Annotated in this window: 46 protein-coding genes and 1 pseudogene (2 of these 47 only partly in view); 29 read left to right on the forward strand and 18 right to left on the reverse strand. The window is 65.6% G+C overall.

Features of this window, described 5'->3' with window-relative positions:
• Both WBP07_RS26070 and WBP07_RS26075 read left to right on the forward strand, forming a co-directional pair.
• A pseudogene (locus tag WBP07_RS26070) lies at window positions 1-1,084 on the forward strand (TonB-dependent receptor); it begins 1,734 nt to the left of the window's first position.
• A gap of 233 nt (window positions 1,085-1,317) precedes the next feature.
• Entirely contained in the window at window positions 1,318-2,064 is a 747-nt protein-coding gene (locus WBP07_RS26075) for a FadR/GntR family transcriptional regulator (protein ID WP_395397986.1), read from the forward strand.
• A 274-nt stretch (window positions 2,065-2,338) separates the two neighbouring features.
• Here the strand turns inward: WBP07_RS26075 and WBP07_RS26080 are convergent, their stop codons facing one another.
• Entirely contained in the window at window positions 2,339-2,821 is a 483-nt protein-coding gene (locus WBP07_RS26080) for a MarR family winged helix-turn-helix transcriptional regulator (RefSeq protein ID WP_395397987.1), read from the reverse strand.
• A 160-nt stretch (window positions 2,822-2,981) separates the two neighbouring features.
• On the opposite strand from WBP07_RS26080, the gene WBP07_RS26085 reads away from it, so the two are divergent.
• The 3 genes from WBP07_RS26085 to WBP07_RS26095 are packed head-to-tail and all read left to right on the forward strand — an operon-like array spanning window position 2,982 to window position 7,170.
• A complete protein-coding gene (locus WBP07_RS26085) occupies window positions 2,982-4,142 on the forward strand; it encodes an HlyD family secretion protein (RefSeq protein ID WP_395397988.1) in 1,161 nt (386 codons plus the stop codon).
• Entirely contained in the window at window positions 4,139-5,710 is a 1,572-nt protein-coding gene (locus WBP07_RS26090; protein WP_395397989.1) for an MDR family MFS transporter, read from the forward strand. The genes WBP07_RS26085 and WBP07_RS26090 overlap by 4 nt, the downstream gene beginning before the upstream one ends.
• 8 nt (window positions 5,711-5,718) lie before the next feature.
• The gene (locus tag WBP07_RS26095; RefSeq protein WP_395397990.1) at window positions 5,719-7,170 is read left to right on the forward strand and encodes an efflux transporter outer membrane subunit; all 1,452 of its coding nucleotides are present in this window, start codon (window positions 5,719-5,721) and stop codon (window positions 7,168-7,170) included.
• Window positions 7,171-7,275: 105 nt separating this feature from the next.
• On the opposite strand, the gene WBP07_RS26100 is transcribed toward WBP07_RS26095, so the two are convergent.
• Window positions 7,276-8,547 (reverse strand): MFS transporter, encoded by a 1,272-nt coding sequence (locus tag WBP07_RS26100; RefSeq protein WP_395397991.1) that lies wholly within the window; start codon window positions 8,545-8,547, stop codon window positions 7,276-7,278.
• 108 nt (window positions 8,548-8,655) lie between these two features.
• On the reverse strand, window positions 8,656-9,093 hold the full coding sequence (locus tag WBP07_RS26105; RefSeq protein ID WP_395397992.1) for a hypothetical protein: 438 nt from the start codon (window positions 9,091-9,093) through the stop codon (window positions 8,656-8,658).
• Window positions 9,094-9,278: 185 nt separating this feature from the next.
• On the opposite strand from WBP07_RS26105, the gene WBP07_RS26110 reads away from it, so the two are divergent.
• Window positions 9,279-9,656: a hypothetical protein gene (locus tag WBP07_RS26110; RefSeq protein WP_395397993.1), complete on the forward strand. Its 378-nt coding sequence runs from the start codon at window positions 9,279-9,281 to the stop codon at window positions 9,654-9,656.
• Window positions 9,657-9,713: 57 nt separating this feature from the next.
• Here WBP07_RS26110 and WBP07_RS26115 read toward each other — a convergent pair whose 3' ends face one another.
• Window positions 9,714-9,845 (reverse strand): hypothetical protein, encoded by a 132-nt coding sequence (locus WBP07_RS26115; protein WP_395397994.1) that lies wholly within the window; start codon window positions 9,843-9,845, stop codon window positions 9,714-9,716.
• 128 nt (window positions 9,846-9,973) lie between these two features.
• On the opposite strand from WBP07_RS26115, the gene WBP07_RS26120 reads away from it, so the two are divergent.
• Window positions 9,974-10,507 (forward strand): hypothetical protein, encoded by a 534-nt coding sequence (locus WBP07_RS26120; RefSeq protein WP_395397995.1) that lies wholly within the window; start codon window positions 9,974-9,976, stop codon window positions 10,505-10,507.
• A 184-nt stretch (window positions 10,508-10,691) separates the two neighbouring features.
• On the opposite strand, the gene WBP07_RS26125 is transcribed toward WBP07_RS26120, so the two are convergent.
• Window positions 10,692-10,994, reverse strand: a complete 303-nt coding sequence (locus tag WBP07_RS26125; RefSeq protein ID WP_395397996.1) for a hypothetical protein — start codon at window positions 10,992-10,994, stop codon at window positions 10,692-10,694.
• A gap of 377 nt (window positions 10,995-11,371) precedes the next feature.
• A complete protein-coding gene (locus WBP07_RS26130) occupies window positions 11,372-12,439 on the reverse strand; it encodes a YeiH family protein (RefSeq protein ID WP_395397997.1) in 1,068 nt (355 codons plus the stop codon).
• Window positions 12,440-12,542: 103 nt separating this feature from the next.
• Between WBP07_RS26130 and WBP07_RS26135 the strand changes: the two genes are divergently transcribed.
• From WBP07_RS26135 to WBP07_RS26205, 15 genes are all read left to right on the forward strand, one after another.
• Window positions 12,543-13,433: a LysR substrate-binding domain-containing protein gene (locus WBP07_RS26135; RefSeq protein WP_395397998.1), complete on the forward strand. Its 891-nt coding sequence runs from the start codon at window positions 12,543-12,545 to the stop codon at window positions 13,431-13,433.
• 85 nt (window positions 13,434-13,518) lie between these two features.
• Window positions 13,519-14,043: a GNAT family N-acetyltransferase gene (locus WBP07_RS26140; protein WP_395397999.1), complete on the forward strand. Its 525-nt coding sequence runs from the start codon at window positions 13,519-13,521 to the stop codon at window positions 14,041-14,043.
• Between the two features lie 147 nt (window positions 14,044-14,190).
• A complete protein-coding gene (locus WBP07_RS26145; protein ID WP_395398000.1) occupies window positions 14,191-14,898 on the forward strand; it encodes a CDP-alcohol phosphatidyltransferase family protein in 708 nt (235 codons plus the stop codon).
• A gap of 9 nt (window positions 14,899-14,907) precedes the next feature.
• On the forward strand, window positions 14,908-15,309 hold the full coding sequence (locus tag WBP07_RS26150; RefSeq protein ID WP_395398001.1) for a DUF1398 domain-containing protein: 402 nt from the start codon (window positions 14,908-14,910) through the stop codon (window positions 15,307-15,309).
• Between the two features lie 114 nt (window positions 15,310-15,423).
• A complete protein-coding gene (locus tag WBP07_RS26155) occupies window positions 15,424-15,876 on the forward strand; it encodes a carboxymuconolactone decarboxylase family protein (protein ID WP_395398002.1) in 453 nt (150 codons plus the stop codon).
• Complete coding sequence (gene sigJ / locus WBP07_RS26160) at window positions 15,873-16,727, forward strand: RNA polymerase sigma factor SigJ (protein ID WP_395398003.1); 855 nt, start codon at window positions 15,873-15,875, stop codon at window positions 16,725-16,727. The genes WBP07_RS26155 and sigJ overlap by 4 nt, the downstream gene beginning before the upstream one ends.
• A 70-nt stretch (window positions 16,728-16,797) precedes the next feature.
• Window positions 16,798-17,211 (forward strand): hypothetical protein, encoded by a 414-nt coding sequence (locus WBP07_RS26165; RefSeq protein WP_395398004.1) that lies wholly within the window; start codon window positions 16,798-16,800, stop codon window positions 17,209-17,211.
• A gap of 608 nt (window positions 17,212-17,819) precedes the next feature.
• Window positions 17,820-20,261: a TonB-dependent receptor gene (locus tag WBP07_RS26170; RefSeq protein WP_395398005.1), complete on the forward strand. Its 2,442-nt coding sequence runs from the start codon at window positions 17,820-17,822 to the stop codon at window positions 20,259-20,261.
• A 24-nt stretch (window positions 20,262-20,285) separates the two neighbouring features.
• Window positions 20,286-21,689, forward strand: coding sequence for an MFS transporter (locus WBP07_RS26175; protein WP_395398006.1), 1,404 nt, complete (start codon window positions 20,286-20,288; stop codon window positions 21,687-21,689).
• 41 nt (window positions 21,690-21,730) lie between these two features.
• Window positions 21,731-22,684 (forward strand): TauD/TfdA dioxygenase family protein, encoded by a 954-nt coding sequence (locus tag WBP07_RS26180; RefSeq protein WP_395398007.1) that lies wholly within the window; start codon window positions 21,731-21,733, stop codon window positions 22,682-22,684.
• 86 nt (window positions 22,685-22,770) lie between these two features.
• Window positions 22,771-24,474 carry an arylsulfatase gene (locus tag WBP07_RS26185; protein WP_395398008.1) on the forward strand — a complete coding sequence of 568 codons (1,704 nt, stop codon included), beginning with the start codon at window positions 22,771-22,773 and terminating at the stop codon, window positions 24,472-24,474.
• Between the two features lie 197 nt (window positions 24,475-24,671).
• A complete protein-coding gene (locus WBP07_RS26190; RefSeq protein WP_395398009.1) occupies window positions 24,672-27,893 on the forward strand; it encodes an autotransporter domain-containing protein in 3,222 nt (1,073 codons plus the stop codon).
• Between the two features lie 142 nt (window positions 27,894-28,035).
• Window positions 28,036-29,406: an amidohydrolase family protein gene (locus WBP07_RS26195; protein ID WP_395398010.1), complete on the forward strand. Its 1,371-nt coding sequence runs from the start codon at window positions 28,036-28,038 to the stop codon at window positions 29,404-29,406.
• A gap of 34 nt (window positions 29,407-29,440) precedes the next feature.
• Window positions 29,441-30,535 carry a dipeptidase gene (locus WBP07_RS26200; RefSeq protein WP_395398251.1) on the forward strand — a complete coding sequence of 365 codons (1,095 nt, stop codon included), beginning with the start codon at window positions 29,441-29,443 and terminating at the stop codon, window positions 30,533-30,535.
• 14 nt (window positions 30,536-30,549) lie between these two features.
• Window positions 30,550-31,479 carry an ornithine cyclodeaminase family protein gene (locus tag WBP07_RS26205; protein ID WP_395398011.1) on the forward strand — a complete coding sequence of 310 codons (930 nt, stop codon included), beginning with the start codon at window positions 30,550-30,552 and terminating at the stop codon, window positions 31,477-31,479.
• Here the strand turns inward: WBP07_RS26205 and WBP07_RS26210 are convergent, their stop codons facing one another.
• The 3 genes from WBP07_RS26210 to WBP07_RS26220 form a co-directional block, all read right to left on the reverse strand.
• Window positions 31,480-33,015, reverse strand: coding sequence for an AAA family ATPase (locus WBP07_RS26210; RefSeq protein ID WP_395398012.1), 1,536 nt, complete (start codon window positions 33,013-33,015; stop codon window positions 31,480-31,482).
• 95 nt (window positions 33,016-33,110) lie between these two features.
• Entirely contained in the window at window positions 33,111-33,647 is a 537-nt protein-coding gene (locus WBP07_RS26215) for a hypothetical protein (RefSeq protein WP_395398013.1), read from the reverse strand.
• A 146-nt stretch (window positions 33,648-33,793) separates the two neighbouring features.
• Window positions 33,794-34,402: a TetR/AcrR family transcriptional regulator gene (locus tag WBP07_RS26220; RefSeq protein ID WP_395398014.1), complete on the reverse strand. Its 609-nt coding sequence runs from the start codon at window positions 34,400-34,402 to the stop codon at window positions 33,794-33,796.
• Window positions 34,403-34,506: 104 nt separating this feature from the next.
• Here WBP07_RS26220 and pyrC point away from each other — a divergent pair, with 104 nt between their 5' ends.
• Both pyrC and WBP07_RS26230 read left to right on the forward strand, forming a co-directional pair.
• Window positions 34,507-35,544 carry a dihydroorotase gene (pyrC, locus tag WBP07_RS26225; protein WP_395398015.1) on the forward strand — a complete coding sequence of 346 codons (1,038 nt, stop codon included), beginning with the start codon at window positions 34,507-34,509 and terminating at the stop codon, window positions 35,542-35,544.
• A gap of 155 nt (window positions 35,545-35,699) precedes the next feature.
• Window positions 35,700-36,449: an SDR family NAD(P)-dependent oxidoreductase gene (locus WBP07_RS26230; protein WP_395398016.1), complete on the forward strand. Its 750-nt coding sequence runs from the start codon at window positions 35,700-35,702 to the stop codon at window positions 36,447-36,449.
• 6 nt (window positions 36,450-36,455) lie between these two features.
• Here WBP07_RS26230 and WBP07_RS26235 read toward each other — a convergent pair whose 3' ends face one another.
• From WBP07_RS26235 to WBP07_RS26245, 3 genes are read right to left on the reverse strand one after another with little or no spacing between them, the layout of a single operon-like run.
• Complete coding sequence (locus WBP07_RS26235) at window positions 36,456-37,355, reverse strand: LysR family transcriptional regulator (RefSeq protein WP_395398017.1); 900 nt, start codon at window positions 37,353-37,355, stop codon at window positions 36,456-36,458.
• 9 nt (window positions 37,356-37,364) lie between these two features.
• Entirely contained in the window at window positions 37,365-38,855 is a 1,491-nt protein-coding gene (locus WBP07_RS26240; RefSeq protein ID WP_395398018.1) for an acyl-CoA reductase, read from the reverse strand.
• Complete coding sequence (locus tag WBP07_RS26245; RefSeq protein WP_395398019.1) at window positions 38,855-40,243, reverse strand: hypothetical protein; 1,389 nt, start codon at window positions 40,241-40,243, stop codon at window positions 38,855-38,857. Before WBP07_RS26245 ends, WBP07_RS26240 begins: the two co-directional genes overlap by 1 nt.
• A 158-nt stretch (window positions 40,244-40,401) precedes the next feature.
• Here WBP07_RS26245 and WBP07_RS26250 point away from each other — a divergent pair, with 158 nt between their 5' ends.
• Window positions 40,402-41,403: a GSU2403 family nucleotidyltransferase fold protein gene (locus WBP07_RS26250; RefSeq protein WP_395398020.1), complete on the forward strand. Its 1,002-nt coding sequence runs from the start codon at window positions 40,402-40,404 to the stop codon at window positions 41,401-41,403.
• Here the strand turns inward: WBP07_RS26250 and WBP07_RS26255 are convergent.
• Window positions 41,372-42,460 (reverse strand): acyltransferase family protein, encoded by a 1,089-nt coding sequence (locus tag WBP07_RS26255; RefSeq protein ID WP_395398021.1) that lies wholly within the window; start codon window positions 42,458-42,460, stop codon window positions 41,372-41,374. The genes WBP07_RS26250 and WBP07_RS26255 overlap by 32 nt on opposite strands.
• A gap of 225 nt (window positions 42,461-42,685) precedes the next feature.
• Between WBP07_RS26255 and WBP07_RS26260 the strand changes: the two genes are divergently transcribed.
• Window positions 42,686-44,719 carry a TonB-dependent receptor gene (locus WBP07_RS26260; RefSeq protein ID WP_395398022.1) on the forward strand — a complete coding sequence of 678 codons (2,034 nt, stop codon included), beginning with the start codon at window positions 42,686-42,688 and terminating at the stop codon, window positions 44,717-44,719.
• 11 nt (window positions 44,720-44,730) lie between these two features.
• On the opposite strand, the gene WBP07_RS26265 is transcribed toward WBP07_RS26260, so the two are convergent.
• The 5 genes from WBP07_RS26265 to WBP07_RS26285 form a co-directional block, all read right to left on the reverse strand.
• Entirely contained in the window at window positions 44,731-46,353 is a 1,623-nt protein-coding gene (locus WBP07_RS26265; protein ID WP_395398023.1) for a DUF5597 domain-containing protein, read from the reverse strand.
• Between the two features lie 22 nt (window positions 46,354-46,375).
• Window positions 46,376-48,043: an alpha-L-fucosidase gene (locus WBP07_RS26270; protein ID WP_395398252.1), complete on the reverse strand. Its 1,668-nt coding sequence runs from the start codon at window positions 48,041-48,043 to the stop codon at window positions 46,376-46,378.
• Between the two features lie 144 nt (window positions 48,044-48,187).
• The gene (locus tag WBP07_RS26275) at window positions 48,188-51,112 is read right to left on the reverse strand and encodes a TIM-barrel domain-containing protein (protein ID WP_395398024.1); all 2,925 of its coding nucleotides are present in this window, start codon (window positions 51,110-51,112) and stop codon (window positions 48,188-48,190) included.
• Between the two features lie 37 nt (window positions 51,113-51,149).
• Window positions 51,150-52,787 carry a DUF5597 domain-containing protein gene (locus WBP07_RS26280; protein WP_395398025.1) on the reverse strand — a complete coding sequence of 546 codons (1,638 nt, stop codon included), beginning with the start codon at window positions 52,785-52,787 and terminating at the stop codon, window positions 51,150-51,152.
• Complete coding sequence (locus WBP07_RS26285; RefSeq protein WP_395398026.1) at window positions 52,784-55,045, reverse strand: WD40/YVTN/BNR-like repeat-containing protein; 2,262 nt, start codon at window positions 55,043-55,045, stop codon at window positions 52,784-52,786. Before WBP07_RS26285 ends, WBP07_RS26280 begins: the two co-directional genes overlap by 4 nt.
• A 157-nt stretch (window positions 55,046-55,202) precedes the next feature.
• Between WBP07_RS26285 and WBP07_RS26290 the strand changes: the two genes are divergently transcribed.
• The 3 genes in view from WBP07_RS26290 to WBP07_RS26300 are tightly spaced (at most 2 nt apart) and all read left to right on the forward strand, a layout consistent with a single transcriptional unit that may run on beyond the window.
• Window positions 55,203-56,327 carry a fumarylacetoacetate hydrolase family protein gene (locus WBP07_RS26290; protein WP_395398027.1) on the forward strand — a complete coding sequence of 375 codons (1,125 nt, stop codon included), beginning with the start codon at window positions 55,203-55,205 and terminating at the stop codon, window positions 56,325-56,327.
• The gene (locus WBP07_RS26295; RefSeq protein WP_395398028.1) at window positions 56,324-57,130 is read left to right on the forward strand and encodes an SDR family NAD(P)-dependent oxidoreductase; all 807 of its coding nucleotides are present in this window, start codon (window positions 56,324-56,326) and stop codon (window positions 57,128-57,130) included. Before WBP07_RS26290 ends, WBP07_RS26295 begins: the two co-directional genes overlap by 4 nt.
• A gap of 2 nt (window positions 57,131-57,132) precedes the next feature.
• On the forward strand, window positions 57,133-57,671 hold the 5' portion of the coding sequence (locus WBP07_RS26300; protein WP_395398029.1) for an SMP-30/gluconolactonase/LRE family protein. The gene runs 337 nt beyond the window's last position; only the first 539 of its 876 coding nucleotides appear in the window; it begins with the start codon at window positions 57,133-57,135; the stop codon falls past the right edge of the window.

Genomic DNA, 57,671 nt, shown 5'->3' on the forward strand with positions numbered 1-57,671 from the left:
CAACAAGACGTTCGACATCGATGAGATCACCATGACCGCCTATGTCATGGCCGATGCGCAGGCGACGATCTTCGGTCGTCCGCTCGATATCGAAGGCGGCGTGCGCTATGTGAACGTGGCCAGCGACTACAACTTCTTCGACCGCTACAACGACTATGCGCTCAGCCGCGCCAATTCGGGTTCGGCGAAGTTCCTGCCCAGCTTCACGGCCCGCTATGCGATTACCGACAAGCTGCGCCTGCGCTTCAACTATGGCGAGACGCTGCGCCGCCCGAACTTCACCGACGTGAACCCGACCTATTCGCTGACCGGCGATCTTACCAAGGTCGGCTACGGCAGTGGTTCGGCGGGCAATGCGGCGCTGAAGCCGACGCATTCCAAGAACTACGACCTGGCGCTCGAATGGTACTTCGACCGCGACAGCGCGATCACCGTCACGGCCTTCCGCCGCGAGGTTGACGGGCTGGTGGTCAGCATGCCAGTGATGACCTACATCCCGAACAACGGCATCGTCGCCGGCGCGACGGATTACTTCGTGGTGACCAAGCCGGTGAACGCGTCGGACGGCGTGCTGAAGGGCGTGGAAGTGGGCCTTACCTACTTCCCGCACTACCTGCCCAGCGTGTTGGACGGGCTTGGTTTCCAGGGCAGCCTGACGGTGCTGGATTCCAGCCAGACGATCCCGGAAACCGATTCCGACACCGGCGAGATCATCGGCTATTCGAAGTCCGCCTTCTTCGACGTGTCGAAATTCTCGTACAACGCCACGCTGGCCTACGATCGTGGGCCGTTCAATGCCCGCCTGTCCTACGTCTGGCGCAAGGGCTTCCTGCACAACAAGGAAGCCAGCCTGTTCGCGAACCCGATCGGCATCTGGTACAAGCCCGAGGAGAGCCTGGACTTCCAGCTCACCTGGAACGTCACCAAGGACATCGGCGTGACGTTCGACGCCACCAACCTCACCAAGTCGAAGCAGCAGAGCTACTACAAGTATGGCGATGCCGGCGGTTCCACCACCGACAACCTCGCCACCACGCTGCTGGCGCGCACGTTCTCGATCGGCGCCCGCTTCACGTTCAAGTGAGCGAGTGACACCCTTCCGGCAGCGGCGCGGCCTTCCGCCATTCGGTCGCGCGGCTGCCATGGCGACCGTCCTTCGGGTTCCTCTCCCAACATGGCCCGAAGGACGGTCGCTGCTTCGTATTCCTTTCGGCCATTCCTTTCGCGCCATTCCATTCAAGCATGCGCTGCCGATGAGGGGGACATGATCCGATGAGCCATCTCGCGCCGAAATTGCCGGACGGGGCCAGGGCTGCGATGCCCCGTACGATTCCAGGTACGATTCCAGGCACGATCCCGGCCACGCTGCCAGAACGCCTGCACGACAGCGTAGCCGCACGCCTTGCCATGCGGATCCTCGGCGGCGAATACGCGGCGGACCATGTCTTCGTGGCCGAAGTGGAGCATGCGGACAGGCTGGGCGTCTCCCGCTCGGTGCTGCGCGAGGCATTCCGGCTGCTCGCCGCCAAGGGCCTTGTCAGCAGCCGCCCGAAATCGGGCACGCGGGTCAATGCCCGGCGGCATTGGAACATGCTCGACCCCGAAGTGCTCGCCTGGCAGGTCGAATGCGGGGCAAGCGATGCGTTCCTGCGCAATCTGTTCGAACTGCGCATGGTGGTGGAACCGCAAGCCGCCGCCATGGCCGCGCTGCGGCGCGACGACAGCCAGCTTGCCGCCATGGCCGATGCGCTGGCGACGATGGAGCGGCACGGCCTTGCCAGCGAGCCGGGCCGTCTGGCGGACTTGCGCTTCCACGAACTGGTGCTGGAAGCGACGCATAACGAGATGCTGCTTTCGCTGGCAACGCCGATCCTGACGGCCATCGCCTCGACCACCCAGATCAAGCAGCGGCTCCATTCGGCCTCCCGGCGCGATCCGATGCCGGACCACCGCGCGCTTTACCTGCATATCGCCGAAGGCAATGCGGGCCGGGCGCGCCGGGCGATGGAGCGGTTGATCGATCTGGCGCTGGCCGACACGCAGCTGGCGCTGGAACGTTTTTGAGCCTCGCCACTGCTCGAAACCTAGCCCGGAAAACTTTCTTTCACAGGCAAGACTTGTTCTGTTACGGGCAAGTCTTCCTTCGCCCCGGCGATGCGTAAATCTTACGGATCGCTATGAGGTGGGCCGCTTCCATGGTATCTTCGCAGCAACCACCAAAGAGTGGATTGACAGGAGAGCCAATATGGAAGGCTTGGAATCCGTATTTTGCGTATGCGAATTCCGTACGTTGTGCGCTGCGGTAGCATGCAGCGGCACATTCGCACTGATGACGATACTACTGCTGACTTGAATTGTCCCCCGTCGCGGCGGGTTCGCCAAGGCTGCGCGGGGCACCCATCTCGACCAATCGGTCGTTCAGGATTTCGAGAGTCCGCAGGAATGCGGACTGTTGCTCGTCGTCCAGCACTTCAAAGAACTGTGCGATAAAGGCGTCCTTGTGGGGTTCCACCTCACGAATCACGGCCTCTCCCGCTTCGGTCAGGCTGATGCGCTTGGCCCGTCGATCGCTTGGATCCGGGCTGCGCAGGGCTAGACCTTCTCGTTCCAGCGCATCAATCGCTTCGGTCACGGTTCGCGGCGCCTGTCCCAGCACTTCGCAAATGTCCGTGGAACGCACTGACCCACCGCGCTTTATCGCCAGCAGAATTTTCAATTGCGCCAGCGATGCCCCCTGCGCGCGCATCCGGTCATTGAACAGCCGGTGCATGCGCAGGTGCAGGTCGCGCAGCTGCTCCATGGATTGCAGGCGAATACTCACGGCAAGAAATATTGTGGGACCATATGAAATGCCATTGCCATATGCTGCATAGCGGTGCAAGGGCGCGTCCATCACTGCTGCGATGCAACAGGATCTGTAAGCTGCGACGCAGCAGGAACGTACGAGCTGCGCCGCAGCGACAAGCGATGAGAAGCGATTGATGGCAAACGACGGTATCGATTCGGATGGTCAGCCGGTGAACGACGGCGCAGAGCGTCCCTCCGCGCTCAAGCGGCCCGGCGTTCGCCGCGTGCTGTTTCTGGGCGCTGCCGTGGTGGTCATCGGTGTGGGCGCCTGGGTGCTCCACTACGTGACGCGCGGGCAGTATCTGGAAGACACTAACGACGCATTCATCCAGGCCGATGCCGTTACCGTTTCGCCCCGGATTTCCGGCTATGTCGACGCCGTTCTGGTGGGCGATAACCAGGACGTGAAGGCGGGCCAGCCGCTCGTGAAGATCGACCCGCGCGACTATAACGCGCAGGCCGCCCAGTATCAGGCGCAGATCGACGTGGCCAAGGCCAATGCCGAAAACGTGCGCGCCGGCATCGGCGAGCAGGAAGCCGCGATCGCACAGGCGCAGGCGCAGCTCGCCTCGGCAGAGGAAGACGCCCGCTATGCCGAGCGGGAGGCTGCCCGCTACGCCCCGCTGGCCGCCAGCGGCGCCGAAACCAAGGAACATCTGGCCACCTTGCGTAACCAGGCCGCCAAGGCCCGCGCCACGGCCGATGCCCAGCGTGCCGCGCTGACTTCCGCCCAGCGCCGCATTGCCGCGCTGAACGCGCAGGTCCAGCAGGCGCAGGCGCAGGGCGAAGCCGCCCGTGCGCAACTGGCTTCCGCCCACGTCAATGTCGGGTCCACCGTGCTGACCGCCAGCGTCGATGGCCGCATCGGTGACCGCACCGTGCGCGCCGGCCAGTTCGTGCAGGCCGGCACCCGCCTGATGTCGGTGGTGCCGCTGTCCAAGCTCTATGTGACGGCGAACTTCAAGGAAACGCAGATCGGCCTGATGCGCCCCGGCCAGCCCGCCACCATCGAGGTGGACGCGCTGAACGGCACCAAGATCCGTGGCCATGTCGAAAGCGTGTCGCCGGGTACGGGCTCGCAATTCTCGCTGCTGCCGCCGCAGAACGCCACCGGCAACTTCACCAAGATCGTCCAGCGCGTGCCCGTGCGCATCGCCATCGATGCCGGTCCCGAGGCGCGCCGCGTGCTGGTGCCCGGCCTGTCGGTAACCGTCACGGTCGACACCATCGGCGAGCGCGGATCGCAGCAGGCCATCGCCAAGCAGGAGAAGGCCCGCCGGACGGGCGATAAGTGAGCGAAGCCGTGAGCGGATCGACCGCCACTGCCGGGGCTGCTCCGCCCGCCCCGCCGGTAACCGAAAAACCCGCCGACGCCGCGGCATGGCTGGCCGTGGCGGCCGGTACGCTGGGCGCGCTAATGGCGACGCTGGACGTCTCCATCGTCAACAGCTCTCTGCCCACGATTCAGGGTGAAATCGGCGCCAGCGGCACCGAGGGCACCTGGATCGCGACCGCCTATCTGGTGGCGGAAATCGTCATCATTCCGCTGTCCGGCTGGCTGGAACGCCTGCTGGGCCTGCGCACGCTGCTGCTGGTGGCATCGGCGCTGTTCACGCTGTTCTCGATGATGTGCGGCCTTTCCACGACGCTGACGATGATGATCATCGGCCGCATCGGCCAGGGCTTCACCGGCGGCGCGCTGATCCCGACCGCGATGACCATCGTGGCGACGCGATTGCCCCGCGCGCAGCAGCCGATCGGCAACGCCCTGTTCGGCGCGACCGCGCTGCTGGGCCCGGTGGTCGGCCCGGTGCTAGGCGGCTGGCTGACCGAAAATGTCAGCTGGCACTATGCCTTCTTCCTCAACCTGCCGGTCGGCATTGCGCTGGGCACGTTGCTGCTGGTGGCCATTCCGCACCAAAAGGCGAATCTCGGCCTGATCCGCGAGGCGGACTGGCTGGGTATCCTTGGCCTCGCGCTGGGCCTTGGCGGGCTGACCGTGGTGCTGGAGGAAGGCGAGCGGGAACAGTGGTTCTCCTCCCACCTGATCCTGATGCTGACGGGCGTGTCAATCCTGGGGCTTGTCCTGCTGGGGCTGGGCCAGGTGATCTCGAAGAAACCGGTGATCAAGCTGAAGCTGCTGCTGGACCGGCAGTTCGGCAGCGTCGTCGCCATGGTCACCGTGGTCGGCATGGTGATTTACGGCACCTCCTACGTGATCCCGCAGTTCCTTTCGACGATCGCCGGCTACAACTCGCTGCAATCGGGGCAGGTGGTGATGCTTTCGGGCATCCCGGTCATGCTGATGATGCCGATCACGCCGTGGCTGATCCGCAATGTCGACATCCGCCTTTCGGTCTGCTTCGGCCTTTCCGTGCTGGCGCTCAGCGCCTGGCTGGAGACGGACATCACCCCGCTTTCGGACGGCAGGGACTTTGTCGACAGCCAGCTTCTCCGCGGCATGGGCACCGTGTTCTGCATGATGTTCCTGAACCAGGCGGCGATCCGCTCGGTGCCGAAGGAGGAGGCGGGCGACGCTTCCGGCCTCTACAATGCGGCACGCAATCTGGGCGGTTCTTTCGCGCTGGCCGGCATCGCGGTGATCCAGGACCAGCGCCTGTGGCTGCACGCGCGCCGGCTGGAAGAGACGCTCAACGCCAACTCGGTCGCGGTGCAGGACTACGTTTCCGCCCAGGGCGCCGGGGTGCTGCGATCGCTGGAAGCGACGATCCAGATGCAGGCGCTGACGATGACTTATGCGGACATGTTCTGGATGATGTCGGTGGGCATCATTTTCGTCATCCCGCTCACGCTGTTCCTGCGCCCGCTTCCCAAGAATGCGCCGCTGGCGACCGGACATTGAGGAAAACCATGCGTTCCTACCTTCTTCTCCCGCTGCTTGCCGGCACTGCGCTTGCAGGCTGCACGGTCGGCCCCAACTACGCCGGTCCGCCCAAGACCGCGGCCGACGGCAATGCCGCTTTCGCGCGCGCCGATGCGGGCAGCGTCACCAACGCGCCGCCGGTCGCCGAATGGTGGAAGCCGCTGGGCGATCCGCTGCTGGACGATCTGATCGCCAAGGCCCTGGCAGAGAATACCGATGTGCAGGCGGGCGAGGCAAAGCTGCGCCAGGCGCAGGCCTCGCTGGGTGAGGAGCGCGCCAACCTTGGGCCGAAGGCCAGCGCTTCGGCGCTCTATGCCCACGCCCACGTCCCCGGTGTCGCCTTCGGCCAGAGCGACAGCAGCGATTCCAGCGGCTCGGGATCGGATAGCAGCAGCGGCAGCAGTGGCACCGACCTCAACCTGTTCAACGTCGGCGTCAACGCCAGTTGGGAAGTGGACCTGTTCGGCGGCCAGCGCCGCACGATCGAGGCAGCCCGCGCCACGATGGAAGGGGCGCAGGCCAGCCTTTCCGACGTGCAGGTCAGCATTTCCGCCAGCGTCGCGCAGAATTACCTGAACTTGCGCGACCGTCAGCAGCGGATCGTGTTGGGCGAACAGTCGATCGCCTTGCAGGAAGACGTGCTGGCACTGACCCGCCAACGTTTCCAGAGCGGCACGGCCACGGCGATGGAAGTCGCCCAGATCGAGGGGCAGCTTGCCTCCACCCGCGCGCAGATCGCGCCGCTCGCCGCCGAGCGTGACGCCTATCTCAACGCACTGGCGGTGCTGACCGGGCAAGCCCCCGGCGCGCTTGATGCCAGCCTTGCCCCGGCGGGCGAGCTGCCGCTGCCACCGGCCTCGGTTCCGGTCGGCGATCCGGCGCAACTGATCGCCCATCGCCCCGACATCCGGCAGGCGGAGCGCACCCTGGCGGCGGATACGGCCAAGATCGGGCAGGCCGAGGCTGCGCGCTTCCCGCACCTCTCGTTCATGGGTCTGATCGGCATCGGCGGCACCAAGATCAGCGATCTGGGCAAGCTGGACGATTTCACCGCGCTGGCGGCCCCGCAACTGAGCTGGAGTTTCCTGGATTTCGGCCGGAACAAGGCCAAGGTCCATCAGGCCGAAGCCGTGCGGGACGAGGCGGAGGCCCGCTATCGCGGCACCGTGCTTTCGGCGCTGCGCGATGCCGAGGACTCGCTGGCCCGCTTCCGCGAACGCCGCATCACCGTGGCGGCGCTCGCCCGCACGCGGGAGAAGGCGGCGCTGGCGGAGAGCCTGACCGCGCAACGCTTCCAGTCGGGCACCGTGACCAAGATCGCGCTGCTGAATGCGCGGAACGATCTCAACACGGCGGACCAGAACTTGGTTCAGGCCCGCGCAGCGCTGACCGGCGACTACGTTTCGATCCAGAAGTCACTCGGTCTTGCGTGGAAATGATAAGGCTAGAGCGTTTTCTAATCAGGTGGAATCACCTGATGACTCGGAAGACGCGGCAAACCAAAATCTTAGAGCAGTTGATCCGGTGCAATCGGATCAACTGCTCTAGCTGAAGCTGGGGCAGGGCTCGGAGCGGGCCCTGCCGAAGCCGGCCATGAAGACGAAAGCGGCCAGCACGCCGAACAGGCCGGCAATCATGAAGGCGGGGGTGTAGGTTCCCGCCGTCTCGCGGATCACGCCCGCGCCAAACGCCGCTGTGGAGGCACCGATCTGGTGCGCCACGAAGATCCAGCCGAACACGATCGGCCCGTCGCGCTGGCCGAACGTGCTGTTGGCCAGCTTCACCGTCGGCGGCACCGTGGCGATCCAGTCCAGCCCATAGAACACCGCAAAGACGGTCAGGCTGACCGCGCCGAAATCGATGAACGGCAGCGCCACCAGCGAAAGCCCGCGCAAGCCGTAATAGACCGCCAGCAGACGGCGCGGGTCGTAACGGTCGGTCAGCCAGCCCGACGCCGTGGTGCCGAACAGGTCGAAAAAGCCCATCATGGAGAGCACGCCGGCCGCCGCCACCGGCGCAATCCCATGGTCTCCACAAAACGCAATCATGTGCGTACCGACAAGGCCATTGGTGGTGAGCCCGCAGACGAAGAAGCTGCCCGCCAGCAACCAGAACATCGGCTGGCGCGATGCGCGCATCAGCGCCTCGATCGCCAGCCACGGCGTCGCTGCCTGCTTCATCGGCGGTGCAGGGGGCGTATCGGCGCTTTCGCCAAAGCGGCGCACGCCCCGGCTCTCGGGCCGTTCGGGCACGAAGAAGGCGACGAACGGGATCAGCGCCGCGCAAGCCAGGCTGACCGCCAGCGCGACCGGCTTCCACGCGCCGCCTTGCGACAGCCAGGCCAGCACCGGCAGGAAGATCAACGATCCGGTGGCGGTGCTGGCGCTCAGCAGACCCATCACCAGCCCCTGCCGCGTGGCGAACCAGCGGTTGACCACCGCCGCGCCCAGCACGGAGGCGACTGCACCCGAACCGATGCCGGACACCACGCCCCAGCTCAGTACGTAATGCCAAGGCGCGCTCATCCACTGGCTGGCGAACGTGGCCACGGCCATCAAGGCCAGCCCGGCCAGCATCGTGCGCTTGATCCCCACGCTCATCATCAGCGCCGCCGCGAAGGGGCCGACCAGTCCATAGAGCAGGATCCCCAACGCGGCGCCCGCAGAGATCGTCGCGCGATCCCACCCGAAGTGGAGTTCCAGCGGCATCATCATCACGCCCGGCGCCGATCGCAACCCAGCCGAGGCCAGTAGCGCGAAGAATGTGACGGCAACCACGATCCATGCGGGATGGAAGCGAGAGGAACCTTGCGGCATGTGGAAACGATCTCCCTGGCGAAACGGCCCGAAACCTAGCGCGATGCCTGCCGCTTTCCGAACGAGAAAGTTTGGCCGCAGATGTGAATGAAAGTAACGGGCGTTGACCTAAGCTGAAGCCGGGAAAAAGCCGGTCAGGAACGCCGCTACCCCTTCGCTGATGCCTACGATCTTGTTGGTGGCCTGGCGATAGAACTTGAAGTTCAACTCGCTCTCCGGCCGGCCATCGTCCCAATCGGTGAAGGTGCGCAGTTCGGCCCGGCCTAGTGGCGCCTGGGCAAACGCCAGGTTCGAGACGGCGATCGAAACGCGCGGAGTTTCGGGCCCTTCGGGATTGCGCCTCGGCTCGGCAGTGCTCTGCGTGACGATGCCGCGTGCGAACAGGCCGTGGCCGCCTTCGTTCTCGCTGGCGAACAGGAAGAGCATGTCGCCGGCGCGGATATGCTTGCCGCCATACATCGTCTTCTGCCTCGGAAAGGCATAGGCGGCCGCATCCAGTTCGTGGATCTCTGCCTTGATGGCGAAGGCGGGAGGATGCGCTGCCATTTCTGCAGACTACGCCATGGAAGCGGCTGGAAACAGCGTGGAATCTCCATTCAGAGCCTACCGGAGCCCCCGTGATTGTCTCCATATCGGCAACAATCTGTGGCCGAGTGGGCGGCTTACTCCGGTTCGTTTCCTGCGATATTGCGGCCCGCAAAGGACCTAATACGGCAGCGCAGGACAATTCGATGGTAAAGGAAAGCGATACGCCCCGGCGCGATCCGGCGGCCTTGTTCAACCCGGAGGAACGCTCGATTCTGGCGCTCGCCGCGCGTGATCCCGCCGCGTCCATCGCGTTCGACAAGAAGCGGACGAAAGGCTGGCGGGCGTTCGTGTTCGGCGCGCCCTACAACTACTGCCTCGCCAACGGAAAGCTTGAAGTGCTGCGGGTGACCGCGATCCTGCTTCGCCTGAAGGACTTCCCGTCCGAACAGTTCTACCGCTTCCGGCTTGCAGGATACTCGCGCGCGCAGTTCGATGCGCTGGCGCGCATGTTCGCGCAGGGTGAGGTAGCCAGTCTCGATTCATCGGCCTTCGATCTGGAGAGCCACGCCGAAGCCGCCTGAACGCCCCTCGCCTTCATCCGGAGATACGCATTCCGCGCATCTCCGGGCAGGCTCGTCCTACTGACCGGCGATCAGATGCCCCAGCGCCAGCGCCACGCCGGCAAGGGCCACGACGCTCCCCACGCCAAGTTGCAGCGGATTGACATTGCGCCTCATCGGCAGGGCGAGTGCGTTTTCGATCTTGCTCATGGTTCGCAATATAATCCGGAGCGAGCGAACTTTCTCTCGCGCTTGTCCGCTCAGTCTTATCGACATTTCCGCTGACGGAAGTGGGCTGCACGGTTGATCGCAGCGAAAAGGCCGGGCAAATCAACCGCATGCGCTACAAAATCGCCTTTGCCGCCGCCGCTCTCCCGTTCCTGCAGGCCGGACCGGCCCTTGCTGCCGGGGAAGAGCCCGACTTCTTCGCGGCCGCGCTGTGCCAGCCGCCTTATTCGACCGAGACCGCAACCCGGCTCTATGAGGCTGCCGAGAAGCTGGCCAAGCCCGACACATCGGGCCTTGGCGCCGCGATCTATCATCTGCCGGCGCCGATCAGCCGCGACGGCTTCGTGACGCAGGACGTGGTGTTCGCCGGAACGTCGGTGGGCGTCCTGCTGCAAGGCAAAGTCGCCGCGCAGGCGGCAGAACGCTATCATCTGGAGCCCGAGGCAAGCCACCTCTTCGGCGCATCGACGCTGGGCTTCGCACGCCAGTTGCCGGACGAGCAGCAGGAGATGTCCGAACTGGGCCTGATCTCCATAATCGCGCGCGAAGGTCCGGCGATGGAGGGCAAGACGCTGCTCGCCTGCGAATTCGTATCGAACGAGGACCGGCAGGCGCTGGAAGCCTACGAGAAACAGCGCCAGTAATCGCGATGCGGCGCTGGAGATCGGCCAGTTGCCGGTTCTCCACAGTGCAAACCGATGCGACCGACAGTCGTGAACGGCGGCAACGCGCCGCCCCCTCCAACGAGGCCGCCGCTTCCTTGGACGATTTGAACAATGTCGAGTGACGGACGGGTGACTGAAGTGGTTGTTTCCCGTCAGGCTGCGCTCAAAACATGTGCTGCAGGTGGCCGACGATTGGGCATTTCTTGAATGCGCTGGGCCTTCTCGTCGCGACCACTCTAGTGCCAGTGAAATATTTGCAGAACGTCTGCGGACCGTCTCGGAGCGAACGAATATGTACGGTGCCATCCAACGTGTAGGTGCTGTCAAAGAGTTCAGGCGGCAAAATCGCTTCACCGACATAGACCCCTGTATCGGTGATCATCAGGCCCAAGGTGGCCATAATCAACGTGCCGATCCCATAAATCGCCGCGTACTTGCTCTCGAAACCCGTTCGTGTGCGCTGCATATGCCCCCCGACAATATCGGCGTGAGGGCTGTTAGCTCAACAAATTGTGTGCGCCATTACACACAATCGATTGCGCTCAATTTTTCCACGGATGTATTGACGAAATGCAGTAACTCTAATGATTTGCGCAGGACATGCTAACCTTAACGCTATAGCGATGTCCGGCTCGGCAATTCGATATTGAAGGTCCCTACGTCGCAACGGTCACGGTTTTTTCACGCGCCCCCATGTTCTTCCGATCGATCGAGAAAAATTCACTTCGTCGACTGGGCGACCACTCGCCCCAACTTTCCCGCCATAAAGGACGCTCGGGACTTTTTCTGATAGCTGCCAGTCATTCGCGTCGAAATTCCTCCGCGCGGACTTAGGCCGTAAAGTCACACCATGTGCAGGGCATGCAGCAAGCCAAGGCTGAGCGTGCCCAATCCGGCCAGCGAAAGCACCACTGCCGCCGTCACCCGGCCGCCTGCCTGTGCGACGGTCCGCACATCCACGCCAAGGCCCAGCGCGGCCATGGAAACCACGGTTAGCACGGTCGCCACCCGGCTCATGGGACCAAGCGCCGCTTGCGGGATCAGCCCCAATGTGCGGCACAGCATCATCACGAGAAAGCCGACGATGAACCACGGCACCAGATGCGCCGCACCCGGCCGGCGCCGCTTCGCAGAACCAGCGGGCTCGGCCGGGTGGGGCACGATCAGGGAGAGGACAAGGCACACCGGCCCCAGCATCAGCACACGCACCAGCTTGACCAGGGTGCCCGTCTGCACGGCCAGCGCCCCCATCGGTGCGGCGGCGGCGATCACTTGGGGCACGGCATAGACGGTCAGGCCGGCAAAGGCACCGAACGCGTGGCCGCTCAGCCCCAGCGCCATGCCGGCCAGCGGCAGGCCCAGCACCACCGCCACCCCCAGCACCGCGGTGAAGGCGATCGAGGCCGCCACGTCGTCCCCCTCGGCCCCGATTACCGGCGCGACGGCGGCGATTGCCGAATTGCCGCAGATCGCGTTGCCGCAGGCCACCAGCAGCGCCATGCGCGTCGGCAAGCCCAGAATGCGGCCGATCGCAAAGCCCAACAGCAAGGCCGAAGCGACCACGCCGGCGATCCCGGTCAGCAGCCCGGGGCCCGCCGCCACGAGCGTGGCGCCGCTTACCGAAGCCCCCAGGAGCACCACGGCGACCTCAAGCAAGTATTTGGAACTGAAAGATATTCCTTCAATAAAACAAGGGCTTGGCGCCCACAGGCTGCGCAGCGCCGTGCCGATCAGGATCGCCAGAACCAGCGCTTCCAGCCAGGCCCGCCCGGCAAGTATGCGCTCGCCGGCCTCCAGGGCATAGGCCCCCGCCGCCACAGCGCAGCACAGCGCTACGCCGGGCAGCAGCCTCGTCAGGTTTTCCCGGGGAAACGGAAGTGGGACAAAACCTAGGGAAACGCTGGCTTTCATCGCGAAAATCCTTTCGCGATTCGTGCTACTCCTGCGTTATCAATCTTTCCAACGCATCAATATTGTCATTTCAATCTCTATTTCAGATTGATACCCTTCCCGCATGACTCTGGAACAGCTTCGCATCTTCATCGCCGTTGCCGAGCGTGAGCACGTGACCGCCGCCGCCAAGGCGCTGCACATCACCCAGTCGGCAGCGTCGGCCGCCATTGCCGCGCTGGAAGAGCGGCATGCGGTCAAGCTGTTCGACCGGGTCGGGCGCGGCATCGCGCTGACGGAGGCGGGGCGGCTGTTCCTGGCAGAAGCGCGCGGCGTGCTGGCGCGCGCCGATGCCGCCGAAACCGTGCTGGAGGAACTGAGCGGGTTGCGCCGTGGCCGCCTGCGCCTTGTCGCCAGCCAGACCACCGCCGCCTACTGGCTGCCGCCGATCCTCGCGGAATTCCAGGCGCGCCACCCGGCATTGCGGGTGGAACTGGCGATCGGCAATACCGATCAGGCCGCCGCCCGCGTCCGCGAGGGCGAGGCCGATCTGGGCATCGTCGAAGGCCGGATCGACGATCCCGTGCTTGCCCAGTGGCCGGTGGGCGAGGATCGGCTGGTCCTGGTCGGCGCCACACCGTTCGCGGAAGGCCGGATCGATGCCCGCTGGCTGCGGCGGGCCCGCTGGATCATGCGCGAGCCGGGATCGGGCACCCGTTCCAGCCTCGATGCCCATTTGCGGGAACACGGCGTCGATCCCGCTGCGCTGGACGTGGCGCTGGTGCTGCCGTCGAACGAAAGCGTGCGCACGGCGGTGGAGGCGGGCGCCGGCGTGGCGGCGCTCTCCTCGCTGGTGGTCGCCCCGGCGCTGGCGGCCGGCACGCTGCACGCCGCCCCGCTGGAGTTCGGCCCCCGCGCATTCCATGGCCTGCGCCACCGCGAACGCTATCGCAGCCGCGCCGCCGATGCCCTGCTGCAAGTCATCGCCGCATCGCGCCCCATCCCTCAATCGTGAGTGCCTTGGCCCTAAGTGCCTTGCCCGTAAGCGCCTGGGCCCTAAGTGCTTGTCAGGAAGGCGCAACGCCGCCACGGTTTGCCGGATGATCGAAACCGAACGCCTGCTGCTGCGCCCGCCCGTCCTCGCCGATTTCGAAGCCTCTGCCGCGATGTTCGCGGATGCCGACGTCACCGCGCACATCGGCGGCACTCCGCTGGACCGGGAAACCGCCTGGACCCGCTTCCTGCGCGATGCCGGGCACTGGAGCCTGCATCCGTTCGGGCTGTTCACGGTCATCGAGAAGGCGTCCGGCGCTTACGTCGGCAAGGTCGGCTATGCCCATTTCCAGCGCGATCTGGGCCTGTCCAACGCTGCGATCGAAATGTCGTGGACGCTTGCTTCCGGCTTCCACGGCCGGGGCTACGCGTCGGAGGCGGGGCGCGCGGCGCAGGCATGGTTCGATGCGACGCACGGCCTACGCACCGCCTGCCTGATCGCGCCGGCCAACCTGCCCTCGCTGCGGCTGGCGGACCGGCTGGGGTACCGCGAAGTGGATCGGTTCGTGCCCAATGGCCGGGATCCGGAGCGAAAAATCGTGGTTCTGGCCCGCGATCCCGGCGGAACCTGAAGCCTGCGGGTAATTGCCGGTTGCCGCGCAGGGCGGAAGCGCCCACAGGGGCATGCGATGGCGCGACAGGATGCGCAAATACCCGGTGCCCCGAAACCATGGGCACCGGTGCGCAAAGCCGGCACCGATCTTCAACGAGGACTATTGATGGTACGCAGGGACGGTGCGGAAAACGGCACGGAAACCAGAGCGATCGATCGCATCCAGGTGAACTTGCTTGCCCGCTCGGAACGCCGCCTGCTCAACTGGCTCTGCGCGCGCATGCCGAACTGGCTGATGCCGGACATGCTGACCGCCGTGGGCATGATCGGCGCGCTGATGGTCTTCGCCGGCTATTGCGCCAGCAATCTGGGCGACAACTGGCTGTGGATCTCCATCGCCGGCTATTTCGTGCAGTGGTTCGGGGACTCCATGGACGGCAGCCTCGCCCGCTTTCGCAAGACGGAGCGGCCGCGCTACGGCTATTTCCTGGACCATAGCTGCGATGGGCTGGCGACGACGCTGGTGGTGGTGGGTATCGGGCTCAGCCGCTACGTCCTGCTGGAAGTGGCGCTGATCGCGCTGGTGGGATACCTGCTGCTGTCGATCCACGCCTTCCTTGCGGTGCGCGTGCTGGGCGAGATGAAGCTGTCCTATGCCTATGCCGGGCCCACCGAACTGCGCTTCATGCTGATCGGGCTGACCCTGGCGATGATCGCGGCGGGATCGCAGCCGGTATTGTTGGGCGTGCTGACGTGGTTCGACGTGTTCGTGGGCTCCATCGGCCTGCTGCTCATCGTGTTCTTCGTGCTGCAGACGCTGCGCACCGCGCGCCGGCTGGCGGTGGACGAGCCTGCCATCCGCATGCCGAGATAGGAAACCGCCATGGACGAAGCCCGGATCGCCCTCGCCCGCGCCTGCCTTGCCGCATCGCATGATGGCAGCCTTGCCTTTCCGGAGATCGTCGGCCGCCTGATCGCGGGTGGGTTTGAGGGCTATACCGTCGATTATCGCCGCGAGACGCAGACGTTCTACCTTCCGGATGGCGACAGTCTGGTGCTGGACATGCCGCAGGCGTCAGGCCCGGTGGCCGCCATGTTCGATGCCACCGGCGTGGAAGCGGCGGTGCGCTGGGCGCAATCGGGCGATCCCGATTATCGCTTCGATGCCTTCAGCGCCCGTGTGAAGGCATCGGGCTGTGCCGGCTACATCGTCTCGTTCCCCGGCCGCCGCGTGCTCTATTTCGGGCGTACGGCCGAGACGCATCTGGAACTTTTCCCGCAGTAAACCGGCCGATCGGGGCAGACAAATCGGCGGCGGGACAAATTTTTTCCGGCACCATGTCACATCGACGCGCGCCCGATCGTCATGACGGCATCGAACCCATGAAAGGACGATGCGATGACTCCCCGTGCCGATATCTACACCGTCTCCCCCTCGCTGTTCAAAGCCTGGTACGGCTTTTCCATGCAAGTGGGCGAATGCGGGCTTGAAAAGCCGCTGCTCGAACTCGTGAAGATCCGCGCCTCGCAGATCAACGGCTGCGCCAACTGCCTCAACATGCACACCGCCGAAGCGCGGCAGGCGGGCGAGACGGAGCAGCGCATCCACCTGTTGGCCGCCTGGCACGAAGCCCCGTGCTATACCGACCGCGAACGCGCCGCGCTGGCCTGGACAGAACACATGACCGAGGTTGCCACCAAGCGCGCGCCCGATGCAGTCTATGCAGCGCTCGACGCGCAGTTCGACAAGGAGGAACAGTTGAAGCTGACCCTGGCCATCAACGTCATCAACGGCTGGAACCGGCTGGCGGTAGGCTTCAACCTCTACGCGCCGGAACTGGGCTGGAAGTGACGGACAGCGCCGCCGCCCTGTTCGATGCGCAACGGCCCGGGCTGTTGCGCGTCGCCTACCGGATGCTCGGATCCATGGCCGATGCCGAGGATGTGCTGCAGGAAGCCTATCTGCGCTGGGCGGGGGCGGACCGGGCGGCGGTGGAAGTGCCTGCCGCCTACCTGCGCCGCGTGGTCACGCGGCTGTGCCTCGATCACCTGAAATCCGCCCGCGTGCGGCGCGAAACCTACACCGGCCCCTGGCTGCCCGAACCGGTGGTGGAGGAAGAACCGGTGGAAGACGTGACCCTGCCGCTGCTGCTGGCGCTGGAGCGGCTTTCCCCGCTGGAGCGCGCGGCCTTCCTGCTGCACGACGTTTTCGGCGAGAGCTTCGATGCCATCGCCCAGTCCATCGGCCGCGATCCGGCGGCCTGCCGCCAGTTGGCCACCCGCGCCCGCGCCAATGTGCGGATGGAGCGGCCGCGCTACACCGTGGACCGCGCGCACGGCATGGCGATCGCCGATGCCTTCTTCCAGGCCTCTCGCGGCGAAGGGCTGGCCAATCTGGGCGCACTGTTGGCGGCGGACGTGCGCTTTCACTCGGACGGCGGCGGCAAACGCCCCGCCGTTTCGCGCGTGCTGGAAGGCGCGGTGGAAGTGGTGCGCGCGCATCAGGCGCTGGAACGCCTGCGCCGCGCGCCCTCCACCCTGGTGCGCTATGGCTTCGTCAACGGCCTCCCCGGCTTCGTCACGCGCGAGCCCGACGGCATCCTGCAGACCACGGCCCTGCTGATCGAAGACGGCCTGATCCGCGCCATCTACGTGACGCGCAACCCGGACAAGCTGCGTCATCTGGAGAGCGCGGTGCATTGATGATTGCGACCGGATCGAAAATCCCATCGCCCAGATTGCGGACTATCAACACTCTGGCATTATCAATGCGATGAAGCGTCGCAGCGTCGCAATATGCACGGCCATTGGCATTGCCGGAACGGCCTGTTTCACCCTGCCGATCTGGGGCATGGCCCCTGCCGTGTTCCTGGATTCCCAGCGAACCGTTATCGCCCGAAGCATTTCCCCTGATGGGCGCCGGGTGGCGCAGGTCGAGCGTCTGGTCGTTGGCGGCGTGCCCAATATCGTCGTGATGGTTCGATCGTCGCGGGCGCCCGATTGGTATCTTGTCGGTTGTGCCGCCGCTTCGCACCATGGAGAAACCGATGCCGCTCTGCGCTGGACCTCCGGCTACACACTGGAAATCAGCCAAAGGGACGGGAAGTTCTGGCAACAGGGCTACGCGCCTTTTCACGACAAGCCTTGTCCGGCGCTGGAGGTAACCTTCCGGCCGTTCCCCGCCTAGCGTTGGCCATCGATCGGCAACGCCTTGCACACTTGGCCGTGCAAGCTGTGCGATTGGCCGACAAAGGAAAGCTTGTGCTTGACCTCCTTTTCTCAACTTAATAGGTTGAGTTTACCCCGCAGGCTATCGGTGACCGACCAATTCCTGCTGTTCAAGGGGTTTTCGGTCCGCGGCTTTTGACAGGGATGCAGCTTGCTCCGCGATACCAACGGCTAAAGCGCGCGATGCTCGGGCGACCACGCCAAGCGTCGTGTTCCCCTCTCGAAACGATGAGGTGATACGATGCCGAAGATCCACACTCCCATTTCCTGACGCCTGAAGGGCCAGATCGGACAGCCGGGCATTCCCGCGCCGGACAACCGTGCGCGCAGGCCCGCCGCGGTCCCCCGTAAACGTCCCGCGATGCGCTGAAACCGCGCTTTGCGAAGGATCCGTCGCGCCCGTCAGGGCCAGCTCCGGCCGCCTTGCGGTGTGTCGGCTGGAACGGCGCGCGTCCCGTCATCATCGAGGCCGCAAGGCCTCGCCAACCAATCCAGCCAATCGAACGAAATCGCCGTCCGCAGTTTGTCGTCACGCCTGCGGGACGGATCATCAGGGAAAACTATTCGATGTTCCGCAGTCTTGCTTTCGCCGCCAGCCCCAGATCCAGCACCTTGGCACTTGCCGCCGCGCTGGTCGCTCCCGCGCTGTTTGCCGTCCCCGCCCATGCCGAGGACGATGCCGCCCCCGCCGCCGCACCGGCGGAAGCAGCAGCTGAAACGGCAGCTGAAACTGGGGCCGAAGGGGGCACCGCGATCATCGTCACCGCCTCGCGCCGCCGTGACGAGAACGTGCAGGACGTGCCGGTGGCGATCTCCGTCGTCACGGCGGAAGCGCTGGAACGCCGGGGCGACTATACGCTGGGATCGATCCAGCAGCAGGTGCCCAGCCTTCAGGTCATCACCTTCAACCCGCGCAACACCAACATCAACATTCGCGGCCTGGGCTCCAACGTCTCGCTCACCAACGACGGGCTTGAGAACGGCGTCGGCTTCTACATCGACAACGTCTACTACGGCCGCGTCGGCCTGGCGCAGTTCGACCTTGTGGACCTTCAGGGCATCGAAGTGCTGCGCGGACCGCAGGGCACGTTGTTCGGCAAGAACACCACTTCGGGCGTGATCAACGTCACCTCGCGCAAGCCGACGTTCGATCCGGAGCTTTCGGCAGAGGCCAGCATCGGCAATTACGGCTACTACCAGGTCCGCGCCTCCGCTTCGGGCGGTCTGGTCAAGGACCTGCTGGCCGTGCGCCTGTCCGGCGCGATCAGCGAGAACGACGGCTTCCTCTGGAACAAGACCACCAACAGCCGCGCGCAGAACTATTCGAACAAGAGCATTCGCGGGCAACTGCTGTTCACCCCCGATCCGGATTTCGAAGTCCGCATCATCGGCGACTATGCGCGGCAGAAGCAGGACTACGTCCTGAACCTCTTCGCCGGCCCGCACACCACGTATGCGGACGGCACCACGATCGCCGGCAACTGGGCCCAGCGCGCCGCGCGCTTCGCAGGCTATACCCTGCCCAGCTTCAACGCGTTCGACCGCGTGGGCGAGGCGGACAGCCACTACCAGTCGAACATGGCCGGTTACGGCGTTTCCGGTCAGGTGGACTGGAAGCTGGGCGGCGCCACGCTGACCTCGATCACGGCCTATCGCTGGTGGGACTGGGATCCGGCCAACGATGGCGACAGCACCTCGCTCCCCATCGTCGTCAAGGCGCAGCAGGCCAACCGCCAGCGCCAGTTCAGCCAGGAACTGCGCCTCGCCTCCAAGGACAACGGCGTGTTCGACTACGTGGTCGGCGCCTATTACTTCTGGCAGACCGTGCGCGGCTACGGCGCCACCGGCTATGGTTCCGCCGCGCCGCTGTGGTTCCTGGGTGCCTCCAACGCAGTGAACAACGCCGCGCTTAGCGGGTACGAGGTCAATTCCTACTCCGAACCGCAGACCAAGACGATCGCCGGCTTCGGCCAGGCGGACTGGCACTTCACCCCTTCGCTGACGCTGACCGCCGGCCTGCGCTTCACGCATGAAGAGAAGAAGGGCGTCTACCAGCAGTGGGTGGCGCAGGCGGCCGACATTTCCAGCTTCTCCGCCGCGCAGCAGGCGCAGATCCTGGCCGTTCGTGCCAGCTTCAACAAAGTCGTGCCGCTCTACGAGACCAGCTTCAACGACAACAGCCTGTCGGGCCTGATCTCGCTGAACTGGAAGGTCGCGCGCGATGTGATGGTCTACGGCAGCTATTCGCGCGGTAACAAGTCGGGCGGGCTCAACCTGACCCAGCTGCCCTCCAGCGTCACCGACGCGACGGTGAAGCCGGAAAAGGTCGATGCCTTCGAAGTGGGCGTGAAGTCCCAGTTCCTGGACCGCCGCGCCACTTTCAACGCCGCCGGATTCTGGACCGAGATCAGCGACTACCAGACCGCGATCACCGATCTGGACCCGTCCAACCCGCTGGTCAGCCGCCAATACATCGCCAATATCCCCAAGGTCCGCTCACGCGGGTTCGAGGGCGATCTGACGGTCGCCGCCACCGACTACCTCTCGTTCAACGCATCGGGCACGTACACCGACGCCAGCTACGTCAGCTACAAGAATGCCCCGCAGGCGTTCGAGCGGCTGGACCTTGGCGCGATCCAGGATCTTTCGGGCGAGCGTCTGCCCGGCGTGCCCAAGTGGGCCTGGACGCTGGGTGCGGACTTCAACCATGCGTTGACCTCGCTGGGCGGCAAGGAAGTCTCGATCTACGCCCACGCGGACTACGCCTACCGGTCGAACTACAACACCTCGGCCTCGAACTCGGCCTGGGCGCAAGTGCCCGGCTATGGCCTCGCCAACGGCCGCATCGGCTTCCGCACCGACGACGGCATCTGGGACTTCTCGATCTGGGCCAAGAACCTGTTCGACAAGAACTACTACGTCGCGCTGGGCGCCGCGAACACCGGCGTGGTCACCGCGCAGCTGGGTGAGCCGCGCACCTTCGGCGCCACCCTGCGCACCAAGCTCTAAGGCCGGATAGAGGAGCCCCCCGCCATGCATTATCGTTCGTTTGCACGACAGCGGTCGCGCTATCAAAAGCTGGATGCATGGCGGCTGTTCCGCTTCACCGCACTGGCCGTTCCCATCTATGCCGCCGCGCAGCCGGTGATCGCCTTCGTTCCCGCCATCCTGGCACGGAACTACGGCATCCCGCTGGCGGGGCTGGGGCTGGTCTACCTGATCGGGCAGGTGGTCAATTCGCTGCTCGATCCGGTGATCGGCGCGCTCAGCGACCGCACGCGCAGCCGGTTCGGCCGGCGCAAGCCGTGGATCGCAGGCGGCGGCCTGCTGTTCATCGCCGGCGCTTCCATGCTGTTCTTTCCGCCAGCCGGCATCGGCCTTGGCTGGGTGAGCGTGGGCGTGCTGCTCTACTACACCGGGGCTTCGGCAGCGCAGACCGCGCTGCTGGCATGGTCCGGCGAGATCAGCGGCAATTACAACGAACGCACCCGCATCGCTTCCCAGTTCACGTTGCTGTCGTCCAGCGCACTGGTGCTGGCGCTGCTGCTGCCGGCCCTCGCCGATCAGGTCCGCCCCGATGACGGCCCGCTGCGGCTGACGCTGTTCGGCGTGCTGGTGCTGGTAACCGCCGTGCCTGGCCTGCTGCTGACGCTGACCGCCGTGCCGGAAGTTCCGGCATCCGAAGCGCCGGAGCCCTTCGCAGAGCCCTTCTCACTGGGCAAGACGCTGAAGGCGATCTTCGGCAATGCCTTGCTGCTGCGCGTGCTGGCTGCCGATGCCGCCGTCACCGCCGGGCAAGGCGTGCGCACCGCGCTGCTGCTGTTCATCGTCACCATCTATTTCGGACGCCCGGAATGGGCGGCTGGCTTCTTCCTGCTGCAATATTCGTTCGGCGTGCTGGCCGGGCCGCTGTGGCGCCGCATCGGCCTGCTGCTGGGCAAGAGCCGTGCCGCCGTGCTGGCCGAACTGACGCAGGCCGCGATCAACTTCGGCCTTCTGCTGCTGACCCCCGACCGTTTCGGCCTGATGATGGTGCTGGCCGTCGCGCAGGGCCTGTCGCAAGGCTCCGGCAATCTGATGCTGCGTTCGATGGTGGCCGACGTTGCCGACCTGCACCGCGCCGAAACCGGCGAGGATCGCGTGGGCCTCTACTACTCGGTCTTCAGCGTATCGATGAAGCTGGGCAGCGCGCTGGCGCTTGGCATCGCCCTGCCGCTGGTCTCCGCCTTCGGCTTCGATCCCAAGGCCGCGACCAACACGCCGGAGGCGCTGAACGCCCTGCTGCTGGTCTTCGCCCTCGGCCCGGCACTGGCCCACACGCTGGCCGCCGCGCTGGTTCATCGCTTCCCGCTGGACGCATCGCAGCACGCCGAAATCCGCCGCCAGATCGAGGCCCGCGACGATGTCTACGCCGCCGTCCTCGTGCCGGCCGAATAACTCACAAGACGCCAAAGAATCCACGACAAGGAGTAAATGCCATGACCTCGATTGCCACTTACGCCAATGCCAAGGACCCCAATTCCCCGCTCGACATCGCGCCGATCACCGGCACCATCGGCGCCGAAATCCGGGGCGTGACGCTCTCCGGCGATCTCGACGGCGAAACCGTGCAGCACATCAAGGACGCGCTGGTCCGCCACAAAGTGGTGTTCTTCCGCGGCCAGAACGAACTGACCGATGATCGCCACGAAGGCTTCGCCTCGCTGTTCGGCGCGCCGGTCGCGCACCCGACGGTGCCGGTAGCCGAAGGATCGCGCTACCTGCTCGAACTGGACAGCAAGGAAGGCTATGCCGCCTCCAGCTGGCATACCGACGTGACGTTCACCGATGCCTATCCGGCCGGATCGATCCTGCGCGCGATCACCATCCCCGAAGCGGGCGGCGACACCGTCTGGGCCAATACCGAAACCGCTTACGAAGGTCTGCCGGAAAGCCTGCGCCAGCTGGTGAACACCCTCTGGGCGGTCCACTCCAACGACTATGACTATGCCCAGGTCCTCGCCAACACGCCCAAGGCGGACGAAGTGGCGCAGGAGCGGGTGAAGTACCACAAGAACATCTTCGCCTCGACCGTCTACGAAACCGAGCATCCGCTGGTGCGCGTCCACCCGGTGTCGGGCCAGCGCAGCCTGCTGCTGGGCCACTTCGTGAAGCGGATCGTCGGCCTCAATCAGGCGGACTCCGCGCGGCTGTTCTCGATCCTGCAGGACCACATCACCCGTCCCGAAAACGTCGTGCGCTGGCGCTGGCAGCCGGGTGACGTGGCCTTCTGGGACAACCAGGCCACCCAGCACCGCGCCGTTGCCGACTTCGGCCTGCAGCGCCGCACCCTGCGCCGCGCGACGATCGCGGGCGCCGTGCCCGTCGCCATCGATGGCCGCAACAGCCGCACCACGCGCAAGGAAAAGGCGACCACTTACGAACCGGCCTGATCCCTCAACCCTGTAGGGCCGTCCACTTCCCGCGCCGCGCATCCAGCCGCGGCGCGGGACTTTTTTGAATTGCCAAGGATTCCCAGATGCCAGCCCCTGTTGCCCGCCGTTTCCGTTTCGCCACCGCTGTCACTGCGGCGCTACTCGCCACCTCCGGTCTCGGCGCAGGGCCGGCAGCAGCGCAAAGCGCACCGGCTTCCGCCCCCGTTCCTGCCGCAAAGGCCCCCAACTTCCTGGTGATCGTCGCCGACGACCTTGGCTGGTCGGACCTTGGCGCTTTCGGCGGGGAGATCGCAACGCCCAACCTCGATCGCCTCGCGCTCGACGGGCTGCGCCTCACCGGCTTCCACACCGCGCCGACCTGCTCGCCCACGCGCTCGATGCTGCTCTCGGGCACCGACAACCACTTGGCCGGCCTTGGCAGCATGGCCGAACTGATGGCCGCCAACCAGAAGGACAAGGAAGGCTACGAAGGATACCTGCGCCCCGAAGTCGCCTCGCTGGCGGAGCGCTTCGCGGCCGGCGGCTATCGCACGCTGATCTCGGGCAAGTGGCACCTGGGCCTGAAGCCGGAGCAGGATCCCCATGCGCGCGGCTTCCAGTACAGCTTCGCGCTGCTGCAAGGCGGCGGCAATCACTTCGGGCTAGACCAGTCGGCCGACCCCACCAAGGGCACGACCTACACGCGTGACGGCAAAGTGCTGCCCTCCCTGCCCGCCGGGTTCTATTCGTCGGACGCCTTTGCCGGCAATCTGATCGACGAGTTGCAGCGCAGCCGCAAGGACGCGCCGGGCAAGCCGTTCTTCGCCTACCTCACTTTCACCGCGCCGCACTGGCCGATGCAGGCCCCGGACGAGGACATTGCCCGCCAGCGCGGCCGCTATGATGCCGGGTTCGAGGCGATCCGCACCGCGCGCCTGGCCCGGCAGGAGCAGCTTGGCCTCGTCGCCAAGGGCACGGTCGCCCACACCCCCCGCGCGCCGCGCGGCGGCTGGGACGGGCTATCGGTGGCCGAAAAGCGCGAAGCCGCGCGCGACATGGAGATCTACGCCGCGATGGTCGCGCGCATGGACGCCAATGTCGGCCGGGTGATCGACGAATTGCGCGCCAGCGGCGAACTGGACAACACGGTGATCGTGTTCCTGGCCGACAACGGCGCCGAAGCGCTGGACGCCAAGACCACCGGCGCCAAGATGCTGGCCCGCTACACCTCCACTGCCGACAACAGCTTCGACAATCTGGGCAAGGGCACCAGCTACACCACCTACGGCCCCGAATGGGCGCAGGCGGGCACCGCGCCTTCGTGGCTGACCAAGGCCTATGCCTCCGAAGGCGGCACGCGCACGGTGGCCTTCGTCAACTGGAAGGGGCTGGCGCACCGCAAGGGCATCGGCGGCGCCTATGTCAGCGTGGCCGACATCGCGCCCACTCTGCTGGACTATGCCGGCATCCCCAGCGGCGGCACCCGTTTCGAAGGGCGCACCGTGCTGCCCATCACCGGCAAGAGCGCGAAACCGTGGCTGGAGGGCAAGGCCGCCGTGGTCCACGCCGCGGACGAGCCGATCGGCACCGAACTCTTCGGCAGCCGCGCACTGCGCAAGGGAGACTGGAAAGTCACCGACATCGGCGATGGGCAATGGCGCCTGTTCGACATTGCCAAGGACCCCGGCGAGACGCAGGATGTTTCCGATAAATATCCGGAAAAACTCCGCGAGCTGTCTGCCGATTGGGACACCTACGCCAAGGCCAATCATGTAATCCTGCCCGATCAGGTGCCTTATAGGCCGTAACCTATACTTATAGCCGGCGCCGGATCGCTGGATGGAATACGTGTATTATTGCACACTATCCGCCGATCCGGCATGCGCGTACTTTACGTCAGGAGTGTCGCATTATCTAAAATAGCGCGCCGCTGCGCACCAAAGGCGGCCTCTGCGTCCTATGAAATCCTTTGCAGGTGATGTCTCACCTAGACAGGGGATTGAAGATGAAATTCGCATACCGCGCTGCCGCGCTAAAGGCAGCGCTCTGTTCCGGCGCAGCCGTTGCCGTGTTGGCCGCCTCTCCCGCGCTGGCTGAATTGCAGGTCCTGGCCGGAGACTATATCGAGATCGGCCTCAACGATCAGGGCACGCTGGGCTTCGGCGGCAGCACGTCCCCGGGCATCCTCTACGATGGCACCGGCACCGGCACCTTCAACACCGCCTACGACTACCTGACCCCGGGCGCACCGTTCGAGGGCTTCACGATCCAGGGAACGAAGGGCAGCACCGCGTTCTCCTACGTCAACAACAACGACGGCCCTACGGCGATCACCGGCGGCACGCTGACCAATTACAATGGCGTCGAATACAACGGCACCACGTACGATCTGCGCGCAGTCTGGACTGCAACGGTCGCCGACCTGTTCACGATCACCAACGACTATTATTTCAACCTGACCGACCAGCAGGTCCACATCACCACCACCGTCAGCGCACTGAGCGATCTGACCGGCTTGACCTTCTCGCGCACGCTCGATCCCGACGCGGTTGCGGCAGCGGGCGATTCCAGCGCCACCAACAACTATCGCGGCGCGGACGGCGTTGCCGATACCGACCTGGTCTATGCAGAAGCGCTCGTCTCCAAGTACGTGATCGGGCTCTATACCGACACCAGCTACGAACATAACGCCGCCGTCACCGGCTGGACGCAGGACACCGCCTCGTACCTTTCCGGCACCAATATCGGCAATGGTGACAACACCATCGGCCTGGGCTTCTCGCTGGGCGATCTGACCAGCGGCACCTCGCTCAGCTTCGATTATGCCTACATCTTCGGCACCGACATCAATGCCGCGATCGGCGGTTCTACCAACATCACCGGCACCAACACCACCAGCGACCTGCTGAACGGCACGGTCAACCCGGTGCTGGACGGTGGCACCCTGCTGGTCGACGCGTCCGACAGTTTCTCGGGCGACCTTTCGGTCACCGGCGCCAGCGGCACCATCGACACCGATGGCCATGACGCAGCGCTGACCGGCGTGATCAGCGGCGACGGCAGCCTGACCAAGACCGGCGAAGGCACGCTGGTCCTCACCGGCGCCAACACTTACGCGGGCGGCACCGTGATCGCGCAGGGCACGCTGGTCGGCAACACCACCAGCATCCAGGGCGCCGTCACCAACGACGCCGCGCTGATCATCGATCAGGACAACGACGGCACGCTTGCCAGCAACATGTCCGGCACCGGTTCTTTCACCAAGGACGGCACCGGCACCGTCGTGCTCACCGGTACCAATACCTACACCGGCGGCACCACCGTGCTGGCAGGCAACCTTGTCGGCAATACCCAAAGCCTTCAGGGTGACGTGGCCAACAGCGGCACCGTGGTGTTCGACCAGACTGCCGACGGCACCTACACCGGCGCCGTCTCGGGCAGCGGCGTGCTGGCCAAGACGGGTTCGGGCACGCTCACCCTTACCGGCGCGAACAGCTACACCGGCGGCACGCTGATCGCCGATGGCACGCTGGTCGGCAACAGCACCAGCATCCAGGGCCCGGTCGCCAATGCCGGCGAACTGGTGTTCGATCAGGCCGATGCCGGCGCCTATGCGGGAAGCGTCACCGGCGCAGGCAACTTCACCAAGACCGGCGCGGGTTCGCTGAACCTCACGGGCGCCAGCGACTACTCGGGCACCACCACCGTCGAACAGGGCCGCCTTGCCGTGAACGGTTCGATCGCCAATTCGGACGTCACCGTGCTGAGCGGCGCCACCATCGGCGGCAATGGCACCGTGGGCGGGTTGATCGTGCGCAATGGCGCGACGGCCGCGCCGGGCAATTCGATCGGCAACCTCCACGTCGCCACCGACCTGACGTTCGAGAAGGGATCGACTTACGCCGTTGAGGCCAATGCTGCCGGCAATGCCGACCGCATCACCACCACCGGCACCGCCACGATCGAGGGCGGCACGGTGGAAGTGCTGGCCGAAGCGGGCGACTACAAGCCGCAGACCAGCTACGTGATCCTCACCGCCGCCGGCGGCGTTGACGGCACGTTCGACGACGTGACCAGCAACTTCGCGTTCCTGACGCCCACGCTCAGCTACGCCGCCAACGGCGTGACGCTGACGCTGACCCGCAACGACGTCTCGTTCGCGCAGGCCGGCAAGACGGCCAACCAGATCGCGGTGGGCACCGGCATCGATGGCACCTTCGCGATCGGTTCGGCCATCTACGACGCGTTGGTCGGCTCTTCGACGAGCGAGATCGGTTCGGGCCTCGACGCGCTTTCGGGCGAGATCCATGGCTCGGCGCTCTCCGTCGCGGCGGACGATGCAACGCGCCTGCGCCGCACCCTGCTGGAACGCGCGCGCAGCGCCACGGCTTCGTCGGCGACGGGCGGTCGCATCGCCTTGTGGGCCGATGTCGGCGGCAACTGGTCGAACAAGAATGGCAACGGCAATGCGGCCAAGGTGGATGCCTCCGGCTACCACTTCACCGCCGGTGTCGAGTTCAACGCCAATGACACCCTGAAGCTGGGCGTCGCCGGCGGCACCTCGCACCAGGACGTCACCGTCTCGCGCCGTGGCTCCACGGCCGATCTGGATGCCGTCTACGGCGCGGTCTACGCCGCCGCCGCGTTCGGCCCGGCCACGCTGCGCGCGGGCGCATCCTATTCGGACCTCGATGTCGATACCCAGCGCACCATCGACTACCGCTCGCTTCAGGACGATCTGAAGGCCAGCTACGGCGGTTCGGTCACGCAGACCTTTGCTGAGGCCGGCGTGACGCTGCCGCTGGGCGTCGGTTCGCTGGAACCGTTTGCCGGCTACAACTTCATGTGGCTGAAGAACGATGCCTTCACCGAAAACGGCGGCACCACCGCGCTGAAGGGCCGCGAACGCACCCGCGGCTATGGCTGGACCGCGCTGGGCGCGCGCATGACGATCGGCAGCGCCACTGCGCCTGTCGCCTTCCGCACCAAGGTCGCCTGGGAACACGCGACCAGCGGCACCGACGTTGCCTCGCGCGTGGCCTTCGCGGCGGGCGGCAACAGCTTCGTGGTCGATGGCGCCCCGCTCTCGCGCGACAGCATCAACCTTGACGCCGGGATCGAGTGGCGCGCCACTTCGGCCCTGTCGCTGGGCGCCGGCTACACCGGTTCGCTCGGCACCCGCGGCGAGGATCACGGCGTTCGCGCCTCGGCCTCGTTCCGCTTCTGAGGCGGGTGGCGTAGATGAAATGGGGGTCGGCGCAAGCCGGCCCCTTTTTCGTGTCCGGGCTTCAAGAGTTTTCCGCCACGCTGTCGCAATTTTCGCATTGCCCCGGCTTGCACAGGCGGCGTTCGGTGTCTTAGCCACGCGCATGGTCGCAAGATTCCGTAAAGCCGCGCTCCTCGCCGGATTCGCTTCGTTCCTCACCGCCGCAAGCGGCAACGCCGCAGAACCGGCGCCTGAGCGCGTGCTTTATGCCGACGCCACGGTGATCGACGGCACCGGCACGCCGGCCCGCGCGCATCAGGACATTCTGGTCGAAGGCGAGCGCATTCTGGCGGTCGGCCCGCACGGTTCGCTCCCCGCCGCCGAGGCGCGCAGCGTCGATCTTGCCGGGCGCTGGGTGATCCCTGGCCTGATAGACACCCACGTCCACATGGCCACCCCGCCCAACCCCAGCCGCGCACAGGGTGAACTACGCCGGATGGTCTATGGCGGTGTCACCTCCGTGCGCGACATGGCGGACGACTTGCGATCGGTCAGCGAACTGGCGCGCGCCTCGCTGGTGGGTGAAATTCCGGGCCCGGACATCTATTCCGCCGCCGTGATGGCCGGCCCGCCGTTCTTCGGCGATCCGCGCGTCAATGCGGTCAGCATGGGGTACAAGGCCGGCACCGCGCCCTGGGCGCAGGCAATCGACGACAAGACCGACATTCCCACCGCCATCACGCTGGCACGCGGCACCGGGGCCACCGCGATCAAGATCTACGCGGACTTGCCCGCCAACCTGATTTCCGCACTGACGACAGAGGCGCACCGGCAAGGCCTGATGGTCTGGGCCCATAGCGCAGTGTTCCCCACCCGCCCGGCGGACGTGATCGCCGCCGGCGTCGATGTGGTCAGCCATGCCTGCTATCTGGCCTATCAGCTGGAGCCGGTGATGCTCGCCTCTTACGAGGATCACACCCCGGTCCACGAGAACCTGTTGGCAAAGAAGGGCGACGATCCGGTGATCGCCGGGCTCTACAAGGCGATGCTGGCCAAGGGCACGATCGTCGATGCCACGGGCGGCCTGTTCGTGCGCTATGACAAGCTGCGCAAGGAAAAGCCCGAAATCCGCCCGCTGCGCTGCACCGGTACGACCACCGCGCGGCTGGTGCGACAGGCGTGGAAGGGCGGCGTGCCAGTTTCCGCAGGCACCGATTTCGAGGCGGACGTGTCGAGCCCCTGGCCCGCGCTTTACGACGAGTTGGACTTCCTGGCGCGCGACGTCGGCATGCCGCCGCTGGAGGTGATCCATTCGGCCACGCTGGTCGGTGCGCAGGCGGCCGGGCAGGCGAAGAACACTGGCTCGGTAGAGGCGGGCAAGCTTGCGAATTTCGTGGTGCTCACCGCCGATCCCACCAAGGACATCGGCAATGTGCGCAGCATCACGCTGACGGTGAAGCGCGGCAAGGCTTTCGCGCGGGCGGACTACAAGCCGGTAACGGTAGAGGAAATGGGGACGGGTGATGAAGATTGATCGGCGCGCATTGATCGCAGGCGGCGGAGCCGCGATGGCCGGCGCCGCGCTGGCCCCCCGCGCGATGGCGGCGGCAGTGGCGAAGGGCGATCCGGTGGCGGACCGCATCGTCATCAACGCGCTGGGCGGTTTGGGCGACCCGAACGGTCCCGAAGGTGCCGATGCCGTGCTGTTCAGCCCGCGCGTGCTGGCAGAGGCCCACGCTTCGGGGCTTACCGCCGTCAACGTCACGCTTGGGTACGTTTCGGGGCCGTCCGAGCCCTTCGAATTCAGCGTGCGCTCCGTTGCCGAGACCGATGCGGCGATGCGCGCCCATCCCGACCGCCTGCTGAAGGTGCTGACCGCCGCCGACATCCGCCGGGCCAAAGCGGAAGGCAAAGTGGGCGTGATCTACGGCTTCCAGAACGCCGCGATGATGGGCAACGATGCCTCGCGCGTGGACATTTTCGCCAACCTGGGCGTCAAGGTGATCCAGCTGACCTACAATCCGGCGAACCAGCTGGGCGATGGCTCGATGGCGCCGGAAAATCGCGGGCTGACGCCGTTCGGCCGTGAAGTGGTGGAGCGTCTGAACGCCGCCAAGGTCATGGTCGACCTGTCGCACAGCGGCGAACAGACCTGCCTTGAGGCGGCGCGGATTTCCAAGGCGCCGATCTCGATCAACCACACCGGCTGCCGCGGCGTGACCGACCTGCCGCGCAACAAGACCGACGCCGAACTGCGGCTGGTCGCCGAAAAGGGCGGCTTCATCGGCATCTATTTCATGCCCTTCCTCAACGCGTCCGGCCACGCCAGTGCCGAGGATGTGGTGCGCCACATCGACTATGCGGTGAATCTGTGCGGAGAGGATCACGTGGGCATCGGCACCGACGGCACGGTGACGCAGATCGACGACCTCACTGCCTATCAGGCGACGCTGGCCAAGGAGATCGCAGCGCGCCGTGCCGCCGGGATCAGCGCGGCGGGCGAGCGACCGGATACCTATCCCTTCGTCGTCGACTTGCGCGGACCGGACCAGTTCCGCAAGCTGGCCGGGCTGCTGAAGGCCAAGGGCTATTCGCAGGCGCGGATCGACAAGATTCTGGGCCAGAACTTCCTGCGCTATGCCGAAACGATCTGGGGCCAGTAACGGGAGAGCCTAAGATGCGGTTGATCGACGCCGAGGAAGTGGCCCGCAGGCTGGATCACCGCACGGGGATCGAGCTGGTGCGCAAGGCGATGATCGCGCTCTCCACCGGGGGCAGCAAGCAATTGCTGCGCGGAATCATCGACCTCGATGAAGGCAACGCCTTCGGCGTCATGCCCGGCGCGCTGACTGGGGCCGGCTTCGGCGCCAAGATCGTCAGCGTCTTTCCCGCAATGGCGGCGCACGGGCACTCGCATCAGGGCGTGATCGTCACGTTCGATCCCGAAACCGGCGCACCCGCCGCCGTGATCGAGGCGGGCGAAGTCACCGCAATCCGCACCGGCTGCGCCACCGCCGTCGCCACCGACGCGCTGGCCCGGCCCGATGCCGCCCACCTCGCCCTGCTGGGCACCGGCGATCAGGCATGGCACCATGCGGCGGCGCTGCGCCATGTCCGCCCATTCGCGGCGATCACCGTCTGGGGCCGCAACGCCGCCAAGGCACAAGCGATGGCCGAGCGGATCGAGCACGATTTCGGCATCGCGACCAGTGCGAAAATGACCGTAAGCGAAGCGGTGGACGGTGCGGATGTGATCTGCGCCGTCAGCGCCGCTGCCGAACCGATCCTGCTCTCCGAACAGGTGGCCGATGGCGTCCACGTCAATGCCGTGGGCTCCAGCCGCGCCGGCCCGGCGGAGATCGATCCCGCGCTCGTCCCCCGCAGCCGCTTCATTCCCGACCACCGCGTCGGCGTGCTTGCCCAAGGCGCGGAATACTTGCGCGCGGTAGAGCTGGGCATCGCGAGCGAGGCGGATGTCGGCCCGGAAATCGGCCGCATTCTTGCCGGGCTGGACGAAGGGCGCCAATCGCCCGGGGAAGTCACCGTCTACAAGTCGCTCGGCTCGATCGTGCAGGATCTGGCCTGCGCCGCCTTTCTGGCGACCTGATCAGCCCGCCAGTCCGTCCACCGCCCGCGCAAGCACGTCGGCAGGCGATCCGCCTGCATCGATCCGCATCCAGCTGCCAAGCGCGCCAAGCGCATAGCCAAGCTGGATATCGACCACACCGCCATCGGCGTCCGACGCATCGGCGCTGCGCGCATCGACGCGGGCGCGCATCACCTCGGCCGGCGCTTCCAGCCAGATGCCCGTGAAGTCCACTCCGCAGGCTTTCGCAAAATCCTCCAGCGCGGCCCGCTCCGAGGGCGCGGCAAGAACGCCGTCGACGATCACGCTGCGCCCCGCCGCGATCACCCGAGCCGCCTCGTCCATCAACCGCGCATAGACTTCACGGCTTCGCTCACGCGTATAGGACGAAGCCGGCAGGCGTTCTTCGGGGGCAATCCCCGCCATCCGCTTGCGCAGCACATCGGTGCGCAGCCAGCGCGCGCCCAACACGCCGCCGACCAGCGGCGCCAGCCCACCCGCGAGTGTCGACTTGCCGGTGCCGCTCAGCCCGCCGACGGCCAGCAGTTGGGGCTTGGGCCGTTCGAGGAAACCCAGCGCGCAATCCAGATAGTCGCACGCAGCCGCGCGCAGGCGCTCACCTGCCGCCGGATCGGCCTGCCGCGCCGCGCTGCTGGCGCTGACATGCGCGCGCACTGCCGCACGCATGGACAGGAACAGCGGCAGCGCTGCCAGCCCCGCGCTTTCGCCGCGCATGTCGCAATAGCGGTTGAACAAAAGCGAGGCTTCGCCGTGAAGGCCGCGTTGCCACAGGTCCATCAACACGAAAGCCAGATCGTAGAGGACATCGGTGGTCGCCAGCTCGGCATCGAACTCCAGGCAGTCGAACGGCGTGGCGTGCCCGTGCCACAGGCAGATATTCGCCAGATGCAGGTCGCCGTGGCAGTGGCGGACATGCCCGTCTGCCGCGCGCGCATCCAGCAGCGCCGCCAGCCGGTCCAGCTCGGCCAGACTGCGGCGGCATAAATCCTCGCAGGCATCGGCCGGCAGCAGCCCTTCGGGCAGCGCCGCCATGCTGGTGCGATTGCCCTCGATCACCGCACGAACCCGTGCCGCGCCGCCGCCTGTCACGATTTCGGCGCCCTCGTGAAAGGCGGCAATGGCATCGGCCAGATCGCGCACCAGCGCGGGCCCCAGCAAGCCTTTCGCAGCCATGGCATCGAACAAGCATTCCGCCGGGAAGCGACGCATGACCACCAGCCAGTCGACCGGCTCTCCCTCTCCGATGGCCAGACTGCCATCGGCCTGCCGCCCCACCGGCTCCACCGCCAGATAGATCTCCGGCGCGGTGCGGCGGTTGAGCGCCAGTTCGCGCAGACAGACTTCGCGGCGCAGCGCCACGGTCGAAAAATCCAGATAAGGCAGGCGCACCGCGCGCTTCAGCTTGTAGACGCGGTCTCCCGCCAGGAAGACGATGGCGGCATGCGTCTCGATCCTCTGCACCGGGGTATCGATCCCGTAGGTGGCAGGATCGCCCAGGAAAGCGATCGTCTCGGACTGGTCATCGCCGTTGCTCATCGCTTGATCGTCTCCAGCCGCGGCACATCCGGTCGCTGTACAGGGCCGGAATTACGCGAAGGGCATCTTTTGGTCGAGCAATCGTGAGCCCGCGCTCAGACCATCGGCCCCCGCGTCAGCGCAGCCAGAACCGGCGGCGGTACGGTATAGACCGCGTGGCGCTGCGCGCCGCGATTGTGATGGTCCACCCGGTAACCCTGGTAGTGCCGCTTCACCAGGCCCGCCCGCACCAGTTCGGATACCGCGCGGCTCACCGCCGTCATCCCCGAAATCCGCACGCGATCGGATACTTCCATGTCGACCAGCTGCGCGGCCTGCACCGCATCGTCAGGCAGGACGCCTCGCGCGGCCATATCGCGCCGCACCGCTTCTATGGTTGCCTTGCGATAGTGGTGGCGGGCGGCGCTGGGGGCGATGGCGGCGGAAAGCCATTCGCGGATCGGCACCAGTTGCTCCCCATCGCGCACCAGCGGCCCCGCCGCGCCGCCCCTTCCCGCGGCCCGCGCGATCAGATCCAGCACCATGAACGTATAGCGCGGCCGGGCCGAATGATCGGCGATCGCGCGCATGATCCCCGGCAGGTCTAACCCGCGATCGGTGACGGCCGGGCGGTTTAGCGGGAGTTCCAGCATGGAACGAATCAAGCACAGACGCGAATCCAAGGGAATCCACAATCTGCACGGAGCCGCGATTTTCCGTCGCTTTTTCCATCTATGTCACTTTACCCAAGGCCTCTGGTAAAGTGACATGAGTGGCACCCTCTCCGCGCAAACGCGGTTCAGGATGGCAGCACGGCCCCATTGGCATGCAGGCTTTCGAGCACGCGGGTCATCGCCAGATCGAACGGCTGCGTCTCCCCCATCAGGGCAAAGCTGCCGCCCAGTGCGAAGCTGCAATGGCCATGGACGGTCGCCACCAGCGAGCGTGACAGGCGCGGCGCCTCCGCCGCGTGCGTGGGCGTCAGGATCGCGGCGACTTCGCGCTCCACCACCGCCATCAACCCGCTGCGGCGGCGGGCGAAATCCTCCGGCATGTCCATCCCTTCAGGCAGGCGATGTTCGTAGATGGCGGACCAGAGGTTGCGGCGCTGGGAGGCGAAGCCGAAATAGCCCTCCACCAGCGCGCGGATGCGCGCGCTTCCGTCGGTGCCTTCCAGTTGGCGTTCCAGCCACTCGGCCCAGAGGATGAAGGTGCGCGTGTTGATCTCCAGCACCAGCCCGTCGACACTGCCGAACACGTGCATCACCGTGCCCACCGAATAGCCGATGCGCTTGGCCACCTCGCGCGCGGAAAAGCGGGCGAAGCCCACTTCCTCCATCAGCTGCTGCCCTGCGTCGAGAATCAGCGCTTCCAGTTCGGCGCGGCTGTGATCGGAACGTCTGCCCATGGCCGTGGCATAACGCGCCAATTTAACAGCGTCTAATTCTTAAATTCCCGCACCCGCCTGCCGGCCATCGACGGCGGGCTTTCCTGCGGGTAAAGGCGGGGGCCATGACCTCTCATCTGACGATCCGCCGCCCCGACGACTGGCATGTACACCTTCGCGACGGCGACATGTTGAAAGCCGTGGTCGATTATACGGCCCGCCAGTTCGCCCGCGCCATCGTGATGCCGAACCTGACCCCGCCTGTCATCACCGTGGCAGCGGCGGAGGCCTATCGTCAGCGGATTCTCGATGCCTTGCCGGCCGATGCGGACTTTACCCCGCTGATGACCTGCTACCTGACCGACGGTGCCGATCCGGAGGAAATCGCGCGCGGCTATGAGCAGGGCGTGTTTGCCGCCTGCAAGCTCTATCCCGCCCACGCCACGACCAATTCCGCGCACGGCGTCACCGATGTGCGCAAGCTGACCGGCCTGCTGGAAACCATGCAGCGAATCGGCATGCCGCTGCTGATCCATGGCGAAGTGACCGACCGCGACGTCGACATTTTCGACCGTGAGGCGGTCTTCATCGAGCGGGTGCTGGCGCCGCTGGTCCGCGACTATCCGGGCCTGAAGGTCGTGTTCGAACATATCACGACGGCAGAGGCGGTCGATTTCGTGGCGGGCAGCGGACCGCTGATCGGCGCGACGATCACGCCGCAGCACATGATCATCAACCGCAACGCGATCTTCGATGGCGGCATTCGTCCCCACGCCTATTGCCTGCCCGTCGCCAAGCGCGAGCAGCATCGCCTTGCGGTGCGCAAGGCCGCCGTCTCAGGATCGCCCAAGTTCTTCCTGGGCACCGATACCGCGCCCCACACGGTGGGCCGCAAGGAAGCCGCCTGCGGATGCGCCGGCATCTTCAACGCGCCCTTCGCGCTGGAAAGCTACATCCAGGTCTTCGACGAGGAAAACGCGCTCGACCGGTTCGAAGGCTTCGCCTCCGAACATGGCCCCAATTTCTATGGCCTGCCGCTGAACGAGGGCACGGTGACGCTGGTGCGCGGCGGCGAAACGGTGCCCGAGAGGATCGTCGACGGGGACATCGATCTGGTGCCTTTCCACGCCGGCGAAACGCTGGGCTGGCGCATTCAGGGATAAGGCCGGGTTCGCGGCGGGCGGCCTCTTCGCGCGCCCGTCGCGCCTCTTCGCCGCGGCGATAGCCATCCGCTATCGCCGCGAGAGCGAATTGACTCTTTCGTGAATTGGCAGGCTTGTCCTACGGCCGGGCCAACAAGGAAAGAGCAGCAGAATAGATGACAACAAGCGCCTCCCTGACCGGAAAGGTCGCCCTGGTCACCGGCGCCGGGCGCGGCATCGGGCAACAGATCGCGCTTCGCCTCGCTGCCGAGGGGGCCAATGTCGTCGTCCACTTCAGCGGTAGCGAGGCCGGAGCGGGCGACACGGTCGACCGGATCGCCACCGCCGGCGGCCGCGCGATCCGCGTCCGCGCGGACATCAGCAGCCGCGCCGAGGTCGCGCAGCTTTTCGACGCCATCGACAGGGAATTTGCCCGCCTGGACATCGTCGTCAACAGCGCGGGCGTCAGCGGCGGAGGAAGCCTGGAGGATCTGGACGAAGACCAGTTGGAATGGATGCTGGGGGTGAACCTGCGCGGGCCGCTCTACATCGCCTCCCACGCCGCGAAACGACTGGGCGAAGGCGGGCGCATCATCAACCTGTCCTCCAGCCTCGGCGAATTTCCCATGGCGGGATCGGGCATCTATTCCGCCACCAAAGTCGCCATCAAAAGCTTCACGGAAAGCTGGGCCCGCGAACTGGGCCGGAAGGGCGTGACGGTCAATACCGTGATCCCCGGCGCCACCGCCCCCGGCATGATGGACAAGGCGCCGGCGGAGACGCGCAGGTTCTTCGAACAGGCATCGCCGTTCGGCCGCATCGGCACGGCGGGCGAGATTGCGGAAGTGGTTGCCTTTCTCGCCTCGCCGCAAGCCAGCTGGGTTTCCGGCGCGCACATCCTGGCAAACGGTGCCGCCAGCACCTGAGGACGATCATTCCTCGATCGGGGCCAAGCATTCCGCCATCACGCGGCCCAGCAGGCTCTCCACCATGATCGAGGCATGCGTCAGCACGTGAGAGGGATTGCGGGCCAGCGCCAGCGTCCGTTGCAGCGGCGGATCGCCGATGCGCGCGGTGCTGATCCGGCCCTGCGCCAGCGCCGCGATGCTGCGCGGTATCACGGCCAGCGCCACGCCGCGCTCCGCCAGCGCGATCGTGGTATCGAGGGAATCGATCTCATGTGCGACGGTCACGGCCAGACCCAGCCGCGACGCTTCACGCTCCAGCAATTGCCGCAGGCCATGCTGCGCGCCCGGCAGCACCAGCGGCTCGGCCGCCAGTGCAGCAATTTCGACTTTCGCATCGGCAGCAAAGCGGCCCGGCGGCCCCGCCAGCACCAGTCCCTCGCTCGCCAGCGTGCGCGTGGCGAGGTGACGCAGCGGATGCACTTCGTAGAGCACGCCAAGGTCGATCTTCTCCGCTTCCAGCCAGCCGCGCACCGCGCCCGAATAGGCCTCCACCAGCCGCAGCCGGAGGGAGGGCGCCTGCCGCGCCAGTTCCTCGATCAGCGGTGCGCCCACGACGCGCGCCAGTGACGGCGGCATGGCCAGCACCACCTGTCCGCGCGCATCGTTGCGCAAGTGGCGCGCATCGGCCACGGCCTGCTCGGTCGCATGCAGGATCTGCCGCGCGCGTTCGCGGAAAACATGCCCGGCCTCGGTCAAGGTCACCCCGCGTGCGGAGCGTTCGAACAGCGCGAAGCCGATCTCATCTTCCAGCCGCAGCAATTGCTGGCTGAGCGAAGGCTGGGCGATGCCCAGCGATTCCGCCGCCCGGCTGATCGAGGCGCTTTCGGCGATCTTCAGGAATGCCTTGAGGTGCGCGGTATCCATGCGGCGATGCTATTCCGCCGCGAGGCCGAGCGCCATATCGTCATGCGCCGCGCCCGCTTCCGCCATCGGCCGCATATCCACCACCCAGCGCACCGAACGACGCATCGGCTCGATCCCGTCATGCGGCGATCCCGGCGGCATGTGGTGCGAATTGGCATAGACCGTCATCGGATCCCCGCCCGACAACGACACCAACCGCTGCACGCCGGCCAGCGCGAACAGGTCCAAGAGGCGCGGGCGAATGCTTTCCGGATAGATCCCCACGGTCTGCGTCGTATCGTCGCACCACTTGAGCACGTCCTTCAGGTCGTCCACCGGCACGAAGTTGACCACACGGTTGGCCAGCTTGTCGTAGAATTCCACGCGGTCGTTGAACTTGGAAACGACGAAGCCGCCCTTCAGCGTATCGCCCTCCACATGGTAGAAATCGTCCTCCAGCGAGACGGCGGCCAGTTCTGCCTCCAGCTCGCGGTTGGGCACGGTGAACGGCACCGAGAGCAGCGGCGGCAGGCGGTCGTAGGCGGCCACCATCCGCCGGCCCAGATCGATCACCTTGTCCAGCGAGGCCTCATCGGTGTCGCTCTCGACATAGACGATGCGCGTGTTGGCACAGGCGGTCTGGTTGTAGAACCCGGCCAGCGTGGCCAGCCCCACTGCCGCTTCGTCCATCGCCGCCTCGCTTGCGAACGTCTCACGCCCCACCATCGACATCGAATACTTGGGGTTGAGTGCGGTCAGGTCGATGCCCGGCTGCAGGAACTTCTGGATGTGGCGCACCGAACTCATCCCGCCCCAGGCGGTGATCTTGTCGATGCGGCTGGTGCGGACGATCTGCGAGTCCATGAATTCGTCTCCGCCCTTCCAGTAGGCGACGGCGATATGCTTCGTCACCGGATGATCGGGCGCCAGCCCGATCAGCGTGCGGGCGATGGCATTCGCCGTGAGCGGATCGTTGGAGGGGGACTTGATGAGGATGTCGGACTTCGTGAGGCCCGCCCGCGCCACCGTCATCGCCGCCACCACCGGCACATTGCCCGCGGTGATGTGCAACTGCCGCGTGCCGACCGCGCGGATGCTAGTGTTCCCGTAACCATTCTGCCCGGCCACCCAGCCGTCGAGATGGTCGACGCCGATGGTCTTGTCGACCAGCGCGGTCATCATCGCCGCATCGAACATCGCCGGCAGCGCGTCATAGACGCCGCGCAGGATCGGCTCTGCCAGCCCGCCCGCTTTCAGGGCCAGTGCGAAGCTTTGCTGCAGCAGTTCGTTGTCGTCCAGCCGCAGCCGCTTGCCCAGTTCGGCCAGCAGATCGATGATCTCCCGCATCGGCGTATCATGCAGGTCGCGCAGCCGTGCGGTATCGCCCAGCACCAGATCGTGGATGTGCCGATGCGGATCGGCTTGGCGAAAGTCAGCCCCACCGCGCCCTTTGAACAGCACCGCATCCTCGCCCGGCATCAAGACCCGGCCGCGCGCGATGATCGGTATATCGAGCACCATCACGCCTCTCCCGCCACGAATTCCATGAACTCGTTGTAGGCCGCCTGTGAGCCGGCGCAGGTGATCTTGTCGTCCCCGCCCTCGTTCTCGGCAAAGCGGCGGATCGTCTTGGCGGCGCGCGGGCCGCCCCAGCCGCAGGGGCAATCTTCTTCCCAATGGATCGTCACTTCGTCACCCGACGTGAAGCCGCCCCAGTACGAGGTCGGGATCGGATCGACGAGCGCAAGGCGCCCCTTCTGCACGCCCTCGCGCGGCAGCGCCCGCCCGTCGCCATCCATCAGCAGCGGCACGGTATAGGGCAGGAAGTGGAAGTACCCGTGCGAGCACATCGGCGCATTGCCGATGCATTCGGAAAAGCCGTACTGGTTGCCCAGCCGTTCGACGCCGAAGAACGCCTTCACCTGATCTTCCCAATCGGCCGGCGCGTCCTTGTAACCCTTCATGCCGCCGCCGCCTTCGACGATGGAGCCCGGCGCGAACTGGCACGTCAGCCCCTTGTCCAGCCCCGCCCGCGCCACGCGGTAAAGGTCCGCGAAAGTGCCGCCGATCTTCACGCGCTGGCCCCGGAAATCGCGGATCAGCTTGCCGAACCACGCCTCCATGTCGCCCTCGCGGCTGCGCCCCTGCCGCAGCATCGCCTCGCGCTGGTCGAGCAGCGCGGGATCGAGGCCCAGGCTCATCACCTCGCCCCGGTCCTCGGCCGCCTGAAGCCTGCCGGAGAGAGCCATCAGATCGGCGGGAATGTGCGTGTCGTAGAGCGTGTGATAGTTCGCCTCGCCCCCCGCCATCTCCACGTTGAACAGGCTCATCATCTTCAGCATCGTCTGGTAGCCGCCGCGATAGCCGGGGAAGAACGTCGGCAGCTTGGTGGTCCAGGCATCGACGCCGCTGGACGCGCGGTTGACGCTGAAGAAGTGGAATTTCCACGGCCCCAACTCATCATAGGAACGCGGCACGAAGGAGAGCTTGCCGGTCGTCCCGCTCGAATAGGTGACCAGCATGCCATAGGCTTCCAGCCGGGTGAGCCACTGTTCGATCGTGGTCACCCCGGTCAGGTCTACGCGGGTGAGATCGTGCGCGGTCAGCTTGTCCAGCCAGCCGGTCAGCTTCGCGAAATCGCGGTTCTCGATGATCTGGATCGGATAGTTCTTCAGCACGCGGTGGTCGAAGCAGACGGGCAGCACGTCCTCGATCCGGTCGATCGCCTCCACGCCCTGCCGGTCGGCCAGCTTCTTCAGCGCGGGGATGCGATTGCGCAGCCGGGCGAAGTTGATGCGCACCGCCTCCAGTTGCAGCTTCTCGCGCTCCTCACGCGGGATCGCGAAGAGGTCTTCGAAGCGGCGATAGGTCCATGAGCCCGGATTGTCCGGCAGCAGGCTGATCGACATTGGCAATTCCTCTTCCCGGTGTTCTTTGAACGGAATTTATGCGGAGGAAATTGCCGCCGGAACGGGCAAAGGCATTCTGGCAGCCAGAGGCATTTCGAATGACTTCGCGAGATTATCCCACAATTTGACGATTTTCGAATATCGTGGGATAAACTCCCATGGCCCGCGTCCGAACTTTCTCCGACGAACAGTCCCGCCTGCTGGTCAACTTGCGCCAGCGTTACGAGACATGGATCGACGCGGAGCGCGATCTGGCCGCCCTGCCTTACGACCTGCGGCGCAAGACGGTGGGCGGGCACGAATACCTCTACAACATCTTCGACCGGGGCGGAAACGGCAAGAGCCTGGGCGCGATGACGCCCGAGAAGGAAGCCGAGTTCGAGAGCTATCACGGGACGAAGGCCGCCTTGAAAGACCGCATTCGCGCGCTGCGCCCCGCGCTGGCGGAGGCAGCGGCACTCTACCGAGCGCTGCGCCTGCCGCTGCTCTCGTCCGACGCCGGGCCGATCCTGCGCGAATGCGACCGGCGCGACCTGCTGGGATCGCACCTCCTGGTGGTCGGCACCAATGCCATCGCCGCCTACATGATCGAGGCGAACGGCCGGATCGAACTGCCCGACGAGACGGAGGATTTCGACCTCGCCTGGATCGCGCAGGAGGCCGAGGAGCACGAGCGGCGCGTGTGGGACATGCTGAAAGCGGTCGATTCCACCTTCACCGTCAATGCGGAGCGGGACTTTCAGGCCCGCAACGCGCGCGCCTACGAAGTGGAGCTGCTGGTCGCCCCCTCCCGCGCGGCGACGCTGGGCGGGCGCGACCAGCCGCGCCCGGTGCCGCTGCCCGAACAGGAATGGCTGCTGCTGGGCCGCCCGGTCGATCAGGTGGTCGGCTGCCGCGACGGTTCCCCCGCCCGCATCGTCGCGCCCGACCCGCGCTGGTTCGCGCTCCACAAGCTATGGATGGCCGCGCAGGCGAAGCGCAATCCACTCAAGCGTCCGAAGGACCGGACCCAAGGGCTGGCGCTGCTCGACGCGGTAGCGGAAGCGATGCCGCACTACTCGCTGGACGCCGACTTCGTGGACGCCCTGCCGGATGAACTGGCGCCCTATTATCGCGAATGGGAAGATCTCACCCAGGTGCCCCGCGCTGGTGGGTGGTGAAGGCCGATCGTCTCTCTTCCATGCGCGAGGCGACCCACTGCGCGCGCAGGCGATTGATCGGCCGGTCCCAAAACTTCCAGATCAGCCAGGCGCCGCAGGGAACCAGCGCGAAACTGGCGCCCGCCACCGCCAGACGCGCCGCGAACGGCCCCTGGATCGATCCGAACCAAGGCGTCGTCACCCAATGCAGCAGATAGATGATGTAGGACATGTCGCCCATCATTCTGTCGGTCCCGTCGCTTTTCAACGACGTGGTGTAGATGGCGAGAGGCAGGCAGGCGAAACTCAAGGCCACATTGAACAGCGGATTGAAGTTATAAAGGTCGGCGGGTGCCGCGCCACGGATCATGATCCCGCGCCACGGCGCGATCAGCGTCACCAATACGACCGCGACAAGCACGCCGGCGGATAGCGCCGCCGCCCGTCCGGAGGGCCGCCAGTCCTGCTCCGCGCAGATCATTCCCAGCACGAAGAAGACCATGTATTTCGGCAGAATCGCCTGCATGTCCGGAGCGAGCAGGCCGATCGCCAGCGAAGACCCTGCCGCAATGGCCAGAACCACACTGCGTTGACGGGGAAAGGCGATCAGGACCGATAGCAACGGCGCGATCATGTAGAACTGCATCTCGATATCGAGCGACCAGGCCGGCAATACCGGCAGATAGGCCATCCACGAATAACCGATAAGAAACGTGGAAGAGAACACGAGATGCACCGGATGGGCCGAGAACACCAGTCCTGTTGGAACACCTAATACCGGCAAAATTGCAACCGTAATCAGACTGACCAACATCATCACCGGAGCAAGACGCCACACTCTGCTGACGATGAAGGTCAGATAGGGCTGCCGCGTCCGGACATACCGCTCGTTCCACATGCGGTGCAACCAGAAGCCGGACAATATAAAGAAGACGTAGACGGCAAAGGCGCCGAGGCCGAGGCTGGAAAAATGATAGACGAAGACGATCATCGCCAGAAACAGGCGAAAGGCCCCCGGCCCCGGCGATAATGTCAGCAGCGACTGCGGCCGCAACGAAAGACCCGCGAATTTTCCCATCGATGCCAGTATGTCGATCGGAATTCCGGCCGCAATCGGGAGACGAGCCTACGCCTTTCAGGGGGTTGATTTCCCCCATGCCGCACGCCAGGCAATCTCGTGATCCGGCCTCGCGCTGCCGTCCTGGCACTGACCGCCTCCAACGTTTTCGAGAGATTACAGATTTTTTAATTCAACGTTCCCGCGCGCAATCCATATAGGAACTACGGACCAAGCGGAGACTTCATGTTATCCACCGAGCCGCCGATTGCTGTAGAAGCCGCCGCAGCCGAAGAACAGCCAGACATCATCGAAGTTATCGGAGCCCGTGCCAGCGAAACCGTGAAGATCGATCGGCGGACTTATCAGGTCCAGCAAACGCCGCATTCGGCCCAGAAGGATGGCGTGCAACTGCTTCGCGGCCTTCCCTCTGTAACCGTCACACCGGACGATCGCATCCTGCTGCTGGGCGCCGGCAATGCGAAGATATACGTCGATGGTCGCCCCTACGTCGGTGACGCGAGGCAATATCTGCGCACGCTTAATGGCAGCGACATCGCCCGGATCGAGGTGATGACCAATCCTTCCGCGCAGTTCTCATCGGAAGGGACCGGCGGCGTCATCAACCTAGTGCTGCGCAAGAACGAGGCGGCCGGTCTGACCGGCAATGCCAGCTACGAAGCCTCCACTTACGGCTATGGCCTGGTCGACACGACGCTGAACTACAAGACCGGCAAATGGGCCTACGAAGTGAAGGGCGGCGGCAACGTCGGCACCATGTCGCGATCGACCTACCAGCGGCGGCGCAGTGTGGAGAAGGCGCCCGGCAGCGCGCCAACCGTCAATAGCGAGGATGGCCTGTTCACTTATGACGGAACCGTCGGGCGCCTGAGCGGCAAGGTGACTTATGAGCTGGACCCGAAGACCACCCTGTCCGCCCGCTTTGGCGGCGGCGGCGGCCATGACGTCGCGGCCGAAAAGGCAGACTATCGGGGGCTGACGGCCGACTTCGACTCGTTTTCCGAAAAGCGCCAGCTCAACAGCTTTGCCAGCTACCTGACGGCGGAGCTGAACGTGGATCATCAGGGAGCGAGGGAGGGAGAGGCGCTGACTGCGGCCGCTCAGTTCTACAAGAATCCGCAAGTCCGCGACGTGACCGATGCCCGGTTCAGCGATGGGCGCTTCTATCGGTCCGTCCTGCGCCACCCAACGTACTCGGTGGACACGCAGGCGGATTGGAAACATCCGATGGGGGAGGGGCAGATACTGTCGATCGGCAGCACATGGCACGTCGATGGCACATCGCAGGACTATCGCTTCACCAGCGACGGCTCCTTCGGCCCCGACGCATGGGATGCATTCGAAGGCCGCAGCAGCACCCTTGCGGCCTATGCGACATTCCAGCAGTCGTTCGGGAAGATCACCCTCATCCCCGGGCTGCGCGGCGAGTACAACAAGCGGCACATTTCCGGTTCCGGCGCTGCCAACACCGGTACAGATATAGATCGCACCAATGTCTTTCCGACTTTCCACCTCAAATATCGGTTCAGTCGAACTTTGGACCTTGGCGCCAGTTACAGCAAACGTATCGACCGGGCGCCGCTGGAAAACCTGCGCCCTTACGGCCTGTTCGAAGACGCTGTCACTATCTTCGAAGGCAATCCCGATCTGAAGGACCAAAGCACTGACGCTTACGAGGTGAGCCTCTCGTTCCATCCGGGCAAGATTCAGGCCAATGCGGTCGCGTACATGCGACGGACCAGTGACCTTTGGAGCAAGGTGTATTCGGTCAACTCCTCGGGAACGACGGTCTACAGCTATGCGAACGCGGGCGTGCGCAGAGATAGCGGCGCGCAGTTCGATCTCAGCGCGCCGATCTTTCGCGGGGTGAAAGCGACCGCCAGCCTCAACCTGTTCGATCAGCGAACCCCCGTTGATGCGGTGGACGGACCACAAGACCAGCGCAACTTCACCTATACGACGAATGGTACACTGGAATGGAGCCGGAAAGACCGGAACAATGTGCCGGGTGACGTCGCGCAATTGCAGTGGTCGTACAACGGCCCGTCAAAGGACTATCAGACGCAGAATTCAGCCTGGAGCGACGTAAGTCTATCCTACACGCACAGTTTCAACCGAACTCTGTCCCTATCGGGCACTTTCCGGTCGCCGGGCCGCACCGAGCAGCGGCGCGAGGCGCCGTCTCTCCAAGAGACATACACTCGCAAGCGCACGCCCGAATTCCAATTGAAGCTGCTGAAGACGCTCGGAAAACGCTAAGCCATCGGCGGCTAGCGAACCGGATAGGTCGCAAGCTTCACGCGTAGCACTTGCGGCGCCCCGGTGAAGTTCAGGCCCCAGTCGACCTGATCGCCGTTCCACACGCGCTGGAACTGCCACTTGCCGTTGGCATCGTACGTGCCCTCCTCCACGCGGTCGAGGATCAGGTTGGCGGCCTTTGAATCCGCCAGCCCGAATTCCACGCGGGCGAAGTAGCCGGTGACGAGGTATTCGTCCGGCCCCAATTGCGCGATGGCGACGCCGCCGGAAGGTTGCGCGTTGCCCTTGGCATCGGTCGCGCCGAAGTCGCCGGTGCCGAAGCTGACGGTGGCGGCGTACTTGCCCAGGGCGATAGCCTGTTTGTGGCCGTCGGCAGGGTCTTCGGGTTCGGGAACGCCCCAGACTTTGCCTTCGTAGGCCAGCCTGGCCCAGAGGCGGGCGATCGGTGCGAACAGCGCGTAGTTGGCGGCGAAGGGCGCGATCGCTTCGGCATCGAGTTTCGAGGCGACGGGGAAGCTGGGCTGGTAGCGCAAGGGATCGATGCCGAAGGGGGACCAGCCGATCGCGCCGCGTCCCACGGCGGCGAAGAAGTACCGCGCATAGTTCGGCGCGTGGCCGGTTTCCGGCACGAACAGCGGATTGTCCGCCCGGCGATAGGCGTCGAGGAAGCCGAGATAGGCCTTGTGCGCGGGGTTGTAGATGTCCGGTGCCACTAGATCGAGGTGCGGGGCGGCGGCCTTGTAGACGTCGATCACCGTATTGGCCGGGCCGCCGCTGGCGTAAGTATTCGGATCCTGCCAGGTGAAGGGATCGCCGGGCAGCGCGGCGTTGACGTACATCGGCAGCGGCTTCACCGCCTTGCCCGCCGCCGCCACCTTGTCGATATAGCTCGCGACTTGCCAGGCGTGGAAATAGAGTTCGGCGTCGCGGCCGAACAGCGCGCTCCAGTTGCCGGGCCCTTTACCCAGTCGCTTGCGCAGCGCGTCGGGCACCGGCGCGGCAAAGGCGGCGTTCGCTTCGGGGGAATGGTCGCGGGCAAGGCCGTAGGAACCGGCCTCGTTCTCCACCTGCATCATGATGACGGTGTTCTGCCGGTCGACTTGGGCAAGATGCGCCATCAGCGCGGCAAAAGCCTTGCTGTCCGCCGCCAGCGTCGCCTTGCCGAACGGGGAAAGCGCGTAATGCAGCGTGCCGTCGGCGCGGCGCATGCGGGGGAAGCGCTTGTTGTCCAGCTTCACCCAGCGCGGGGTGTATTGCGGGTTGGTATTCTTCCAGGTGCCGAACCAAAGCAGCACCAGCCGCACATTTTGCGCGCGCGCCTGTTCGAGAAGCTGGTCAACGAAGCTGAAATCGAAGCGGCCTTCCTCGGGCTCGATCTGCTCCCAGCCGATCGGCACCTCCACGGTGTTGACGTGAAGCGCTGCCATCGTCGGCCAGACCTTGGGCATCGTCGCCGGCCAGGCGGAGGAGTTGTTGACCTGCGCGCCCAGCATCAGGAAGGGCTCGCCATCGACGATCAGCGCGTGGCGCCCCTGGTGCGAGACGATGTGCGGCACCTCGTCCGACGCGGCCATGGCCGGCGTCGCCATCAGCGCGCCGAAAAGGGCCGCAAGGGCGGCGCAGGTGCCTTTCATGTCGCTTTAGGTTCCTTCCAGGTTACGCGATGCCGCGTCCTTCGATTTTCAGCACCGGAACCACGCCAAGGCCGCGCGGAAGGTCGATCTCCATCGCGTCCTCGTGCTGGCGGAACCGTACTGCACCGCCGCCCAGCAGGGTGATTTTGGCAACCTGCCCCCCGCCTGCCCCATGGCCCGCCTGCGCCATCGCGCGGCGGCCCAGTGCCTTGACGGAAAGCGGCTTGCCGGGCGCCACCAGCGAGTACAGATAGAGCGCGCCATCGCGGGTGGTGAAGCGCACGTCGCCCTCCACGAAGCCCTTGAAACCGCCCTCGTTCTGCATCCCGACGGAGAGCACGGTCGGGCCCTCGCCATAGACATGCCAGGGCCGCGATCCGAACACCGCCTCCCCATTCACCGCCATCCAGCGGGCGAGATCGTCGAGGATCTTTTCCTCCTCGCTATCGATGGTGCCATCGCCGCGCTGGGGGATCGAGAGCAGCAGGTTGCCGTTCTTGGAGACGACATCGGCCAGGCGCTGCAACACGCCCTGCGCGCCGACATAGCTTTTCTGCGTGAAGCGGTTCCGATTGTAGAACCAGTCGCCGATGCAGGTATCGGTCTGCCAGGGTTCGTCCCAGAGATGGTCGGTAAAGCCGCGCTCGACATCCTGCACCAAGCCGAAGCGGGCCTGGGACTTGAGCTGCTTGGCAGTGAGCACGACGTCGATCTTGCCGTGCCACTCGATCGAGCGGTTGTAGTAGTCCGCCGCCGCCGCCAGGCCATAGGGGCCGAAGGGCAGTTCGTAGTTGTCGAAATAGCAGAAATCCGGGCGGTACTTGGCGACGAGGTCCATCTGGCGCAGCAGCCATTGGCGGGCGAACGTCTCGTCTCCGGGCGGCGCCGTCTCGATCCACTGGCCGTCGTTCTTGTCGTGCCAGGCGTTCATCGCCTCAATGGAGTCGATGCCGTCGGGCGCGACCATGTGGGGGCCGGTGTAGAGTTCCTGCGGGTCCAGCCCGTCCCACCACTTGCCCGCGCCATCGGCCTTGGTCAGCTTGTAAGCGTCATAGCGCTCGCCCTTGCGCGGGCCTTCTGGATCATAGGCATAGGCCGGCTGGTACCAGTGCCAGGCGTGCGAGATGTGGTTGGAAACACCGAACTTCAGCCCCGCCGCGCGCGCAGCCTTTTCCCAGGTGCCGACCACGTCGCGCCCCGGCCCCACGCGCATCGCGTTCCAGGCGTGGTGCGAACTGTCGAAACAGTCGAGATTGTCGTGATGACAGGCGAGCGAAACGAAGTACTTCGCGCCTGCTTTCACATAGCGCTGCATCAGCGCGTCCGGATCCCAGCGCTCGGCCTTCCAGCGGTTCTGGATCTCCATCATGCCGGTATCGGCGGGATGCCCGTAGGTCTTCAGGTGATGCTCGTACATCGGATGCCCCTGCATGTAGAGGAAGCGTCCGTACCAATCGCCCTGCTCGGGCACTGCCTGCGGGCCCCAGTGCGACCAGATGCCGAACTTGGCATCGCGGAACCAGTCGGGGTAGCGATAGTGTTCGACCAGCGAGGACCATTCCGGCTGCACCGGCCCGGTGGCAATGCCGCCCGCACCAGCAGTTCCCGCAGCCAGCGCGCGGCCTGAAACGCCAGCCGAAACACCCGCCGTCAGGGCGCCCGCCAGAAACCGGCGGCGATCGGGCTGCAGCCCCTTCACGCGAGGCACCAGCGGAGGGAGGGCGCGCCAGTCATCGTGATATCCTCTTTCCGGAAACCGCCACCACCTTGCGCGGCGGGCAGGTAAAGTGTCGGTGCGGCCCCGCCTTCAAAGACGGGGCCGCACCGTTCATGCTCAGCGCTTGGGGCGCTTCACTTGCAGCGCCTTGCCGGTCCAGCGCACTTCGGCGTCGAACGTGGTGGCTTCGGCTACGCTCTGGCCCGGGGCGATCCACTTGACGCGAACCGTGCGGTTCTGCGGCATGCCGGCATAGCCCTTACCCTCACGCGCGCCGATGGTGACGGTGCCGCTGGCATCGTCATAGCTCACCGGCATGCGTTCCCACGCGCCGTCGCGGTACTGTTCCGAGCGGCCATCGTCGTTGTAGACCGAGAAGGCACCATTGGCGCCGGTGTAGATCACTAGCGTAATCGGCGCGTCGGGCTTCTCGTCGGTGTACTGCATCACCGGGCCCATCGGCACGATGGAGCCGGCACGGACGAACAGCGGCATGCGCTCGGCCGGGGCCGAGATGGTGGCGCTGGAGCCGCCCTGATAGGTCTTGCCAGTGCCGAATTCGTACCAGGTCACGCCGGTGCCGGGGAAGTAGACATCCCGCTCGCGCGCCTGATAGGTGGTGACCGGAGCGACCAGGAAGGCCTTGCCGAACAGGAACTGGTCATTGGCCTTGCGGGCCTTCGCGTCCTCCGGGAAGTCCATGACGAGTCCGCGCATGATCGACCCGTCCTTCTGGTACGTGTCCGCGCCCAAGGTGTAGATGTAGGGCATCAAGCGGTAGCGAAGCTCGTCATACCACACCATCGATGCGCGCATTGGCGAACCTTCGGGCGAGATTTCGTAGATCTCGCGCCAGGGCTGCTCGCCATGGCTGCGGAACAGCGGGCTGAACGCGCCGAACTGGAACCAGCGCAAGTTCAGTTCGCGCCATTCGTCGAGGTCCGCCGCCTTGGGCTTTTCCGCCGCATAGCGCGGTTCGACCGAGAAGCCGCCGATGTCGTGCGTCCAGTTGGCCAGGCCCGACATGCCGGTGTTCACGCCGGCAGAGATCTGCGCGTGCAGATCGTACCAGCGCGTCGCCACGTCGCCCGACCAGACTGCCGCGCCGTAACGCTGGAGGCCGCCGAAGCCCGAACGCGTCAGCAGGAACGGGCGCACGTCCGGCTTGAAGCCGCGCCAGCCTTCGAAGAACGAACGCGCGTTCATCAGCGGATAGGAGTTGAAGAACTCCGAGGCCGGACCCATCGCCGTGGGGCCCATCGTATCGATGCGCTTCTCGATCGACAGGTTCGAATGCATGTCGGGCTCGCTGGCGTCCGCCCACCAGGCGTCGAAGCCGAACTTGGCGATGCGGTCTTCCACCTGGCGCCAGAAGATCTCGCGACCCTTGGCCGAGTACGGATCATAGAAGGTGTTGGCGAAGCCCGGGCCGACCCAGTCCTTGTTACCCTGCCGCAAGTTGCCGTGGTAGATCGCACCGGCCGCATCCAGTTCCTTGAAGGTATCCGTGGTCGGATAGAACTTCGGCCAGACCGAGATCATGATGTTGGCATGATCGCCGTGCACCGCGCTCACCATCGCGGCGGGATCGGGGAAGCGGCTGGGGTCGAACTTGTGGCTACCCCAGGAATCGTCCGTCCAGTAGCGCCAGTCCAGCACGATATTGTCGAGCGGGTACTGAAGCTTGCGGTACTGCTCCACAACGCCGGTCAGTTCCTTCGCGGTGTCGTAGCGCTGGCGCGACTGCCAGAAGCCGTAGACCCATTTGGGCATCATTTCCGACTTGCCGGTCAGCTGGCGATAGCCGGCGATCGCGCCGTCCATATCGCCGCCCGCGATGAACCAGTAATCCTTGTCACGCGCGACTTCGCTGGTGAACCATACCGAATGGCGGTCGGCCTCGGGCAGCGGATCGTTGTGGAGCAGCGCCATGTAGCCCGCATTGGGATCCCATTCGATGCGGATGTGCGCGGGCTTGCCCGCCGTCATCGGCACTTCGAAATTGGCGTACCAGGGGTTCCAGTTCTGGCGCCAGCGATCGAGCTTCAACTCACCGTCGACGTAGACCTTGTAGTAGCTGGAACCGTAGAGCTGGAACTTGTGCGTGCCGGTCTTGTCGGGCTGGAGGTCGCCCTCCCACACCACTTTTTGCGTCTGCACGGCGTTACCGGCAGTGTTCTGGCCCTGCTCCGACGCGACGGTCTTAGCCTTGCCAGCTTCGGGCCACTTCGCCTGATCGTCCAGGAACTGGTAGTCTACCGTGGCTTCCTGGCGCGCGACCGCCAGCTTGTCGTCCAGGTAGTACTTGGCGGAGAAGCCCGGCTTGCCGCCGCTCGTCACCTTCATGCCGCCGCCGGGAGCCGATGCGTCGCCCACCAGGGTGTAGGCGGCGGGGTTGCCGAAGCGAGTGATGCTCTCGTTATCCCAGAGCAGGCCGTAGCCCTTGCTGGAAACAAGGAAGGGCACGCCGATATCCATGTTGTGCTGGGCGAGTTCGACGTCCTCGCCATTGTAATCCATCACCGCCTGCTGGTGCTGGCCAAGGCCGTAGAGACCTTCGCTGGTGCCGCGGTTGAACTGCTGCGAAACGGTGACGTAGGGGGTGCCGTCCGCCTTGGTCTGAGTGAAGACGGTGGCCGCCGATTCCCCCAGCAGTTCCTTGCCCGCCGCATCCAGGAAACGCACCTGCCCGCTGGCAAGATCGATATCGGCGGTGGCCTTCGCGGCCTTCACGGTAACGTGGCCGGCATTCTGGCTTACGGTGTACTGGCCGGCAGCCGGCGGGTTCGGCGCCATCAGGCTACCGCTGGCCGCCGGGGCCTGCATCCCGCGCGCATGGGCGACGACGTGGAAGATGCCGTCACCATGCAGGGTCACTTCCACGCGATCGGAAGGACCGCTTTGCGGGGTGACCGCCACGCCGCCGGGAATGTTCTCCACGCCCGCTTCGGCGGCCAGCGCGACTGCCGGCACCAGCGCGGCTACCGGCACCAGCGACAGGGCGGAGCCCGCCAACAGCGTTGCCATCGTGAATTGCTTCATGTCGTGATCCTCTGCCGCCTTCGGCGGTTACTTGCGTTTACTTGGAAGAATAGAAGCCGGTGGTGACCTTGATCACCTGCGGCCGGTCGATAAGGTTGATGCCGTAGTCGGTCTGGTCCCCGTTCCAGACGCGCGTGGTCACCCACTTGCCGTCCCTGAACGTGCCTTCCTCCACCGCGACGATCACGCCGTTGCTCTCGCCCTTCGCGGGGGAGAAGTTCACGCGCACGTGATCGCCCATGATCAGGTATTCGGTGTCCGAAAGCTGAGCCACGGCCATGCCGCCCACCGGCTGGTCGGCCCAGGGTGCGGGTTTGGTGGGGATCCAGGTCCAGTCCTTCTGGCCGAACTGCCACTGGCCCCAGTCGGCGGAGATCTTCCACTTGCCCATCACCGTTTCGCGGGGCGCATTGTCGTCCGGCTTGGCAGTGCCCCAGGTCGGACGCGACGCGGCGATCCGGGCCCAGTCGCTGGCGATCGGCGCCAGCGTGCCATAGGGCAGCGCGAAAGCGGCCAGCGTTTCCTTGTCCAACGCTGTCGCGCCCAGCGGATAGTTGAAATAGCCCGTGTCATCCATGCCGAACGGCGCGAAACCGATGCCGCCGCGCCCGATGGTGGCCCAGAAGAAGCGCGCGAATTCCTTCGCGTTGCCGATTTCCGGCACCATCAGTGCATTGTCGGGACGGGTATACTTGTCGAGGTACTGGATCACGTTGGCGCTGTTGCGGTCGTAGATATCGGGCGCGGCGAAGTCGATCGCGGGGGCGCCGGCCTTCCAGATGTCCAGCACGTCCCACTGCGGGCCGCCGCTGGCGACGCCGGTGGGATCGGGCACGTTGGACGGCCCGGCGAGCGAGGCGTTGACGTACATCGGCAGCGGCTTCACCGCCTTGCCCGCCTGCGCCAGCGCATCGACGAACTGGGCGACGTACCAGGTGTTGAACGCGCGCGGTGCCTGCTTGCCGAAGGCCGCTTCCCAAGTGCCGGACTTGCCGATCTTCTTGGCGAGCGCCGCCGGAATCGGCTTTGCGAACAGGGCATTGGCTTCGGCCGAGAAATCGCGCGGCACGCGGTAGGATCCGGTCTCATTCTCCGGCTGGACCATGATCACGGTGTTCTGCCGGTCATGATCGCGCAGGTATTCCATCACCTTCACGAAAGCGCGCCGATCTGCGGCAAGCGTGTTCTGCGACAGCGGGCTGAGCACATAGTGGTCCGAACCGTCCGGCGCCTTCATGCGCGGAAAGCGCTTGTTGTCCAGCTTCACCCACGACGGGGTGTAGCTGGGGCTGGTGTTCTTCCAGGTGCCGAACCACAGCAGCACCACGCGCTTGTCATGCGCGCGCGCGGCATCGAGCAGGGTCTGAAGGTACGTGAAGTCGAACTTGCCCTCGACCGGCTCCACCTGTTCCCAGGCGACCGGGATTTCCAGCGTGTTCGCGTGGATCGCATCCAGCACCGGCCACACGGCATCAAGCGATCCGGCATAATTGCTGGAATTGTTCGCCTGCGCGCCCAGCATCAGGAAGGGCTTGCCATCGACGATCAGCGTGTGACGGCCATCGCGGCTTTCCAGGCGGGGTACTTGCGTCGCCGCATCTTGCGCATGCGCCGGCGCGGCCACGCCGATGGCGACCGCCAGCATGAGCGATGCGATGAAGTCTTTGCTTTTCATTCTGTCCCGTCCCCGGTTTTATGGGCTGGCCGTACTTTCGGGTCGCCATAGACGATGCCCCGGCCATCGGTGCCAATGTAGATGCGCCCGAACTGGCGCGGGTCGCCGGAAATCACCCGGATGCGCAGGCCCCACTGGTGGGCCTCGTCATTGATCCGCTGCCATGTCGCGCCGCCGTCGATGGAGCGCCAGATCGCCCGCAGCCCACCGACCGCGCCCAGCGCGTAGAGCGCCGCCACATCGCGGCCCGGCGCGGCTTTGCCAAGGCCATAGCGCTCGATGGCGATAGGCTGCCCAGAGTGCTGTCCAGTGCGCACCCACGTCTCACCAAAGTCGGTCGAGCGATAGAGCGCGCCGCCCAAATTGAGCCAGAGCGCACCCGCCCGGTTGGGATCGGCCAGGATCGGCGCGGGCGCCTCTCGGTTGTCGTTTCGCGCGGCGGAAAGGTCCACCGGCAGACCCTTACCTGCGACTGCGTGGAACCGGGCGCCGCCGTCGTCGCTGCGGACCACGCGGTTGTTCGCAAAATCGATGGCGTAGAAGCGGCGCGCGTCCTGCTTGTCGGCCGTGACCCGGACGCGGGTTTGCAGGCCCGTAACCACCTGCCACGTCGCGCCGCGATCGCGGGTGATCCGGGGCTGGTCGGTCTCGATCAGGAAAGTTCCGCCGTCGGCCGAGACAGTGATCGCCGCATTGCCCGTCTCTTCCGGCAGCGGGCTACCGTCGGCGTGCGGCGTCCCCTGCGGCACGTGCAGCGGCGCCCATGTAGCGCCGCCATCAGCCGACCATGCCAGCGACGTATCGGGCACCACGCGCGCATGCGTATTGCCGCTGCGCACCATCACCAGCGGCGCACGGCCGCCGAAATCCAGCGTATTGGTGTTCGACAGGAACGGGTTGACGTGCTGGCTGGCGGGCGAGACGGCAAAGTCGTCGTGCCGGAAACCGCCAATGTCGCCGAAGCCCGAAACCAGATGCGCGCCGCCAGTGGGGCTGACGAAAGTAATGATCGCGGTCTGCTCGATCCCCCGCGTCCACGGTGCCCATGTCATCGTGCCCGGCTTCTGCAATTCGTCGGTGCCGTAGACCGTCGCGCCCGTCACATAGGCGGCGTGGTTGGCATCGAACGGATCGATCGCAAGGCCCGCGATCCAGTGCCCGAAGTTTGCCTTGGCGCCGAAATCGAGGAACGGCGTTGCCGACACCTCGCGGGTCGAGCGCTTCCACAATTCGTCCCAATGCGCGCCGCCATCATGGCTAAGCCACACGGTATCGACCGGCTTGCCCCGGTCCACCGTGCTCACGGCGATGGTCTGCGGGTCGGACGCGGCCACCGCAACGCCCATGTAGCCACCAACGGGCGTATCCGGGCCCTTGATCGGCGTCACGTCGCGCCAAGACCCGCGCGCCGGATCGAAGCGCCAGACTTCGCCGCGCGTGATGCCGTTGGGGCCGATCCCGTCGCAGTAGGTGATCGTCAGCACGCCATCGCCGCCGATAACGGCTTTCACCGGCAGCAAGTCGGCTGCCGGCCCTCCGGCCACTGCGCGCCACGTCCTGCCACTGTCGTCCGAGCGGAACAGATGCTGCGCACCCGGATCGGCGCTGCCCACGAAGATCCGGCCACGCGCCTTGGCATCGAACACGACGAAAGAAAGCCCGCCATGCGTCTCGCGCCGATTGGTCGGCAGGCCCAACCCGGCAAGCGGAAAGGCATCCAGCTTGCGCCAGTTGGCACCGGCGTCGTCGCTGGCCCAAAGCCCCTGATGGCGCGATCCGAACAGCAGGCGGTCATGCGCGAAAGGATCGATAGCCAATCGCTCGCCCAGCCCGCGTCCGTTCTCGTTGCCGCCCATCGCGAAAGGCACGCGGGTGACCTGCCAGTTGCGACCATAGTCGGTGGAGCGGAAAATCGCGGCGGGCGCGGACCAGTGCATGCCGGCGGCGAGGTAGACCGTACCTGCATCCACCGGATCGGCGGCGATGCTCTCGATCCCCATGAAGCTGCCTTCGGCGACACCGTCCTGAAGCGGAATCCAAGTCCCAGCGCGCGCATCCCAGCGATAGGCGCCGCCCATGTCGCTGCGCAGCCAGGCTAAGCCCCGCTCCACCGGGCTGAAGACGATCCCCGGCGTGAAGCCGCCCCCGCCCACGCGCACGCTGCGCCAGTCGTATGAGACCGGTGAGGACGGAAGAGCAGCCTGGTCGGCAAAGGCAGGCACGCCAAAGGCGGCGATCGCGCCTGTCGCAATCGCCATTGTGAGCGCAACTACTGGCGCTCTTTTCATCCCGCCGATGCCCACGGCCGCCCCTCTTTCCTCTCGTTCCGAACCAGCGGACGACGGGTTCCGTGACCCGTCTTGACGTTGCGCTGCCCGTCGTAGATAACGCTAACACACCTGGAGAGGAATAGCGGTGACAAAAAATAGTTCGGTCGTTGATCGCGGCCTGCCCCAAGACTGGCGTGAGGGAATTTTCCTGGGGCGTATCGAGACTGCCGAGGGTCCTACTCCCATTCTGATTCGCGATGGCCAGGTCTTCGACATGGCCCGCGTCGCCCCCACCACGGCAGCGCTGATCGCCGCCGATGTGCGTTCGGGCGGCGAGCTTCTGGGCGGCATCGAGGTGCTGGAATCGGCCACTCTGCTCAGCCCGGTGGACCTTCAGTGCGTGAAGGCCTGCGGCGTGACTTTCGCCGTCTCCGCACTGGAACGCGTGATCGAGGAACGCGCGCGCGGCGACCATACGGCAGCGGCCGAAATCCGCGGCAGGATCGAGGCCGTGCTGGGCGGATCGGTGCGCTCCACCGTGCCCGGATCGGCCGAGGCCGATGCTCTCAAGCAGACCCTGATCGACGAGGGCATGTGGTCGCAGTATCTTGAAGTGGCGATCGGCCCCGACGCCGAAGTCTTCACCAAGTGCCCCGTCCTCGCCTCGGTGGGCCACGAAGCGCCGGTCGGCGTGCGTTCGGACTCCGGCTGGAACAATCCCGAACCCGAAGTGGTGATCATCGCCGGCCCGAACGGCAAGGCCGCCGGCGCCACCTTGGGCAACGACGTCAACTTGCGCGATTTCGAAGGCCGCTCGGCCCTGCTGCTGGGCAAGGCGAAGGACAACAACGCCTCGTGCTCGCTCGGCCCGTTTATCCGTCTGTTCGACGACGGCTTCACCATGGAAGACGTGCGCACCGCGGACGTGGCCATGACCATCGTGGGCGAGGACGGCTATGTCCTCGAAGGCCACAGCACCATGCGCGAAATCAGCCGCGATCCCGAGGATCTGCTGCGCCAGACCATGAGCGAACACCAGTATCCGGACGGCTTCGCGCTGTTCTGCGGTACGCTTTTCGCCCCCACGCAGGATCGCGACGAACCCGGCCGCGGCTTCACGCACAAGGTGGGCGACGTGGTCACCATCTCCAGCGCAAAACTGGGCACGCTGGCCAACCCGGTCACCACCTCGGCCGATGCGCCCGCGTGGACCTTCGGCATCGGCGAACTCTTCTCCAATCTGGCGCGCCGCGGCCTGCTGGCGGCATGACGGACAATCATAACACCATGCTCACTCAGACTTCTCCCGGCGCGCTGAGCGCCGTCTATCCCGACCTGCAGGACCGCCGCGTGATCATCACCGGCGGCGCCACCGGCATCGGTGCAGGCCTGGTCGAAGGCTTCGTGGCGCAGGGCGCGCAAGTCGTCTTCGTCGATATCCAGGATGCCGAGGGTGAGGAACTGGCCGCCCGCCTGTCGCAGGGCGCGCGCCATGCACCGATCTATCGCCGGCTCGACCTTGTCGACGTCGAGGCTGTGCGCACCGCGATCCCGGCGATCGTCGCCGAACTGGGCGGCATCGACGTGCTGGTCAACAATGCCGCCAACGACGATCGCCACCAGATCGAGGACGTGACGCCGGCGTTCTGGGAAGAGCGCATGAACGTCAATCTGCGCCACCTGTTCTTCGCCGCACAGGCCGTGGCACCCGCGATGCGCGCGGCCGGCGGCGGCGTGATCGTGAACTTCGGTTCGATCTCCTGGCATCTCGCGCTGCCCGATCTGGTGCTCTACCAGACCACCAAGGCGGCGATTTCCGGCCTGACCCGCAGCCTTGCGCGCGATCTGGGCGGCGACAACATCCGCGTCAACACCATCGTTCCCGGCAATGTGAAAACCCCGCGCCAGGAAAAGTGGTACACACCCGAGGGTGAGGCCGAGATCGTGGCCGCGCAGTGCCTGCCGGGCCGCATCGTGCCGCAGGACGTCGCCGCGCTGGTGCTGTTCCTCAGCTCCGACGGCGCGCGCATGTGCACCGGCCACGACTATTTCGTCGACGCCGGGTGGCGCTGAGCATGGCGCAGGCTGAGCATCTCCTCTCGGTCGGCGCGGAGCTGGGCGAAGGGCCGATCTGGATCGGCGACGCGCTGTGGTTCGTCGATATCAAGCGCAACACCGTGTTCCGTTTCGATCCGGAAACGCGCGATCTGGCCAGCTGGGCCGCGCCGGAGCACGTCGGCTGGGTGCTGCCCTCCGCAGAGGGCGGGCTGATCGCCGGCCTCAAGAGCGGCCCGCACCGTTTTCTGCCCGAAACCGGCACGTTTGAGCTGATCGCCCATATCCAGGCCGACCTGCCCGACAACCGCCTGAACGATGCCGCCATCGATGCCGAGGGCCGCATCTGGTTCGGCACGATGGACAACCTTGAGGAAAGCGAAACCGGCCGCGTCTTCGTGCTGGATAACGGCACGGTGCGCGAGGCGGGGCTGGATCCGGTCACCATCACCAATGGCCCGGCGATCTCGCCCTGCGGATCGATCGTCTATCACGTGGATACGCTGGCCCGCAAAGTGATCCGCCATCAGGTCGCGCAGGACGGCACGCCCGATGCGGG

The sequence above is a fragment of the Novosphingobium oxfordense genome (assembly GCF_044029435.1).
GTDB lineage: Bacteria > Pseudomonadota > Alphaproteobacteria > Sphingomonadales > Sphingomonadaceae > Novosphingobium.

Excerpts from the sequence above, each read along its gene's own strand:
- WBP07_RS26075 (WP_395397986.1), top strand. The coding sequence starts at position 1,318 with ATGCCCCGTACGATTCCAGGTACGATTCCAGGCACGATCCCGGCCACG.
- WBP07_RS26085 (WP_395397988.1), top strand. The coding sequence starts at position 2,982 with ATGGCAAACGACGGTATCGATTCGGATGGTCAGCCGGTGAACGACGGC.
- WBP07_RS26095 (WP_395397990.1), top strand. The coding sequence starts at position 5,719 with ATGCGTTCCTACCTTCTTCTCCCGCTGCTTGCCGGCACTGCGCTTGCA.
- WBP07_RS26100 (WP_395397991.1), bottom strand. The coding sequence starts at position 8,547 with ATGCCGCAAGGTTCCTCTCGCTTCCATCCCGCATGGATCGTGGTTGCC.
- WBP07_RS26105 (WP_395397992.1), bottom strand. The coding sequence starts at position 9,093 with ATGGCAGCGCATCCTCCCGCCTTCGCCATCAAGGCAGAGATCCACGAA.
- WBP07_RS26110 (WP_395397993.1), top strand. The coding sequence starts at position 9,279 with ATGGTAAAGGAAAGCGATACGCCCCGGCGCGATCCGGCGGCCTTGTTC.
- WBP07_RS26115 (WP_395397994.1), bottom strand. The coding sequence starts at position 9,845 with ATGAGCAAGATCGAAAACGCACTCGCCCTGCCGATGAGGCGCAATGTC.
- WBP07_RS26120 (WP_395397995.1), top strand. The coding sequence starts at position 9,974 with ATGCGCTACAAAATCGCCTTTGCCGCCGCCGCTCTCCCGTTCCTGCAG.
- WBP07_RS26125 (WP_395397996.1), bottom strand. The coding sequence starts at position 10,994 with ATGCAGCGCACACGAACGGGTTTCGAGAGCAAGTACGCGGCGATTTAT.
- WBP07_RS26130 (WP_395397997.1), bottom strand. The coding sequence starts at position 12,439 with ATGAAAGCCAGCGTTTCCCTAGGTTTTGTCCCACTTCCGTTTCCCCGG.
- WBP07_RS26135 (WP_395397998.1), top strand. The coding sequence starts at position 12,543 with ATGACTCTGGAACAGCTTCGCATCTTCATCGCCGTTGCCGAGCGTGAG.
- WBP07_RS26140 (WP_395397999.1), top strand. The coding sequence starts at position 13,519 with ATGATCGAAACCGAACGCCTGCTGCTGCGCCCGCCCGTCCTCGCCGAT.
- WBP07_RS26145 (WP_395398000.1), top strand. The coding sequence starts at position 14,191 with ATGGTACGCAGGGACGGTGCGGAAAACGGCACGGAAACCAGAGCGATC.
- WBP07_RS26150 (WP_395398001.1), top strand. The coding sequence starts at position 14,908 with ATGGACGAAGCCCGGATCGCCCTCGCCCGCGCCTGCCTTGCCGCATCG.
- WBP07_RS26155 (WP_395398002.1), top strand. The coding sequence starts at position 15,424 with ATGACTCCCCGTGCCGATATCTACACCGTCTCCCCCTCGCTGTTCAAA.
- WBP07_RS26165 (WP_395398004.1), top strand. The coding sequence starts at position 16,798 with ATGAAGCGTCGCAGCGTCGCAATATGCACGGCCATTGGCATTGCCGGA.
- WBP07_RS26170 (WP_395398005.1), top strand. The coding sequence starts at position 17,820 with ATGTTCCGCAGTCTTGCTTTCGCCGCCAGCCCCAGATCCAGCACCTTG.
- WBP07_RS26175 (WP_395398006.1), top strand. The coding sequence starts at position 20,286 with ATGCATTATCGTTCGTTTGCACGACAGCGGTCGCGCTATCAAAAGCTG.
- WBP07_RS26180 (WP_395398007.1), top strand. The coding sequence starts at position 21,731 with ATGACCTCGATTGCCACTTACGCCAATGCCAAGGACCCCAATTCCCCG.
- WBP07_RS26185 (WP_395398008.1), top strand. The coding sequence starts at position 22,771 with ATGCCAGCCCCTGTTGCCCGCCGTTTCCGTTTCGCCACCGCTGTCACT.
- WBP07_RS26190 (WP_395398009.1), top strand. The coding sequence starts at position 24,672 with ATGAAATTCGCATACCGCGCTGCCGCGCTAAAGGCAGCGCTCTGTTCC.
- WBP07_RS26195 (WP_395398010.1), top strand. The coding sequence starts at position 28,036 with ATGGTCGCAAGATTCCGTAAAGCCGCGCTCCTCGCCGGATTCGCTTCG.
- WBP07_RS26200 (WP_395398251.1), top strand. The coding sequence starts at position 29,441 with ATGGCCGGCGCCGCGCTGGCCCCCCGCGCGATGGCGGCGGCAGTGGCG.
- WBP07_RS26205 (WP_395398011.1), top strand. The coding sequence starts at position 30,550 with ATGCGGTTGATCGACGCCGAGGAAGTGGCCCGCAGGCTGGATCACCGC.
- WBP07_RS26210 (WP_395398012.1), bottom strand. The coding sequence starts at position 33,015 with ATGAGCAACGGCGATGACCAGTCCGAGACGATCGCTTTCCTGGGCGAT.
- WBP07_RS26215 (WP_395398013.1), bottom strand. The coding sequence starts at position 33,647 with ATGCTGGAACTCCCGCTAAACCGCCCGGCCGTCACCGATCGCGGGTTA.
- WBP07_RS26220 (WP_395398014.1), bottom strand. The coding sequence starts at position 34,402 with ATGGGCAGACGTTCCGATCACAGCCGCGCCGAACTGGAAGCGCTGATT.
- pyrC (WP_395398015.1), top strand. The coding sequence starts at position 34,507 with ATGACCTCTCATCTGACGATCCGCCGCCCCGACGACTGGCATGTACAC.
- WBP07_RS26230 (WP_395398016.1), top strand. The coding sequence starts at position 35,700 with ATGACAACAAGCGCCTCCCTGACCGGAAAGGTCGCCCTGGTCACCGGC.
- WBP07_RS26235 (WP_395398017.1), bottom strand. The coding sequence starts at position 37,355 with ATGGATACCGCGCACCTCAAGGCATTCCTGAAGATCGCCGAAAGCGCC.
- WBP07_RS26240 (WP_395398018.1), bottom strand. The coding sequence starts at position 38,855 with ATGGTGCTCGATATACCGATCATCGCGCGCGGCCGGGTCTTGATGCCG.
- WBP07_RS26245 (WP_395398019.1), bottom strand. The coding sequence starts at position 40,243 with ATGTCGATCAGCCTGCTGCCGGACAATCCGGGCTCATGGACCTATCGC.
- WBP07_RS26250 (WP_395398020.1), top strand. The coding sequence starts at position 40,402 with ATGGCCCGCGTCCGAACTTTCTCCGACGAACAGTCCCGCCTGCTGGTC.
- WBP07_RS26255 (WP_395398021.1), bottom strand. The coding sequence starts at position 42,460 with ATGGGAAAATTCGCGGGTCTTTCGTTGCGGCCGCAGTCGCTGCTGACA.
- WBP07_RS26260 (WP_395398022.1), top strand. The coding sequence starts at position 42,686 with ATGTTATCCACCGAGCCGCCGATTGCTGTAGAAGCCGCCGCAGCCGAA.
- WBP07_RS26265 (WP_395398023.1), bottom strand. The coding sequence starts at position 46,353 with ATGAAAGGCACCTGCGCCGCCCTTGCGGCCCTTTTCGGCGCGCTGATG.
- WBP07_RS26275 (WP_395398024.1), bottom strand. The coding sequence starts at position 51,112 with ATGAAGCAATTCACGATGGCAACGCTGTTGGCGGGCTCCGCCCTGTCG.
- WBP07_RS26280 (WP_395398025.1), bottom strand. The coding sequence starts at position 52,787 with ATGAAAAGCAAAGACTTCATCGCATCGCTCATGCTGGCGGTCGCCATC.
- WBP07_RS26285 (WP_395398026.1), bottom strand. The coding sequence starts at position 55,045 with ATGGCGATTGCGACAGGCGCGATCGCCGCCTTTGGCGTGCCTGCCTTT.
- WBP07_RS26295 (WP_395398028.1), top strand. The coding sequence starts at position 56,324 with ATGACGGACAATCATAACACCATGCTCACTCAGACTTCTCCCGGCGCG.